This window comes from Occallatibacter sp. FHG110214_02, assembly GCF_059115385.1.
In genome coordinates this window covers 113,353-171,023 of record NZ_JBZYWK010000008.1, presented here as the reverse complement: position 1 = coordinate 171,023, position 57,671 = coordinate 113,353, and the positions used below count along the sequence as shown (strand labels likewise).

Here is a 57,671-nt window from a genome sequence, read left to right as displayed (position 1 = left end):
TCAAAGGTCACGCCCTGCCGGATGCGCGCAATTCCCAGCATGTTGCGGTTGTGCCGGTCGCGCAGCATCCATGTCTGCACGCCGTTCAGCACAGGCTGCTGCATGTACGGAATCCAGAGGTCGAAAGCAGTAGCCGGCATGGAGCCGTGAAACGCAGACGCGGCGACGCCGACAATGGTTAATTCATGCTGATTGACGCGCAGTGTCTTGCCGACAACATTTGGGTCCGCGCCAAAGTGCGTGCGCCAGTAACGGTCGCTGATAACCACAATGGGATACTTGCCCGCCGCATCGCCATATTCGGAAGGCAGAAACATGCGCCCAACCTCGGGCTGAACACCAAGAACCGCAAAGAAGTTGCCGCTGACAAGCTCGCCCCACACGCGCTCGGAGTGCTCTTCACGGCCCACGCTGAAAGCATTTGGCCGCATGACCGCAACGCCGTCAAAGAGCTTGAGATGGTCGCGAAAATCCTGAAAGTCGGGATAAGAATTGGGTACCAGCCCACCACCAGCAGTGACAGTCTCCACCGTTGCCAGGTGTGAAGGATCGGTGACTCCGCTCAGCGGCTGCAGCAGCACAGCGTTAATCCACGCAAAGGCCGTAGCGCTTGCGCCAATTCCGATGGCCAGCGTAAGAACCGCAACAGCCGTAAAGCCGGGATTGCGCGCCATCATGCGCAAGGCAAAGCGAATGTCGCGCAGGATGCCTTCAAGAGCAGGCAGCGTGGCGCGGTCGCGATAGGCCTGGCGGGCCTGCTCTTCGCCACCAAGCTGGATAAGCGCATGGCGGCGGGCTTCCTCAGCGCTCATGCCTGCGCGGAGATTGTCTTCCGTGTGCATGGCAATGTGTTCAGAGAGCTCGTTGTCGATTGCGGCGCGCGTACCGCTCATGCGAAATGTGCTGAAGAAACGGAGAAACAAGGCTCGGAGTTTGCGCATGGCTTATTCCGCCGCAGGCGCAAGAAAGCGCGCCAGGATTGTGGTTGTTTGTTCCCACTCGGCGGCGGCCTTGCAAAGCTGTCGTTGTCCAGCCTTGGTCAGCTCGTAGAATTTTGCCTTGCGGTTGTTGTCGGATGCGCCCCACGTTGAGCGAATGTAGCCTTCCTGCTCCAGCTTGAGCAGGGCGGGATAGAGCGTGCCATAGTTGAGCTGGAGCTTATCGCCGCTGGTCTGCTCAATGCGCCGCGCAAGGCCATAGCCATGCTGCGGTCCCATTGTTTCCAGTGTTTTTAGCACCATCAGCGCCAGCGTCCCCTGCCAGACATCCGTCTTTCCGCCCATCGCATCTCTCCTATGGCAATCCAATATAAAAACTGTACGCCATCTTTCTATGGGATGGCAATAGGAAAATTCGCGAAGATTTCCTGCCAGAAAATCCAGCCGGGATACAGCCCAAAACTGCATGGTGGCCGGGTTTCTGTGTGTTACGCTGGCCCCAGTTCCTTTCCATTACGAATTCCCGGAGAATGCCATGCGTGTCTCTTTCATGCTCCCTTGTTGTCTTCTCCTTGCTGCTCTGCCGCTTGCCGCGCAGACCGATCTCCCGTCTTCCGTCGCCTCTCAGTTGCCTTCGCTCACCGAGACCTACAAGCATCTGCATCAGGCTCCGGAACTGTCCCACCATGAAGAGAAAACCTCCGCCTTTCTGGCCTCCGAGCTGCGCAAGCTGGGCTACACGGTAACGGAGCATGTGGGCAAATATGAAGACGGCACCCAGGCGTACGGCATTGTTGCCGTGCTGGAAAATGGAGCCGGACCGCGCCTGTTGATTCGCAGCGACATGGATGCGCTTCCCGTCGAAGAAAAGACCGGATTGGCATATGCGTCCACCGTCAAGACAACCAATGCGCAGGGCCAGAGTGTCGGCGTGATGCACGCCTGCGGGCATGACGTGCACATGACCGTGCTGCTCGGCACCGCGAAGGAAATGGCGGCGCGCAAGAGCGCATGGCATGGAACGCTGATGCTGGTGGGCCAGCCTTCTGAAGAGACAATTGATGGTGCTTCCGCCATGACGGCCGATCATCTCTATGACCGCTTCGGCAAGCCGGACCTGATTCTTGCAGAGCATGTAGGCAACTACGGCCCGGCCGGTAAGATTCTTCTCCGTGGCGGGCCGCTCCTTGCAGGCGCTTCTTCTGTCGAGGTAAAAATTCATGGAATCGGCGCGCATGGCTCGCAGCCGCAATCGGGCAAAGATCCGATTCTACTTGCAGCGGAGTTCGTTCTTGCGGCGCAGACCGTGGTGAGCCGCCAGATGGACCCGCAGTCGCCCTCGGTTATTACCGTTGGCACCATCCACGGCGGCACCAAGAACAACATCATTCCGGACGAAGTGACAATGGGCCTTTCGCTGCGTTCATTCTCAGATGAAGCGCGGGCAAAGATGGTGGACGACCTGCATCGCGAGGCCAAAGGGCTGGCCGAAGGCTACGACATTCCCGCTGACAAGCTGCCGGAAGTGAAGGTCTTTGAAAATACTCCGGCAACCATCAACGACGTGGCGCTGGCAGCAAAAGTGCGCACCACGGCAGAGCGCGTTCTGGGCAAGGAGAATGTAGTGGAAGCCCCCACGGTAATGGGCAGCGAGGACGTGGGCCGGTTTTCGATGAATGGCTCAATTCCCATGGTGATGTGGTGGCTGGGCGGAGCCGATGCGGCCAAGCTCGCGGAAAGCAAGACGAGCGGCGTGCCGCTGCCGTCGAACCATTCGCCCTTCTTCGCCCCAATCTATGAACCGGCAATTCGCACCGGAGTCACCGCAATGACCGCGATGGCGCTGGACTTATTGAAGTAGCTCAGCGCTACTTGGAGAGATCAACCAGCGCCTGGTTGACGGCCACATGCGCCTTGTATTCCAGCGGATGATTATCCGGGCTCGACATCCGCTGGATCATGCCCACAAAGACCACATCATTAGTCGGGTCAATCCAGAACCAGGTGCCAGCCGCGCCGTCCCAGAAGAACGTGCCTTTGCCATCGGTGAGATTAGCAGCTGGTGGATCATACATGACAGCGCAGTTATATCCATAGCCAAAGCCGGGCCGCATCTGCGAAAGCCCAATGCCGAACTGCCCGTACTCGCCGTTGATAACGGGCATGGGTACGTGATTGGTAGACATGAGCTTGACTGACGAGGGTGCAAGAATGCGCGCATTGCCGAGCGCGCCGCCTTTGGAAAGCATCAGAGCAAAGCGGTAGTAGTCCTCAATGGTAGAAGTGAGTCCACCGCCGCCCGAAGGCATAGTGGGTACAGCGGTGTAATCCGTAGGGATGCCGTTTTCCGTAGGGTTAGCGACGATCTGCTTTGTATCAGCGTGATACGTGTAGTTGGTAGCGAAGCGGTCACGCTTATCCTGCGGCACGTAGAAGCCGGTATCCTTCATGCCGAGCGGCGCAAAGATGTGGTCGTGCATAAAGTCGGGCAGCGTCTGGCCAGATAGCTTTTCGACGAGATAGCCCTCAACATCCATAGAGACGGAGTACATCCAGCCCTTGCCCGGCTGATAGTTGAGCGGAATAGTGGAGAGCTTATCGACCATCTCCTGCAGGTTTTTCGACTGCATCACCTGCTTGTCCTTGTAGAGCGCTTCCACAACAGGAACACCAAAGCGGTCGTACGAGAACCCGGCAGTGTGCGACATGAGTTCGCCTATGGTGGGCTCGTGGTCGGGCTCAACAAGAATCATTTTGCCACTGGAATCAGTGCTCTTGTAGACCTTAAGGTTGGCAAACGCGGGGATGTATTTCGAGAGCGGATCGCTGGGCAGCCACTTGCCCTGTTCGTAAAGAATCATCATCGCAACGCCAGTGATGGGTTTCGACATGGAGTAGTCACGAAAGATGGTGTCGTTCGTCATTGGCGCGCCGGTTTCCATATTGCGCTTGCCGTAGATGTGGTAATCGACAACCTTGCCGTGGCGTGCAAGAAGCGTAATAGCGCCGGCGAGCTGCTTCTGATCGACTTCATCCTGCACGAGCCTATGCAGGCGTTCCAGGCGCTCAGTGGAGAAGCCAACGCTCTCAGGCTTGACGACAGTAAGGTCAACCGTTGGTGTTTGCGCTGCAATGGCGGTAGGTGCGGCGAGAAGCGCGCAGGCTGCAATGGCGGAACAGAGATTTTTCATCAGTCCTCTCACGATGCTGAACAGGCGGAACCTTTATACATTACGGCCAGAGCATGCCGTAACACGTGTGCAAAGAGAGCGCCGCGCATGCCTACAATAAAAGCTGCATGAGTGAGATGGAAGAAACAGAGACGCCGGTAGCCGCAGTCGATACCATTGCGGCAATTTCCACGCCGCCGGGGCGCGGAGGCATTGGCATTGTGCGGCTGAGCGGGCCGCATGCCGCGGAGATTGCAACTCAGCTCGTCCGGCTGCGGCAGCCGCTGGAACATGCGCGAGCGCGCCTGGCAGACGTGCTGGATGAATCTGGCAGTAATGAGCGCATCGACGAAGCCATGGTGACCTACTTCGCTGCGCCAAACTCGTATACCGCAGACGACCTGGTAGAGATTGCGGCACACGGCTCTCCGGTTGTGCTAGAGATGCTGCTGCGCCGCGCATTGGAGCTTGGCGCACGCCTGGCCGAGCCGGGCGAGTTCACGCACAGGGCGTTTCTAGCAGGCAAGCTGGACTTAACGCAGGCCGAAGCCGTGCGCGACCTGATTGATGCGCAGACGCTGACGCAGGCGCGGCAGGCGGCGAGTCAGATGGGCGGTGCGCTGAGCCATCGCGTGTCTCCGGTAAAGCAGCATCTGGTGGAACTGATTGCGCTGCTTGAAGCTGGGATTGATTTTGCGGAAGACGATGTTGAGGTAACGGGCTCTGAGGAGATTGCAAAGCGTATCGGCGAACTCACGCTGCCGCTGGAGTCTCTTGCAGCATCTTTCGCTCGCGGTCGCGTAGTGCATGACGGCCTGACGCTTGCAATCGTAGGCCGCCCCAACGCAGGCAAGAGCTCGCTCTTTAACAGGCTCATCGAACGTGACCGCGCAATCGTGACGGCAACTCCGGGAACAACGCGCGACACCGTGAGCGAACGGATTGCTCTTGATGGAATTCCGCTGGAGTTGGTAGATACAGCCGGACTACGTGAAGCACACGAAGAAGCGGAACAGCTTGGAATCGCACGCAGCCGCGAGGCAATGGCCGACGCCGCGCTGGTGCTGGTTGTCCTTGACTCAACACAACCGTTGAATGAAGAAGAGCTTGGCTTGTTGAAAGACGTACAAGGCCGCCCCGCGCTGATTGCGTGGAACAAGAGCGACCTTGCAGCATCGCAAAACAACGCGGAGCCTGCAGGACTCCCCATCGTGCATACATCCGCGCTGACAGGCGAGGGAATTGCGGCGTTGCGCGAGAAGATCGTCGCAATGGCAACAGGCGGCGCAGCAAGCGAGCCGGGAATGTTGACCAGCCTGCGCCATCACCAGGCGGTAACGACAGCAATCTCCGCACTCAGCGACGCAACGAAGGCAAACCAGCAAAACATTCCACACGAGATGATCCTGCTCGATCTCTATCGCGCTCTATGGGCGCTCGATTCCCTGACCGGGCAGACCACGCCGGACGACATTTTGAATCTCATCTTCTCCACCTTCTGCATTGGAAAGTAAATTCACGCAGGCAAGGAACGCTGCGCTGAAGCGTTCCTTGGTACTATGGTCATGCAAATTCACACACAAGGGCCCTGTATGCGCAGACGAAATGGGAGGAGAATCATTGGCGCACGCAATCTTTATCAGCTATCGCCGGGATGACAGCGAGGGTGAGGCCGGGCGGTTGTATGACGATCTGGTCCGCGCATTTGGCAACGACGCGGTTTTTATGGATGTCTCCGCGATTGCGCCGGGCATAGATTTTCGTCAGGCTATTGAGGACAACGTGGGCAGTTGCAACGTGCAGCTAGCAGTGATTGGGCCGGCTTGGGCCACGATTACCGGAAGCGATGGACAGCGGCGCCTCGATAATGAGAATGATTACGTGCGGCTGGAGATTGCCTCTGGATTGAAGCGCAATATCGCCGTCATTCCCGTGCTGGTGCATGATGCCAGGATGCCGCATGCGGAACAGTTGCCGGACAATCTGAAAGATCTGGCATACCGCAACAGCGTTGAAATCACGCACACGCGCTGGGATTCCGATGTGCAACTGCTGGTGCAGGCGCTCGCGCATTATGTGCATGTGGATGCGGCAACGGAAACAGAGACAGTCCATGCGACAATTCCAGCGCAACTGCCGCCTCCACACGCAGAAGCACCCGCGCCCGCAAAGTCGAAGCTGCCGCTCTTTGCAGGCATTGGAGCCGCAGTTCTTGCGTTGATTCTGGCGGCTGGCTATTTTGCCTTACGGCGCCCCTCGCCCTCTCCCGCCAGCGGTTCAGTCAATGCCCCGAGTGGCGCAATGGCTGCAACCAATACGCCCACAGCCGCCACGCCCATCCCTTCGTTAGCTGGTAGATGGAGGAATCCCGATGCCAACGCCAGGGGAGCACTCGCGGCACTCGACATCACCACCAGCGGAAACCAGATTGCTATACACGCATGGGGGCTATGCCGCCCAGCCAATTGCGATTGGGGAACGCAGGTAGCCAACGTGAACGGCCAGAAAGCCAAGGCCACATGGAGCCTGTTGAACAACGATAGCGGCCAGGAACAGGGCCGCGTTGCAACGGTCACAGTCTCTTCCGGCGGCGCGGGTAAGCTTGAAGTTCTGGTAGAGAACACCTACGCGCAGCACAAGGGAAACTCGCGCCAGTTTGAATTTGTTCCGGCCAGCTAGCGCTCAACCTCGCTGCTATGAACCTGCTCTCTGGCAGCCTCCAGTTGCAGCGTGGTCCACTCCACGCCCTCCTGCGACATAAGCGCCTCAATCCGTTCGGCCAGACACGCCAGCGGATTGGGCGCGTTTGCATAAGCACCCGCGCCGGCAAGGTAGAGATATTTTTCCCGCTTAAGCGCTTCTGCCGTGTTGCGATAGCTGATCCAGTTCTTCTGGTACTGGTTCAGGTGCAGGATTCCTTCGAGCACAGTCACCAGCACGCCGAGTATGCCTGAAACCAGGACCACATGCGGCTTCAAGGCCGAAACAGCCTCGCTCAAGCTGCCAAGAAAGGGAATCAGCGCGGCAGCAAGAATTTCCGTGACCTTAATGCAGCGGTATTTCTTAGAAGCGCTGATGCTCTTCCTGTCGTACCAACTAAACTGGTCTTCCAGTCGGGCAAGCGTAACGTTTGCGGCAGATGCGGGAGTATCCTCAGGCATCAACCGTATCGCTCGTAGCTGGCTGCGAGATTGTTGACTGCGCAGATACGAAAAGCGCTTTCTCTGCCAGTCGTCTGCGTAGCAACCCTGCCACAACCTTCCCGCCTGCGTGGTCCCAACGCTCAAACTGCGTCGCAGCAGCGTCAAATTGGTTAGCGTTGATTTCCTTTAGAAGCGTGGAGCCGGCAAATGCGCCGCGGCCAAGGTTGAAGACGAAATCGACAAGTGCATCGAATTCATCCTGCAGCAGCGGAACAGAGACGACTTGATTGACGAAGGCGGCAGAAGCGGCAACATCGCTCATCAAAAGCGCATCGGCCTGGCTGAGAGTGATAGCAAGCCCGGAATGTACGTCCTTACCGGTATGTCCATAACCGATAGTCCAGACGCCAACCTGGTCCTGGTAAGCATGGAGATTGCAGCCTTCAAATTGCTCCGTAAGAGAAAGGCCATTCTTGCTGTAAGACAGGTTATTAACTGTCATTGGAATCCCTCGGGGCCCGATTGGGGGGAGCGCAAAAAGCATAGCACGTTGCGCGCCTCGTGGGGATAGTGCAGTTGCCTGTCCGAGCGTTTCTAAATGGCGATAGGCGCGTTGAGGACCGAGCGTTTGGTGCGCATCAGACGGTTGACAATCTTGTAGCGGTCGCCGCGATAGGTGGATTTCACATGCTCAATGGGCCTGCCGTCTTCTCCAAATGAAACACGCGTAAAGAGAAAGACGGGGCTCTGGCGGGGAATCTGCAACAGGCGCGCTTCTTCGGCGTTGGCCTTGCCCACTTCAATCACCTCTTCCGTAATGGTGAGCTGAATGCCGTAGTGATTCGCCAGCTTTTCATAGAGTGACGTGTCAGGATTGAAGGTTTCCATCAGGTTAGGGCAGGCGCTCACCGCCAGGCAGCTCAACTCAATGCCAATCGGCATCGAGTCTTCATAGCGAACTCGGTGCAGACGAAAAACCTTCTCAGATTTGCCAAGCGCAAGCGCGGACTGTGTCTCCGGAGTAGGCTCCTCAATGCGGAAGGAGAGCAGCCGTGAGTGCGGCGTCGCTCCATGCGCGCGCGCCTCTTCGCTGAACGAGAGAACATGCCGAAACTCTTTCTCAAGCTTCACGCCTGAGATAAAAGTGCCCTTGCCCTGGCGGCTGTAAATAATGCCCAGCTCACAAAGCGACTTGACGGCCTGTCTGACAGTCATTTGGCTGACCCCCATCTGCGCGGCAATTTTCTGAATGGAAGGCAGGGGCTCGGAAGGCTTGAAGACGCCGGTTTGAATCTGGTAGGCAAGACGCTGCTGAATCTGTTGGTACAACGGAAGACCCGCTCCGCGGTGGAGCGGGAGCGACTGATGGATTCTGGCAGCGTTCATTTGCCTCTCAGATATACCACGCGTGAACGAGAAATCAAATTCCTGTGCATAATGGCACGCTGAAGTTTGCAGTTTTGGAACTCTGCGGGGCCAGAAAATCGCGTCCCGGGAACAGAATGTTTATGCGTTTTTCATTGACTTTTGAATTGGGGCCAATTTACGGTCATGTCATCCAGTCCTCTAGATGACTAGCCCAGCCGGGCGGACTTGGTTTTGGTCCACAGGAAAGATTCCCCAGTTACGTGAGAAGTTAGGGCGCTGTTATGGCCGCCGTTCCCTCATGAAGACTGCAGGCGAGCACGTCTGGGAAGAAGCAGCGGGCGCAAGATCCCGCTCAAGTATCGGCAGCACCAACGCGTATTTTTTTGGAGGCAACAAACAATCATGTCGCGCAGACTGACGCAATGTATTTTCGCCCTGTTGGTAGCAATAGGGCTAACGTTCTGTGCTCCCGGTGCAGGCGCTCAGAGCAGCGTTTCGGGCAGCATCAGCGGAACGGTGACGGACCCGACAGGCGCGGTAATCTCCGGCGCGGCCGTCACAATCACGAATACCGACCGCGGTGCGGTGCAGGCGACAAGAAAGACAAACTCCGCTGGGTTTTTTGCCGCTGAGTCGTTGCCGCTTGGCGCATACTCGGTCTCGATTACTGCCTCCGGGTTTAAGACGGAAACGGTCGAGGGGATTGTTTTGCATGCCGCCGATACGTTGACGGTGAACCGTTCGTTGGCTCCAGGTAACGTGAGTGATGTGGTGACGGTGACAGCCGATGAGGCGCAACTGAACCTGGAAAGCGCATCTTCCGAAGGCTTAATTAACAGCGAGCAGATCAACTCGATGCCGCTGATTACGCGTAACTACGAAAGCCTGATTAACCTTCAGCCCGGCGTCACGTTCAGCGGCGCGAGCGATCAGTTGAATCGAGGACCGAACAGCCCGACGGGCGGTTCAAGCACTGTGGCGTTTTCGGTCAATGGTGGGCGCACCACGTCGAACAACTGGACGATTGATGGCGCGGATAACCTGGACCGCGGTGCGAACCTGACGCTTTACACCTATCCCAGCCCTGACGCAATTGCCGAGTTCAAGACGCTGCGCGGGCAGTATTCGGCGCAGTTTGGCCGCAACGCCTCGGGACAGGTAGATGTGGTCACGAAGTCGGGTACGAACTCCATCCACGGCAGCGCCTACGAGTTTATCCGGAATGATGATCTGGACGCTAACGGCTACTACAACAACCTGTTCCAGCAGCACATTCCGAAGTACCGGTATAACGACTTCGGTTTTTCGCTTGGTGGACCTGTCTATATCCCCAAGCTCTATGACGGCCGCAATAAGACCTTCTTCTTCGTGTCAGAGGAATGGCAGCGGATTGTGACGTACAGCACCGGCGCGGCGATCGTTCCAACCGCGGCAGAACGCAGTGGCGACTTCAGCAATAGCGGCTATAACGGGCCAAATGGCTGGACCACTGGCCCGGTTCAGGTCTGCACGGGCTTTGCCAATGATCCAACCACGCAAACCAACACCTGTACCGCCGCTGGGACCAAGGTGACGAATATTTCGCCGACGGCACAGGCCTACCTGAAGGACATTTACAAGATCATTCCAGAACCGCAGAGCGCGACAGATCTCGCGAACGGCACCGACCCGCACACGCTTACATCAACAATCCCCAACACCTTTAACAACCTGAACACGGTGGTTCGCGTTGATCAGCAGTTCGGTGAGAAGCTAAGCGTCTTTTATCGCTACATGCACGATACTTTCCCGTCCTTCCAGGGGTCGGGCACATTCGTTGCCAGCCCGATACCGGGTCTCTCGGCTACGGTGACGCAGGCGCCGGGCACCCAGCACATGGGGCATGGAACATACATCTTTTCGCCCACGCTGTTGATGAATGTTGGATATGCCTACTCCAACGGCTCGATTCTGACGACGCCGCAGGGCGCACTGCTCTCCTCGCAGTCTCCGGATATCAACATCAAGATGCCTTACACGAGCACTGCGGGCGTGGTTCCGACGATTGCCGTAAGCGGTATGACAACGCTGGGTGGCGGCGTAGTGTATGTGGATCACGGTGTGAATCACCAGGCCTTTGGCGACGTGACCAAGACGTTGCACAACCATACGCTGATCTTCGGCGTCTCCTATAACCACTACCAGAAGCAGGAAAACTCCGCGGGCGGTGGCAACCAGGGCTCGTTCGGATTTACAAATGACGCGGCATATCCGATTGTGAATCAAACACAGTACAGCGGTATGTCAGAGGTGCAGGCTTTTGCCAACTTCTTGCTGGGCAATGCAAACACAGGTTTCTCGCAGGCATCCAAGAACATTCAGGTCAACGTTCAGTCGAGCCAGTGGGAAGCGTTCGCGCAGGACAACTGGAAGATCACACCACGGCTGACGCTCAACCTGGGCGTGCGCTATAGCTACTTCGGACAGCCGTTTGACGCCAACGACGCCTTGAGCAATTTTGATCCGTCGCGATACAGCGCATCGGCTGCGCCCACAATCGCTACGACCGGGCTCATCTGCTTTACCAGCCCGTGTAACCAGACGGGCAGCAATGCAGGACAGGCAACAACGGCAAATCCCGATGCTGATTATGTCGGCGTGAACTACATCAACGGCATGATCTTCGGCACGCCGAATGCATCCAACAATAACCAGGCTTCGCCCTATGGCAACAAAGTGGGACAGGCGGACAAGGCCAACTTCGCTCCTCGCGTCGGCTTTGCGCTGGATGTCTTTGGCAATGGCAAAACGGCCCTGCGCGGTGGCTATGGCTGGTCCTATGATCAGGCGGAAGTCAGCTACTACGAGACCACAATCTTCGATAACCCTCCAGCAGTCTCGTCTTACGCGGTGTCCGAGACACTGCTTGATGCTCCTGCGGGAGGCGCTACGTCCTCGACGCGCTCGGCTACGCCGGGACGGCTCCAGGCGCTGCCACTCGATTACCATACGCCCTATGTGCAGCAATACTCGCTGGATATTCAGCAACAGCTTGCGCCGAAGCTCTACTTCGACATTGGCTACTTTGGCGATCACGGCAACAACCTGCTTGGAGCGCTGAACCTGAACCAGCCTGTGCCTGGCGCATGGGAGGGCAAGGTGCAGCCATCAAGCTCAGGCCAGGCCTGCGTTGATCCGGACACGGGCAAGCAGTCATTTCTGAACTCGACCTGCGACCGCGTGCTGAACCAGATCAAGCCGTACCAGGGCTACTTTGCCGTCGATGGTCTGAAGACGATCTTTAGCTCAAACTACAACTCGCTTCAGGCGAAGGTGACAAAGCACTTCTCCGGCGATACGTACATCGACGCGAACTACACATGGTCGCGAGCGTTGACGAATGCTCAGGCTGACTATTCCGGCTTCGTCCAGAACATTTACAACATCGACGCAGAGTATGGCCGCGCAGCGGCGGACCGCAAACATGTCTTTAGCGTGGATGGTGTTCTTCAGGAGCCGTGGTTCCGTGACCAGAAGGGACTAACAGGCCGCCTGTTGGGTGGTTGGGAGATTTCCGGCATCTATACGGCAAACTCCGGCCTGCCGCTTACGGTCTCCGCAAGCAGCGCGTACTCTCCCTCCTACAACTTGCCGAATGGCATGACAAGCATCTACAACGGCCGCACCACCACCGGCTATGAAACAGACAATGCTGGATTGGGCATACTTGGCAACACGAACGCAGGTATGCGTCCCAACCAGATAGGCAACCCGAACCATGCCCCGGCTGGCGTGAAGCTTCATAACAAGACCTACGGTCAGCTGTGGTATTACACAGGTGCATTCGAGGCTCCGGATCCGAACAGCGCGGTTCCGGGAACAGAGAAGCGCGGTACGATTAACGGTCCCGGCTTTGGCCGCCTCGATGCTGGCGTTATGCGCAACTTCCGCATATGGGAGAGATTGAACTTCCAGTTCCGTGCGGAAGCGTTTAACGCCACCAACCATACAAATGTGAACTCGGTCGTGACCAGCATCGGTTCCTCGTCGCAGTTTGGCGAAGTCACCGGCTATCGCGATGCCCGTATCTTGCAGTTCGCGGGCAAGTTCACTTTCTAGCCAAGCCAATGCCTGTTATGAGCCGCCTGCTTTCATAAAGAAGCAGGCGGCTCAACAGCCTCTAAGCTTGATTCGCCTGCCTTTCGTGCTCGTTATCTGACACAAATATCCTTACTATTATCTGCATACACCTTTTTCTGCAGGAAGCCTGGCCATGGGATTGAATACGCTCGACCTTGGAGTGATAGCCGTGTACCTTGCGGGCGTAACGCTCTTTGGCCTGCGCTTTCGCGGGCAGCAACGCACGCTGAAGAGCTACTTCCTCGCTGGCAACACCATTCCGTGGTGGGCAATCGCGCTTTCCATTGTTGCCGCGGAAACCAGCACGCTCACCATCATCAGCGTCCCCGGCCTTGCGTACGAAAAGGACTTTCGCTTCCTGCAACTGGTCATCGGTTATCTTGTTGGACGCGCCGTAGTGAGCTTCCTGCTCATCCCGCAATATTTCCGCGGCGAGTTGGTAACGGCCTATCAGTTAATTGACCGCCGTTTTGGCAAAACACTCCACCTGCTGGTCTCAGGCATTTTCCTTGCCACGCGAGCAGCCGCAGAAGGCGTGCGCGTCTTTGCCGTGGCAATCGTAGTGCGTGCCGCGCTTGGTGCCATGCTCACAGGCTTCAGCGACTTCGGTCGAGATCTCTGCGCAATCGCCGTAGTCACAGTGCTGACGCTGCTCTACACCTTTGAAGGTGGACTAGCCGCCGTCATCTGGACTGATGTCATCCAGCTAACAATCTACATTGCCGGAACCATTACCGCATTCTTCACCATCCTGCATCTCGTGCCCGGCGGATGGGACACAGTCGCACACGTTGCAGGCGCAGCGGACAAGTTCCGCCTGCTCGACTTCTCGTGGAACCTCTCGGCAACCTATACCGTCTGGTCAGGCATCATCGGCGGCGCATTTCTAACAACAGCAAGCCACGGCACAGACCAGTTGATTGTGCAGCGCCTGCTGGCAGCGCGCAGCGAGCGCCAGTCAAAGACCGCGTTGCTATCCAGCGGAGTAGTCATCCTCGCGCAGTTCTCGCTATTCCTGCTCATCGGTGCCATGCTGTTCGTCTATTACAAGATGAATCCTCCGGCAGCACCCTTTGCGCGCACCGACATGATCTTCCCCACCTTCGTAGTAACAAAAATGCCGCACGGCATTGGCGGATTATTGATTGCCGCAATCCTCGCCGCGGCAATGTCGAACCTGAGCGCCGCACTCAACGCGCTTTCGTCCACAACAATCGTGGACTTCTACGGACGCATTCGCCCCAATGCAAGCGAAGAGCAGCGCATCGGCCTCTCGCACAAATCCACAATCGTTTGGGGCATCATCTTGTTCACGTTGGCATTACTGGCCCGCAACGGCGGCAAAGTAATTGAAGTAGGACTTTCGATTGCATCGGTTGCCTATGGTGGTCTGCTGGGCGTCTTCCTGCTCGGCGTGCTCACAAAGCGCGCGACCGAGCGCGGCACAATCCTTGGATTACTCGCTGGCCTTGGAGTTGACCTTTACCTGTGGCGCGGCACAACAGTTTCTTTCACGTGGTATGTAGTGATTGGCAGCCTGGTTACATTTGCTGTGGGCTACTGTGCCAGCCTGGTTTTACCTGCGCGCGCAGAGCGCGCCTTAAATTGAGAGGAATGCAATGAAGTTGCAGGAGTTGACGACGGAGCAGCGGAACCGGGCCACAGACAAGCTCGATTCCATGACTGCGCTGGAGATGGTAACAGTAATGAATCGCGAGGATGCCATCGTGCCTCGCGCCATCAAGAAGGTTCTGCCGCAGATTGCGGAAGCTGTGGATGTAATCTCGATAGCACTGGCCAAAGGTGGCCGATTGATTTACGTAGGCACCGGAACCAGCGGAAGAATCGGCGCACTGGACGCAACAGAGGCGCAGCCGACCTTCGGCATCAGCCCTGAGATGGTGCAATTCGTAATTGCAGGTGGGGAAGCCGCACTCGTTCGCGCCGTGGAAGCAAGTGAAGACTCAGTCGAACTGGGCCGCAAGGATATAGCGAAGCGCAAGCCCGGCAAGCGGGACGTAGTAGTGGGCATCGCAGCCAGCGGACGCACGCCATACACAATCAGTGCACTTCAATACGCCAGGGGCAAAGGCGCAAAGACAATTGCCATCGCCAGCAATCTTAACTCGGAGATTGGCAAAGTCGCCGAGCTAAGCATTGAAGTCAACGTAGGCCCCGAAGTGCTCACAGGATCCTCGCGCCTCAAGTCAGGAACAGCGCAGAAGCTGATCTGCAACATGCTCACAACCTGCGCAATGGCGCGGGTGGGCTACGTCTACAGCAACCTGATGGTGAACCTCATTCTGAAAAATGAAAAGCTGCTCGAGCGCGGCATCGGAATCGTGCAGACGCTCGCAGGCGTAAGCCGCGAGACCGCAGTCGTAACTCTGGAGAAGGCAGGAATGAGCCTGCCCGTAGCGTTGGTAATGCTGCAGGCAGGCGTAAGCAAGACCGAAGCACAAAAGCGCCTGCGCAAAACCAAGGGGAACGTGCGCAAGGCGATTGAAGACTGAGAGGAAGGAATTCAAAACGATGCGTTTTGCTTGGAAGAGCGTGGTTCTATTTGCGGCAATAGCGCCTGCATCATCTTTGCCGGTGGTCGCAGCACAAAGCAGCGCGCAGCAACAAGCCGCTGGCTTTGCGGATATTGACACGTTAATACAGAGCGCCGTTGCAAAAGGCTCAATCCCCGGCGGCGTTGTCCTGATTGGGCACAACGGCAAGGTCGTCTATCGCAAGGCATTCGGTCAGCGCTCGCTGGAACCAACGCGCGAACCCATGACAGTGGACACAATCTTCGATATGGCTTCGCTGACAAAATGCGTAGCCACCACTTCCGCCGTCATGCAGTTGATGCAGCAGGGCCGCATCCGCCTGAATGCTCCAGTCTCCGAATACCTTCCTGAGTTCGCGCAGAACGGCAAGGGCGAGATAACAATTCGCGAGCTGATGACGCACTACTCAGGCCTCGCGCCAGATCTGGACTTGAAAGAGCCGTGGCAAAGCCGCGCCACAGCCTATGAGATGGTCATGCACTCCCGGCCAGTCAATCCGCCGGGAACAAGGTTTGTCTACAGTGACATTAATTTTGAGACGCTGGGCTTCATCGTAGAAAAGCTGACAGGAACAACGCTCGACCAATACACGCTGAAGCACGTCTTTGAGCCGCTAGGCATGAAGAACACACGCTTCCTGCCTCCAGCAGATTGGAAGCCGCGCATTGCCCCCACGCAATACGACGAGCATGAGCAAATGCTGCGCGGCGTAGTACACGACCCCACCGCGCGCCGCATGGGCGGAGTAGCCGGCCATGCCGGCCTGTTCTCCACCGCGGATGACATGTCCATCTTTGCTGAAGAACTCCTGCATGGAACAAAACTCTGGAGCCGCGAGATAGTCGAGAAGATGACAACCCCGCAGACTCCCGCAATGCGCGAGCACCTGCGCGGCCTCGGCTGGGATGTTGATTCCTCCTTCTCAACAAACCGTGGCGAGTTGCTTCCGGTCGGCTCCTTCGGGCACACAGGCTTTACAGGAACCTCTTTATGGGTGGACCCAACAACCGACACCTATGTAATTCTGCTGACCAACCGCGTGCACCCACGCGGAGGCAATAGCGCGATAGTCGATCTGCGCACCCGTCTTGCATCAGCAGTGGCCAGTGACCTCAATCTCTCGCCAAGCGAAAACGAAAAACTGCGCCTCGCACGGATCACCGGCTACAACGAGTCCATCATGGCCGCACGGCGGCTCGTCGCACGCAACGGCGACGTCAAAGCCGGCATCGATGTACTGGAGTCAGACGGCTTCCGCGAGCTGCATCCCAACACAACAACGCCCCTCCGCGTAGGTCTCGTAACAAATCAAACAGGCGTAGATGCAAAGGACCAGCGGACAGTCGATGTGCTCGCACATGCCCCCGGAATCCAGTTGGCAGCCATCTTCAGTCCCGAGCATGGCATCGCAGGCAAGCTCGATACAACAAAGATTGGCGACTCGCGCGATGAAGCCACTGGCACGCCGGTCTACAGCGTATACGGCGACACCGACGCCAAGCGCCGCCCCACCGCAGAAGAGCTAGCGAGCATCGACGCGCTTGTCTATGACATTCAAGACATCGGCGTTCCGTTCTATACCTACGAAAGCACGCTGGGCTACTTTCTGGAGGCCGCTGCAAAAGCAGGCAAGCCCATCTACGTCCTCGACCGTCCCAACCCAATTGGAGGAGCTTACGTACAGGGTCCAGTCGCCGACGCAGACCACGAAAGCTTCGTCGGTTATTGGAAGACCCCAGTGCGTCACGGCATGACAATCGGTGAACTCGCAACAATGTTCAACACCGAGCGCAACATCAACGCAAAGCTGACCATTGTAAAGATGCAAGGATGGCAACGCGGCGACTGGTTCGATTCAACAGGCCGCGTATGGGCGAACCCCTCGCCAAACATGCGCAGCCTGACCGAAGCCGCACTTTACCCCGGCATTGGAATGATTGAGACAACCAACATCTCCGTTGGTCGCGGAACAGATACGCCGTTTGAGTTGGTAGGCGCGCCATGGATCAATGCCGTCGAACTTGCGCACTATCTCAACGCACGAGAGATCAGCGGCGTGCGCTTCGTCCCCGTAAGCTTTACGCCAAACGCATCTGTCTACGCGAATCAAAAGTGCGGTGGCATAAACATTCTGCTTACAGACCGCTACGCACTCGATGCCCCTGCACTCGGCCTTGAGATTGCATCCGCACTGCACAAGCTTTATCCCAACGATTACAAGCTGGATAAGCTCGACGTGCTGATGCGCAGCAAAGCAACCGAAGACGCAATTGCCACAGGTGCCGACCCAAACAGAATTGAAGAAGCCTGGCAGGATGCAATCGATGCCTTTGCAAAAACCCGTGCGAAGTATCTGCTGTACTGAAACGCATAGTTGAGGAGTGAGGATGCGAAAAAAATTAGCTTGCAAGGCTTGGCTAGCCGTTGGCTTGTGCATAACAAACGCGATGAGCGCATCTGCGGCCAGCCCGGTGCATCTGGATCATAAAGGCGAACGCTGGGCAGAGACCACGCTGCGCAAGATGACGCTCGAAGAAAAAATTGGCCAGATGATAATGGTCTGGGCAAAGGTAGAGTTCCTGAATGTAAAGAGCTCAGAGTTCACGCAACTCGTCGATGAGATTCATAAGTACCACGTAGGCGGATTCGGCATCACATCTCCGGTCGAGAGCGGCCTCCTGGTCAAAGGCGACCCGTTTGAAGCCGCATATCTCGCCAACGCCCTGCAAAAGGAATCAAAGCTTCCGCTGATAATGGCCGCGGACTTTGAGCGCGGGGCCTCTATGCGTCTCACAGGCGCAACAGATCTTCCCGCAGCAATGGCCTTCGGCGCAGCGCATGACACGGAGTTAGCAAAGGAATTTGGCCGCGTCTCTGCCAAGGAAGCGCGAGCAATTGGTGTCGAATGGAACTGGGCACCAGTATCCGATGTGAACTCGAATCCTGCAAACCCTATTATCAACACGCGCTCGTTCGGCGAAGACCCAACACAGGTTGGCTCATTGGTGAGCGCATACATTGAAGGCGCTCGCAGCGCGGGTCTGCTTACAACAGCAAAGCACTTCCCGGGCCATGGTGATACAGACACAGACTCGCATCTTGCATTGGCGCGGGTCTCCGGCTCCATGGATCGACTGAACTCACTCGAACTCGTTCCCTTCAAACAGGCAATTGCGGCAGGCGTGGACTCCGTGATGATCGGGCATCTTGTAGTGCCTGCAATTGAGCCTGACCCAAACAAGCCGGCCAGCATCTCGTCGCACGTAGTAACCGGCCTCTTAAAGAATCAGCTTGGCTTCAAGGGCATCGTTATAACGGATGGCCTCGAAATGGCCGGGCTTACACATATCTTTTCCGGTCCCAATGATTCCGCCTCGAAAGCAGCGATTTCTGCAGACGAAGCAGTAGCGGCAGTGGAAGCTGGAGAAGATGTACTCTGTGTTCCGCCAGACCTCGATGGCGCATACAACGGATTACTCAACGCCGTGAAGCAAGGAAAAATCAGCGAGAAGCGCATCGACGAAAGCGTACGAAAGATTCTGCGAATGAAGGCTTCCGTCGGCCTGAACCAAAACCGCTTCGTCTCGCTTGAAAACGTGGCAAACGCCGTGGCCGACCCGGAGAGTGAAGCCCTGGCAGAGAAGGTCTCAGAGAAGGCGATTACGCTCGTGGAAGACAAGAGCAGCTTGGTGCCTTTGCGCACATCTTCCTCAGATGGAAAGGGAATCGTAGCCATCGAGTTTACGGACTCGCCCCGCGGGACCGATGGAAGCCGGGCCTTTACGGCGGAACTGTTCGCACGCTCTCCAGAAGCCAAAGTGCTGCATGTGGATGGAGCCAATGCGCGCTTCCAGTCGGACGCCGTGCTGGAGGCCGTGCACGGAGCCGCAACCGTGATTGTTGTCGCCGAATCCGTGCCCAGCGCGGGACGCGTAGTGCAAGGCAAGGCCACCGGCTCAATAGGCTTGAATGCTGGCCCAGCACAATTGCTCGCCAGCATCCTCAAGACCGCAGGCGACAAAACAATCCTCGCCGCCTTCGGCAATCCCTACGCGGGAATGTCGCTCGCCGGACTGCAAACGTACATTTGCACCTTCACCAATACGCCAACCTCGGCAAAGAGCCTGGTAAAAGCGCTCTTCGGTGAAATTCCAGTGGAGGGCCGGCTGCCGATTACCCTACCGGGGATCGCAACTCGTGGCACAGGGCTTGACCGCGAGATATCGAAAGCGCAGGCCGCAAAATAGCTAACCGCGGATAGATTCCCCATCTAAAACGGAATTCCGCCCACAGTTATTTCGATGGAAGAACCAGTATTTCTTCCATCGAAATACGCAAAGTTGACCATCCCTATCCCCCGGTGCGATGCTTGCCTTTCGTGTTTAGTTCGGGTTGCGAGCAGAATTGCTTTTGGAAGAGTCTTGAAGTCCGCAAAGCGATCCGCCACGAAGGATTTTTCGGCGCCTGCGCTGAGCCCGGCAACAATGCCTGTTGCGGACAGACAGCGTGCGCGTCCACTAAGGGAGCGCCAACGCCATGCTCATTCATCCTGACCGTTTGTTCCCGGCCGATCCTGATACGCGGAAGATTGCCCGCTCGCTCTATGAGCATGTAAAGGACTACCCCATCATCAGCCCGCACGGGCACACGCAGGCCTCGTGGTTTGTAGAGGACCAGCCATTTCCAGACCCCGCCAAGCTCTTCGTGCAGCCGGACCATTACGTCTTCCGCCTACTCTACAGTCAGGGTGTTTCGTTCAATGAATTGGAGATCGGCAAAGCGGTCATTGAAAATCCGCGCGCAGTCTGGAAGACCTTCGCCAGCAACTACTATCTCTTTCGCGGAACGCCAACGCGAATGTGGCTCGATTGGGAGTTCGCGGAACTGTTCGGGCTTCAGGAGCCACTTTCAGAAAAGACAGCGGACCTCTACTTCGACAAAATTTCAGAGAAGCTGGCAACGCCGGAGTTTCGCCCGCGCGCCCTTTATGAGCGCTTCAAAATAGAAGTGCTGGCAACAACAGACTCGCCCCTCGATTCTTTGGAAGACCACAAAAAGCTGCGCGAGTCAGGCTGGAAAGGCCGCGTAATCCCAACCTTTCGTCCAGACCCTGTAGTGGATGCGGATTTCATTGACTTTGCGCAGAACATCATCAAGCTGGGCGAACTGACCGGCGAGGATACAACAAAGTGGGAAGGCTACCTGAACGCATTACGCATAACGCGAAAGCGCTTCAAGGAGCAGGGAGCAACAGCCGCGGACCACGGTCATCCAACGCCGCAGACGGCAGACTTGTCGAAAGAAGATGCTGCCGTGTTGTTTGCACGCGTGCGTGAGGGTAAAGGTTGCAAAGCCGATGAAGAATTGTTCCGCGCCCAGATGCTCACAGAGTTTGCCGGCATGAGCGTGGAAGATGGCTTGGTAATGCAACTTCATCCCGGCTCCGTCCGCAACCATAATCGCTCGGTATACGAGCAATATGGCCGCGACACAGGCGCGGATATTCCGCAGGCCGTCAATTATGTGCACGGCTTAAAGCCGTTGCTCGACCGATATGGCAACGAGCATGACCTGCGCATCGTTCTCTTCACGCTGGACGAAACAACATACAGCCGGGAACTCGCGCCGCTTGCCGGGCACTATCCTTGCTTGCGATTAGGCCCACCGTGGTGGTTCCATGACAGCCCGGAAGGAATGATGCGCTTTCGCGAGCAGGTAACCGAGACGGCCGGCTTCTACAACACAACCGGATTCATCGATGACACACGCGCATTTCTTTCCATCCCCTCGCGTCATGATGTAGCGCGTCGAATTGATTGCGCATTCCTGGCGCGTCTGGTAGCCGAGCATCGTTTGCGTGAAGAGGATGCGTATGAGGTAGCGCGAGATTTAACGTACACACTGGCAAAGAAGGCATTCAGACTTTAGAAAAAGGGGCGCAACCAGGATGAGCGCAGCGCCGGATCAAATGCCGACAAACGAAGAACTCGTACCGGGAGCGCGCGTTGGTCGTGTGCGCTGGACGATTTGTGCCATGCTTTTTGCGGCCACAACCATCAATTATATGGACCGTCAGGTCATTTCGATACTTAAGCCAACGCTTGAGCATACCATCGGGCTGACCGAGGTGAACTATAGCTATGTAGTGAACGCCTTCCAGATTGCCTATGCAGTAGGCCTTCTGGCCGCCGGGCGCTTTGTAGATAAAGTAGGCACGCGAATCGGCTACATGACCATCATGGCCGTCTGGAGCCTGTCGGCAATGGCGCATTCGCTGGCCAACACCGTACTCGAATTTGCAGCAGCGCGGTTTGCATTAGGGCTTGGCGAAAGCGGCAACTTCCCGGCAGCAATTAAAACGATTGCCGAGTGGTTTCCACAGAGTGAGCGGTCGCTCGCGACAGGAATTTTCAACTCCGGCACAAACCTCGGCGTAATTCTTGCCTCACTGATTGTCCCATTCGTCACGCTCCGTTTCGGATGGCATACAGCCTTCCTGGTAACCGGAGCATTCAGTGCAATCTGGATCTTGTGGTGGTGGCGCTACTATCGCAAGCCATCCGACCACCCCACACTGACCGGCGCGGAGTTGCGATTCATCTACAGTGAAGCAGCAATGCAGATGGGTCCGTCCGTGCCATGGCTCAAGCTGTTGCGTTTCCGTCAAACGTGGGCATTTGCATTCGGCAAGTTTCTCACGGATCCAATCTGGTGGTTTTATCTCTTCTGGCTGCCTTCCTACTTCAGTTCGCGCTTCGGCCTGGACCTGAAGCACCTTGGCCTGCCGCTGATTCTTGTCTATAACGCATCTACGATTGGTAGTATCGGCGGCGGTTGGTTACCAGCCTTGTTCGAGAAAATGCGCTTCTCTCCGGTATCCTCACGCTTGTCGGCAATGTTGTTATGTGCAGTGTCGGTATTGCCAATCTTCATCCTGCCGCACATGAATTCCATGTGGGCCGCAATTGCAATATTAGGCTTGGCCGCTGCAGCACATCAGGGTTGGAGCGCGAACCTCTACACAACAGTTTCCGATATGTTTCCCCGCGGTGCCGTAGGCTCGGTAATAGGCATTGGCGGCATGGCTGGCTCTGTGGGCGGTGCTCTCCTCGCAACTTTCGCCGGGCAGATATTGGAACATACACATAGTTACAACACACTATTTTTTATTGCGGGAAGCGCCTATCTGTTGGCGCTGATAATGATTCAATTGCTAGCGCCATGGCTGCGCAAAGCGGAGTTAGAAATATGAGTTTGTACCTGGCAGTAGGCGATGAGAACGCAGCGTTTGATTCAGCAAAGCTGAAAGAGTTGTTGACAGAAACACTGGCAAAGCTGGGAGAGCGCAGGCGCGTGCTGGTCTTGCCTCCGGACCAGACGCGAGCGCATTCGCGCGCAGGCGAACTGACTCGGTATGCTTGGCAGCATTACGGCGACAACCTGAAGGCGATTCTGCCCGCACTGGGTACGCACGCTCCAATGCAGGAAAAAATACTGCAGCACATGTTTGGAGAAGTGCCGCTCAACCTGTTTCATGTACACAACTGGCGCACAGACATAGAAACACTAGGCGAGGTGCCAGGTGAATATGTGCAGGAACAGAGCGGAGGCTTGCTGAATTACGCATGGCCCGCGCAGGTCAACAAGTTAGTCTCACGCGGCGGATTCGACCTGATTCTGTCGATAGGACAAGTTGTTCCGCATGAAGTCATCGGCATGGCCAACTACAACAAGAACGTTCTTGTTGGAACAGGCGGACGCGAAGGAATCAATCGTAGCCACTATCTCGGTGCCGTATATGGAATGGAACGCATCCTGGGCCGCGCGATAAACCCCGTGCGCAATGTCCTGAATTACGCATCAGATCATTTCCTGAATCACCTGCCAATCATCTACGTGCTGACCGTAGTGCGGCGTACGGAAAATGGAGAACTCGCAGTCTGCGGCCTATTCGTCGGCGATGATGTGGAGTGTTTCCTGAAAGCCGCAGAACTAAGCCTCAAAGTAAATTTTGAAATCGTGCCGGAGCCGTTGAAGAAAGCTGTTGTCTATCTCGACCCGCATGAGTTTCATTCCACATGGCTGGGCAACAAAGCGGTGTATCGCACGCGAATGGCGTTAGCCGATGATGCGGAGCTGATTGTTCTTGCGCCCGGTGTGAATACATTTGGTGAAGACAAGATCATCGACAAACTGATTCGCAAGTATGGCTATCGCGGGACCCCGGCAACACTCAAAGCCGTGGAGAGTGACACCGAACTTGCCAATGATCTGAGCGCGGCAGCGCACTTGATTCATGGTTCATCAGAGGGACGATTCCGCATTACATGGTGCCCAGGACATTTAACGCGTGAAGAAGTAGAGGGCGTCGGCTATAGCTATGGAGAACTAAGCGCAATGACTGCAGGATATGATCCTGCAAAGCTGCAGCATGGCATAAATCGCATCGATGGCGAAGATGTCTTTTTCATTGCAAACCCAGGGCTAGGTCTCTGGGCGCACGCTAGCCGCTTATAGAAAAGGAGTCTGCAATGAGTGCAGTATTGGAATTGCCAAAGTATTCTCTCGGGACAGGCGACCGCTTTGCGCATCAAGCTAAGGCGCAGCTCGCAGCCTGTGCGCGAGCGTTGAAAGACGGCATGGAGGTTGTGCCGGTTTGGAACAAATCAAACCGCGAGCACACGATTATTGGTTCCAATCCAACGAGCACACGTCAGGCCGTGGATGCCGCAGTGAAAGACCTAAACTGGCCTCTGCCGTATTTTTTGGACGCAGATCATATCGGTTTGCAGACAGTGGATCGATATCTTTCAGTATGCGACTTTTACACAATTGATGTAGCAGATTTCATCGGCAAACCAGCTCCGCAAGCGGATATTGATACATTTGTTGCGTCGCATCGTGGGTTGGCAGGCTCTCTAAAGTTCAACGGAATCACAGAAGACCTCGTGATTACTGAAGAGGACTTGCGCGAAACGGCAGAGAAATTTCTATCTGCCGTAAAGACAGCCGGTGAAGTATATCGCAAGATTGCTTCGGTGAAAGGCGCAGGAAAATTCATTTCCGAAATTTCGATGGATGAAACAGACCGCGCACAGAGTCCAGTGGAGCTGCTGATTATTCTGGCGGCAATCGCCTCAGAGGGAATCCCGATTCAGACAATTGCTCCAAAGTTCAGCGGGCGCTTCAACAAGGGGGTAGATTATGTCGGTGACGTATCTCAGTTCGCACGTGAATTTGAATTAGATGTGGCCGCGATTGCGCATGCAGTAGAGCACTTCGGATTGCCGAAGAGTCTGAAGTTGAGTGTGCATTCCGGCAGTGACAAATTTTCAATTTATCCAGCAATTTATGCCTCCCTGAAGAAGTTCAATGCCGGAGTGCATCTTAAAACAGCAGGCACAACATGGCTCGAAGAACTGATTGGGCTCGCGGAAGCAGGCGGCGAAGGGCTCGAACTGGCAAAGGAGATTTATGCCGAAGCCTTCGCGCACCGTGAAGAGCTCAGCGGGCCATATGCAACAGTGATTGATATAGATGTTGCCAAATTGCCTTCGCCTGAAACAGTTAAGGAATGGAGTTCTGAGCAGTATGTGCGTGCGTTGCGGCACGTGCAGAGCGATCCAGCCTATAACGCAAGCTTGCGGCAACTACTGCATATAGGCTTTAAGGTAGCCGCCAAGATGGGAGCGCGTTACTTGAATTTATTAGAGGCAAACGAAGCAGTGATTGCAAAAAATGTAGCGGAGAATCTTTACGCACGGCATATTGTGCCGGTGTTCTTCGGCAAGGAAGCACATGCTGAGTTAGCAACACAAGGCGCAACCGCAAAGGAGATGCAATGAGTGCAGAGATCCTCAGTCTGAAAGGCAATACAGTTGTCATTACTGGAGGCACTTCGGGAATTGGTCGCGCATTGAGCCTGGGATTTGCCGAGGCAGGCGCAGACGTAGTGGCAACCGCGCGGCGCAAAGAGCAAGTGGAAGAGACCGCGACAGCAATTGAAAAGCTGGGGCGCAAGACACTGCGCGTGACTTCGGATGTGACAGATCGTGCATCTCTCGTAGCATTGCACGACGAAGTGGAGAAGACATTCGGCAAGGTAGATATACTCATCAACTGCGCAGGCCGCATCAAGCGCGTGCCAACAATGGATGTGACGGAAGAAGATTGGAATTCAATCCTCGATACGAATCTGACGGGAACGCTGCGAGCCTGCCAGGTCTTTGGTAAAGGCATGCTGGAACGCGGATACGGACGCATCATCAACATCACATCGCTGAACAGCTACGTCGCGTTGCATGAAGTTGCAGCGTATGCAGCGAGCAAGTCAGCAGTGAGTTCACTAACGCGTTCCCTCGCAGTGGAGTGGTCGCGGAAAGGCGTAACCGTAAACGCAATTGCTCCGGGTGTATTTAAGACGGAGCTGAATGCAGCGCTGCTGGAAGGAACTCCGCGCGGGCATGAACTGCTGATGCGCACGCCGATGGGCCGCTTTGGAAAAACAGAAGAGTTGATTGGAGCCGCGTTGTACCTGGCCTCGGATGCGGCTTCATTCGTGACCGGGCAAACAATCGTAGTGGATGGCGGATTCTTGGCCAGCGGCGTAAATCAATAGCCAGTGCTGCATCAGTTGAATAGGAAAAGGCCGCGCATCGTGCGGCCTTTTTCTGTTCTCGTCCCTAGCGTTGAATGACAGCAGAGCCACCATTGGCAAGAGCTTTAATCTGCTCCAGCGTGGCCATCGTAGTGTCACCGGGGAAGGTGGTAAGCAGCGCGCCATGCGCCCAGCCATAGCGCAATGCCTGCTCAGCCGATTCGCCATTAAGCAGACCGTAGATAAAGCCCGCGGCAAAACCATCGCCGCTGCCCACGCGGTCGTAAATATCCAGGTCCATCTCAGGCGTTTCGATATGCTCGCTATTCATCCAGGCAAGCGCGCGCCACGTGTGGCGATTGGTCGAGAGCACGTTGCGATAAGTCGCAGCAATCGCCTTGATGTTAGGGAAGTGCGACACGGTTTGCTGCATAAGGTCGGTGATGATTTCCGGGCCATGCTCTGTGTGCAGGTGCTGCTTGTTGTCAGGCAGAAGCATGGCATCTACGCCAATGAGCACGTCAGCATACCGAACGATATCCGAGAAAACTTCGCGAGCCTTGGTGACTCCGCCCTCATTCTTCCAGAGCTTCTCACGATAGTTAAGGTCAAAGGAGACAACCGCTCCAGCCTTGCGCGCCGCCTGCATAGCCTCAATCGTAAGGTCAGCAGCAGAATGCGAGAGTGAAGCAAAAATGCCGCCGGAATGAAACCATCGCACGCCTTCGCCGAAGATAGCGCCCCAGTCAAAATCACCGGGTTTGAGCTGAGCAGCCGCCTCATTCGCTCGATTGTAAAAAACGATAGGCCCTCGCACGCCAAAGCCACGGTCGCTGAAGACAGTAGCCATGTTTGGTCCGCGCACGCCGTCGTGCTCAAAGGTGCGATAGATAGGCCGCACGCCCATGGCACGCACGCGTTCAGCAATCAGGTCGCCAATGGGGTAGTTGACCATGGCCGAAGCGATAGCGGCCCGCTGCCCAAAACCATCGGCAAGATTGGCGGCGACGTTGAACTCGCCGCCGCTGACATGGATTTTTGCTTCTATTGCTTTGCGAAAAGGAATGATGCCAGGATCGATGCGGTGAACCAGCGCGCCGAGCGAAAGAAAATCCAGCGCGCCGTCTTTAGAAATCTCGAAGCCGAGGCTCATTCCTCTTCTCCTGTGTTGCGCCTTACTCAACAGCGATGCCTACTTTAACGCCCTCAAGATCGGTGGCAGTTTCCGCAGAGCCATAAACCAGCTCAACCGTGCGAACAGCCGCGCGAATGGAACTTATCATTTGTTCTACGACCGCAGTGGTTTCAGGCTTGGCAGCCGCAACGTCCAGCGTAACCTTCGCAAGCCGCCGCGTCTGCGAAACCTTAGCCGTCGTGCGAAGTCCGCGCACGGCAACCAGGATAGCCTGCAGCACTTCCATCTCCGGAACCGTCACATTCCACTCGGCATTTGCAACAGGCCACTGCGACTTGTGCAGCGAAGCATCTGCTTCATGTGCCTTGTAGAACTGCTGGTAAAGATACTCCGTCACAAACGGCAGAAACGGCGCATACAGCCCGAGAATAATGCGCAAGCTCTCAAACAGCGTAGTGCGCGCCGAAGCACGCGTCTGCTCCGAGTAGCTCTCCGGTGTCCAGAAGCGGTCCTTAATCAGCTCCAGATAGTCATCGCAGAAGACCGACCAGAAGAAGCCGTCCGTAGCCTCCCGCGCCTCGTGATAGCTGTAGCCTTCAAACGCCTTTTTCGCCTTGGGCAGAACCTTGTTCAACTCGGCAAGCAGCCAGCGGTCTTCCGGCGTGCGCTCGGCGAAGGGGATGAAGTCCTTGACGGGGTCATAGGGGCCCATTTGCAGGTCGGCAAAGCGAGCCGCATTCCACAGCTTCACAACCAGCTTGCGCCCAATCTGCACATCCTTCTCGTTGTAGCGCAGATCGTGCCCCAGAGAGCCGCCAGAAGCCCAGTACCGCACGCTGTCCGCGCCAAACTTCTGAATCACCGCATACGGATCATAGCGGTTATACCCATTCGCATCGGTGTACTGCTCAAGGTCGCGCTTGGAAATCTTCTTGCCGTTCTCGTTCAATCCCCAACCGGAGATCATCACGTTCTTCCACGGCAAGCTGTTCGTATGCAGATGCGACTTCACGAGCGTATAAAACAGCCATGTGCGAATAATCTCAAACGCCTGCACGCGCACCGTCATCGGATACACGCTCGCATCGCCAACGCGCCCCGGCGTTCCCGCCCAGTTCGAGTTGATAAGCGGCGAAACCGACGAAGTCATCCACGTATCGAGCACGTCAAAGTCCGGCGTAAACTCCGCCGAGCCGCACTTCGGACACACCGCAACCGGGCACTTCGACTCCGTAGGATCAATCGGCAGCGAAGCCTCATCCGCCAGCAGAACCTCGTGGCAGGCAGCGCAGAACCACACCGGCACCGGCACGCCATAAAAACGCTGGCGGCTGATATTCCAGTCGTACTTAAGCCCCTTGATCCAGTCTTCCAACCGAATCTGCATCCACTCCGGAAACCACGTCAGTTCCTTCGCACGCTCCAGCAGCTCATCCTTCATATCCATCACGCGGATAAACCACTGCGGAGCCATCACAAACTCAACCGGAGCATCCGAACGGTCCGAAACGCTCACAACCTGGTCAACCGTCTTCGAGCCCGTAAGCACGCCGGCTTCCGTCAGCGCAGCCACAATCTTGCCGCGAGCCTCATCACTCTTCAGCCCGGCAAACTGCCCTGCAAGCTCCGTCAGCCGCCCGTTGGAAGCAATCACAATGCGCAGCTCAAGCCCATCGCGCTTCCACCGCCGCACGTCTTCGCTGTCGCCAAAGGTACAAACCATCATCAAGCCAGTACCAAAGGCCGGATCAACATCATCATCCGCAAGAATCGGCACCGTCTGCCCAAACAGCGGCACTATCGCGGTCTTGCCCAGCAGATGCGTATAGCGCTCGTCCTTGCTGTTGCAATAAAGCGCCACGCAAGCAGGCAGCAGCTCCGGTCGCGTCGTAGAAATCGTCAGCGGCGAGCCATCTGCACCCTTGAACTGAATATCATGCAGCTTGCCCTTGCGCTCAATCGTTTCCAGGTCAGCCTGCGCCAGGGAAGTTTCCAGCACCGGGTCCCACAGCACCGGCTCATTCGAGCGGTAAATGCGCCCCGCCTTGAACAGATCAATAAACGATTTCTGCGAAGTCCGCTGGCAATGGTCGTCAATCGTGGAGTAGCGCAGCTTCCAATCCACGCTCAGCCCCAGCCTCCGCCACAGCTTCTCGTACTCCTGCGCGCCCTCGGTCGTCACCTGCAGACACAGCGCGCGAAACTCGCTGCGCGTCGTCTTCGACTTGTTAATCTTGAACGTCTTCTCAACGTAGCGCTCCGTGGGCAGACCGTTGTCGTCAAAGCCCATCGGATAAAAAATCTTCCGCCCGTTCATGCGGTGGTAGCGCACAATAAACTCGGCCTGCGCATAGCTCATCGCGTGGCCCACATGCAGGTGCGAAGCCGAAACATACGGCGGCGGCGTGTCAATGGAGAAGGTTTCGCCCAGCGCATTCGGGTCGTACGAATAAATACCCAGCTCATCCCACAGCTTCTGGCAGTAGGCTTCCACTTCAGCCGTATCGATTTCCTTCGGGAGCCGGCTCTCTAATTCCTGTTGCATATTTTTTGCGGTCGCTTCCGTAGCCCTGTTGGGAATTGTGCTGCCTTATTGGAAAGGGGAGCAGAAAAACAGGGCTAAACACCTTATTATATCGGGCGATGTCGCACCGCCAACTCTTCCGCACTGCCTACGGATTCACAAACACCGGCTTCTCATCCGGCGCCCCCGGAATCCGAAAATTCACAACCGTATAAGTCACCGGCGCATCCGAATCATTCCGCGCCGCATGCGGCACATTCGACCCCATATAGAAAACAGACCCCGGCCCCGCCGTAGTCCACTTCCCGTTGATAAGCACCGTAGCCTGTCCTTCCTTGATGATAAGAATCTCCTCATTCGGATGCTTATGCGGAGCATGCGAGGCCTGGTGAGCATTCAGTGTCGTCACATGAATATCCAGATCAGCCAGCGTAGCCGTCGGCCCCTTGAACAAGGTGCGCAACTGGCCCGCGTTGGTCGTCTTCGCCGGAACGCTGGCCCAGTCAATCGCCCACGATTTACCCACAGGAAACGCCTGCTGCGCCAGCGCAAATCCTCCAGCGGTAAGCACTGCAGCGGTAACGGCAATCAGGCCATCGCGAAACGAGAACTTCAGACGAGTCAACATTAAGCCTCCAAATGGAACGCAACCAATGTAATCGAGCCCGCGCGGAGTTTGCACCTCTCCCCGCTCAAAATCAGGATGAAGAACACCCACCTCTTCGGTATTCTTAGTGCATTCATGATGATGAAACCTGCCTTTCTTCCTCTTGCGGTTGCGTTTTGCGTATCGACCTCGTCCCTGTTAACTGCGCAGCAGGGCGCTCCGAACGCCCTTGCCTACAAGGGCGAGCAGCCTGCGCACGCGCAGCACGGAATGGTCGTGAGCGTCCATCACCTCGCCTCTGATGCTGGCGTAGAAATCCTGCAAGCCGGTGGCAACGCCGTCGATGCAGCCGTAGCAACCGGCTTCGCGCTGGCCGTTACGCACCCGGCAGCCGGAAACCTCGGCGGCGGCGGTTTCCTCCTGCTCCGCAAAAAGAACGGCAAAAGCACCTTCATCGACTTCCGCGAAAAAGCCCCCGTCGCAGCCACGGAAACCATGTATCAGGACGCGCAGGGCAACATCATTCCCGGAGCCAGCGTCACTGGCTACAAGGCCATCGCCACGCCGGGTTCTGTGGCGGGCCTCGTCTACGCCGAAAAGAAATACGGCAAGCTCGGCCTCCAGAAAGTCATGCAGCCCGCCATCCGCCTGGCAGGCGAAGGCTTTGAGCTCACAGCAGAAGAGGCGCACGAGCTGGCCTCGCCGGGCTTGAAAGGCTTCGCCGACTCGCGCCGCATCTTCCAGCGCGACGGAAATCTCTACAAGGAAGGCGAAATCTTCAAGCAGCCCGAGCTGGCGCAAACCCTCACGCGCATCTCTGAAAACCCCGACGACTTCTACCACGGCAAAATGGCGCAGCAGCTCGTAGACGACCTGAAAAAAGGCGGCGCGCTGCTCACCACTGAGGACCTCGCGCACTACACCGTAGCCGAGCGCAAGCCCGTCGAAGGCAAGTTCCACCAGTTCAAGGTCATCAGCTCGCCGCCACCGTCCTCCGGCGGCATCGTGCTCATCTCGGCGCTCAACATCCTGTCGAAGTACGACCTCTCCAAGCTGGGCGACCGCTCGCCGCAGGAGCTTCACCTCATCACCGAGGCCTACCGCCGCGCCTTCATGGACCGTACCGACTACATGGGCGATCCGGACTACAACACCATCCCCACCAAGCAGATGATTGCAAAGAAGTACGGCGACGCCTGGCGAGCCTCCATCGGCGAGACAAAAGCCACCCCCAGCGCCGATCTGAAGCGCCCCGCCGGCTTCCTGCCCGACCCGCCCAAAACCGCCGGCCAGCGGCACGAGTCCAACAACACCACGCACTACTCCGTTGTAGATAAGGACGGCAACGCCGTCAGCGTAACCACCACGCTCAACAACAGCTTCGGCTCGCAGGTCACAAGCGGCACGCTCGGCTTCCTGCTCAACGACGAAATGGACGACTTCGCCTCCAAGATGAACACCCCGAACATGTACGGCCTCATCCAGGGCCCGGCCAACGCCATCGCCCCCGGCAAGCGCCCGCTCTCCGCCATGACGCCCACCATCGTGCTCGAAAACGGCAAGCTGCGCTACGTGCTCGGCTCACCCGGCGGCCCGCGCATCATCACCACGGTGGCGAACATCTTCCTGTCCGTCAGTGAAGGCGGCCTCAACATTCAGGAAGCCGTAGACGCCCCGCGCTTCCACCACCAATACCTGCCGGACACCCTCTACCTCGAACCCGGTTTCCCGCAGGAAACCATCGACGGCCTCAAGACAATGGGCTACAACGTCTCTGTCAGCAAGGGCCACTGGTCCAACGGCGAGTGCATCTCCATAGACCCGCAAACAGGCGAACTAAGCGGCGGTCAGGACCACCGCAGCCACTACGGCAAAGCCTCCGGCTACTAAGCAAAGTCCCGTGCCCTATCCTTCTGCGTTTTTTGCAGAAGGGTGGGACCCCCATACCGCCCGCTTTCCCCGTCTAAGCTCTCCCACAAACAACGTGGTGCCCTGGTTTTCCCACAAAAGAAGGCAGTGTCATCCTGGTCGAAGCGCATTGGGGCCCCACGAAGTGGGGTAGTCGGAGTGAAGGATCTGCGGTTGCCTTTCGCTGCCTTCCACACAACCCCAATTCCCGACCACCGGGAGGGTCACAAAAGTCTTGTGGCGCGCCAAGCGCGCATCCGCAGCATGCAATGCAAAATAAATCCCAAATCTGTGGATAACTCTTGCGCTCAATTAAACCCTTTTGTGCCACACTAACAATCAAGCAGAAAAACGGCCCGATTCCAAAGGAATCGGGCCGTTTTTCTGCTAACTCGCTAACTCAAAAGAAAGGAGTCCTCATGCGCTCATCGACAAGCACAATCTCCTGTACCCTGCATCCCGTCCCCCGCCTTTTGCACAGTTCCGGAATAAAGAAACCGCACAGTCCCTGTGCAATCGCCCGTAACTCATACAAAACAAAAGAACTGAAAAAGCACCCCGCTGTGCGCATACACACGGACGCGTAAATAAACCATTAGAAATAACCCGGCGCAGCCTCTATATACACCCCGTTAAGCCGGAGCAGCAGCACGCAGAGCCAGGCCATGCGCAACCGAGGTGAACTCATTGCCCCCGCGAAGCCGATCCGCCCCAAATCGGGCAGCAAACACCCGCCGTACAGCAGGAACAAACGCACTTCCGCCAGTCAGAAACACAGCATCAACCTGCCGCGGAGCCACCCCGCTGCTGCGCAAAAGGGTATCGACGGAGTTTTCAATCGCAGCAAGGTCTTCCGCAATCCACCCCTCAAAATCAGCGCGGCTTACAGGAATGCGCAGGTCGATAGTGGGGTGAAAAGGAGCATCGCGAAAGCGAAACTCCGCCTGCTCATTACTGGAAAGCGCAAACTTCACCTGCTGAACGGCCTGATGGAGCTGATAGCCAAGGTCGCCATCAATAACAGCAATAAGCGCCTCAATCTTCTCAGGCTCAAGCGCACGAGCCAGGGTGCCTTTCAGAATTTCGCGAACATTGTTCGTACGCAGAAACGAGAGATAGTGCCACCGCTCCAGGTTGGCGTAAATCCACGCGGGAACAGCCGGCAGAATCTTGTTGAACGACCGTATCTCCGAGTTCGACCCAAGCGCTGGAGAGACAAGCTTACGCACAATACGCGCATCAAAAGCATCGCCAGCCAGGCCAAGACCGCTGTTGCCTAACAGGTCTTCCGGCCGCCGCCCACGTTTACGCACCTCCGGCCCTACGCGCAGAAGCGAAAAGTCACTGGTGCCGCCGCCAAAGTCGCCAATAAGAATAAGCTGGTCGCGGTCAAGCGTGGACTCGTAAGCGTAAGCTGCGCCCAGCGGCTCCATCTCAAAATCAACATGCTCAAACCCGGCAGCGGTAAAAGCTTCGCGCAGCCGGGAGACAGCATAGTCGTCGTCCTCTTCGGTATCAGCACCAACAAAACGCACAGGGCGTCCAACGGTAGCCGTACGGATAGGGTGCCCAAACTGCTTCTCCGCCTGCTTGCGCAGGTCAGTGAGAATACGAGCGACCAGCTCCTCAATGCGATGGCGGCGGCCAAAAACTTCCGTCCCCGTAAGCGAGCGGCTAGGCAGATGCGATTTCAGCGACTGAATCAGCCGCCCCTTTTCGTCCGCTTCAAGATAGCGCTCAATGGCCTCAGGGCCAGTCCAGCCATGAGCGCGCTTCATCCCGCTGGGAGATTGCGTCTGCTCGAAGTAGAGCACGGAGCGAAACGAGGGAATAATTTCACCAAGAAAGGAAAACGTAGCAAGTTGCACCTGGCCGTTCGCATCAAGGCGCGCGATGGTGCTGTTGGTAGTTCCAAAGTCGATGCCGATAGAAGCGTGGGGAAGACTGCTGCCATGCATTGCTTCATTATCTCGCAAGGTAGATGGCTTCATGGCGGCTGGCCGCGTGCCTTATGCTCAGATTTAGACCCACTCGTGACCGACTTTGCCCAATCCGTAAAGCAGCAGGCTGACATTGTGAAGGTGATTGAGGGCTACGTGCGCCTGCGCAAGGCCGGAGCCACCAACTGGACGGGCCTGTGCCCCTTTCACAAGGAGAAGTCGCCGTCATTTTCCGTTCACGGCCCGCGCCAGTTCTTCCACTGCTTCGGCTGCGGCGTCTCCGGGGATGTCTTCACCTTCGTCAGCAAGATTGAGAACGTAAGCTTTCCGGAAGCAGTGCGAATCGTAGCGCAGAAGTGCGGAATTCCACTGCCGAAGAGAGAGTATTCCTCGCCGGAAGAGGCCGCGGAGGCGCGTCTCCGGCGCAAGCTGCTCGACCTGCATGAAGCAGCCACAACCTGGTTCGAGGAGCAGTTGAACAGCCCCGAGGGCGCAGTAGCGCGGGAATATCTGGCTGGCCGCGGACTCGACCCAAAAGGAATCAAAGAATTCCGCATCGGCTATGCACCAGACAGCTTCAATGCCCTGCGCGACCACTTGAGCAAGATGGCGAACCCCGAAGAGTTGCGTGCCAGCGGCCTCTTCAGCAGCAAAGAGCACGAAGACGGAACGCAAGGCCCTCTCTATGACAAGTTCCGCAAACGCGTCACTTTTCCCATCGCGAACGAAGGCGGGAGGGTAATTGCGTTTACAGCGCGAACGCTGGAAACGGGCGAAAAAGCCGGCCCGAAGTATATGAACTCGCCGGAAACGCCGCTCTATTCCAAGGGGCATGTGCTCTTCAATCTCGATAAGGCGAAGGCCTCGATTCGCACGGCAGGATTTGCGCTGCTGGTGGAAGGCCAGATGGACTGCATCAGCGTCTATCTGCGCGGAATTCGCAACGTAATCGCCACAAGCGGCACAGCCTTTACCGAGCACCAGGTGAACGTGCTGCGGCGTCACACAACGCAACTTGCGGTGAACTTCGACCCCGATGCGGCAGGCGCAAATGCAGCAGAGAAGTCGATTGCGCTCCTGACCGAAGAAGGCTTCGACCTGAAAATCGTAACGCTGGAAGACGGCCTTGACCCCGACCGCTACGTCCGCGAGCGCGGCCTGGATGCCTACGTACAGGCAATTCGCGGGGCGCGCCGTCAGGCAGACTATCTGATCGAGCGCGCGCGGATGCAGTTCCCCGGCGCAAACGCGGAGCAGAAGGTAAAAGCGATGAATTTCCTGCTTCCGCATATCCGGCGGATTCCGCAGGACCTGGTACGAAGCCAGTTTGCAGCGGATGCAGCGCAGAAACTGGGCATTGACTCAGCGGTAATGCGCGAAGAACTGCGTCAGGCAGCGCTAAAGCGGCGGGATTCGGTGGAGGTGCGAACCTCCGCGCTCACAGAAGTCGAGCGAGTGCTGCTGCGAGCGCTGGCAGTGACAGACCCGGAACATGAGCAGGCAAGGCGGCTGGCCGCGCAGGGCATTTCTGAGCAGCCGGCATGGTTTGAGGCTCTTCCCAGCTTTAGCGCCATGCGGGCATTGGCGGATCGGAAAGCCGCCGATCCAATGGAAATAGTTGAGGACGAGCGGCAGCGGGCTCTGCTCGCGGAAGCGTTGCTGGGCGAGACGCGCCCGCCGGGCGAGCTGGAAGTTTTCAGCGCCTTGCAGGAGATTCAGGAGCGTGCTCTGGAGCACGAGCTGCGAGCCACGCGTGCTCGAATTGCCGAAGCAGAGCGCCGCGGAGATGTGGCCGAAGTGGTCGCGCAGAGCCAGCGGAAGATGGAACTGGACCGGGCTCTGATGGAGCTGCATCGGCAGCGTCCGCCGGGAGCTTGAGACGGCTGGATTTGCGCGGAATTTTGAGCCTTGAGTGGGCTCAAATGCGTCTAAACAAACAGGAGCAGGGCAGCCGGATTGCGAGATTCGGTACGCCCCCAGAGAAACAACTGGTACAGCGGAACGGTTCGGCGCGGCACATATCCCGGTTTGCAGGTGGTTTCCACCGGATTTGCACGGGTTTTACACTGGTAAAAGCACGCCAAATTGTTGTAAACTGTAGACCTCTGTAAGGATGCGCGCCCCTTTGCCCCACACATGAGCTGCGGCTCGCGGGCTACCCAGGAGAAACCTGAAGCGCTTGTCATCCTGTTCCGAGCAAAATTTTTTGCCGCTATCTTTTGCGGATGGCCGCAGGTCTGTCTTTAAATGCGCCTTTTTTCAATATGGCGCGGCGAGACTGGTCTGCGAAATGGTGCGTGTGGCGCAAAGATGGCATCGAAGTAAGGGTACGGAGCAAGTGGCTGCGTGCTGTTTCCAAATGGAGGCAGGTCCGGCATGCAACCAAAGGGGCACGGGAGACCTGAGAGAGCAGGAATATTTTGGCAATTGACGAAAAATACGATGACGAGATTCACAGCCTGATAGACGTGGGCAAGGAAAAAGGCTATCTGACGTACGGCGACGTGAATGAAATGATGCCGGACGAGATGGCGACTTCGGCCGATGACATTGACGACCTGATTACGACAATCGGCACACAGGGCATTGATCTGCTGGACGGTCCGAAGTTCGGCGACAAGGACTTTGATCTCGAAGAGGGCGGCGAGGACGTTGAGCTTGACCTGACGCCCGGCACGCTCGAAAAGACGAACGACCCGGTGCGCATGTACCTGCGCGAAATGGGCACGGTTCCGCTGCTTACGCGTGAAGGCGAAGTGGAAATCGCCAAGCGCATTGAGCGCGGCCAGAATCGCGTGCTGAAGGCGATCTCGCGTTCGCCGATCGTCATTCGCGAAATCGTGGCGCTGGGCGAAGACCTGAAGCGCGGCGTTCGCAACGTGAAGGAAGTAGTCATCTTCGACGAGGAAGAGCTGACCGAAGATGTAGTGCAGTCGCGCGTGAAATCGACGGTAACAAAGATTGACGCGCTGGTGAAGCACCAGAAGAAGATTGCCGGGTTTGAGGAGAAGGCAGAGCAGATCGCCACCCTCAAGACCAAGGTGAAGGAGCTGCGCCACACTCGTTGGATGATTGCCCGCGAGAAGGTGCTGATTTCGCGCATCGTTCGCGAGTTGAAGTACACGCCGATGGAGCGCAAGCGCCTCCTTGACCGCGTGAACAAGACCGTGGATACCATGCGCACGCTGGAACGGCAGATTCGTTCGCTGGACCAGAAGTTTGAGGCTTCGCGTTCGGAAGAACTGAAGAAGGAGTACCGCCGCCAGCAGAAGAACTGCAAGACGGACCTCGAAAAGCTGGAAGCCGACTCCGGTATCTCTATCGCCGAGCTGAAGCGCACACAGCGCGAAATGATTCAGGGCGACATGGATGCCGAGCAGGCGAAGCGCGAGCTCATCGAGGCGAACCTTCGACTGGTAGTTTCGATTGCGAAGAAGTACACGAACCGCGGCTTGCAGTTCCTCGACCTGATTCAGGAAGGCAACATCGGCCTGATGAAGGCGGTGGACAAGTTTGAGTACCGCCGTGGATACAAGTTCTCGACCTATGCAACGTGGTGGATTCGCCAGGCCATTACCCGCGCCATCGCGGATCAGGCCCGCACGATTCGTATTCCGGTGCACATGATTGAGACCATCAACAAGCTCATCCGCACCAGCCGCCAGCTTGTGCAGGAGCTTGGCCGCGAGCCTTCTTCAGAAGAGATTGCCCGCCGCATGGATATTCCGGTGGCGAAGGTTCGCAAGGTGCTGAAGATTGCGCAGGAGCCCATCTCGCTTGAAACGCCGATTGGCGAGGAAGAGGATTCGCATCTTGGCGACTTCATTGAAGACCGCCAGGCCGTCTCTCCCTCCGAGGCCGTCATCAGCGTCAACCTCAAGGAGTACACCTCGCAGGTGCTGCGCACGCTCACGCCGCGTGAAGAGCGCGTCATCAAGATGCGCTTCGGCCTCGAAGACGGCTCCGAGCACACGCTCGAAGAAGTGGGCCAGAGCTTCCAGGTCACCCGCGAGCGCATCCGCCAGATCGAAGCAAAAGCGCTCCGCAAGCTTCGCCACCCCAGCCGCAGCCGCAAGCTGAAGGCGTTCGTCGAAGGCGTGAAGGAGCTCTAAGCTCGACTGATTCACGAAAATTAAGCCGTAGTCCGATAATTCGGACTGCGGCTTTTGTCTTTACTGAATTACACTTCAACGCATGCGCGATTGCCTGCTGCGGAGTGAACTGAAACAACCAATGAATCTCGAAGATTACATCCTTAGTCAGACGGATAAAAATTGGCGCGACCTTCTGGCACCATGGGCTTCAGTTCTTCCACAGGAATTTACGGTATTTCTTGTCAATCGATTCGGTGATGTTTTCATGATCTACGAGGATCAATCGGTTTACATGCTGGATGTTGGTGCAGGCACAGTCTCACAAATTGCTGAGAACCGTGATGACCTTGCCGATAAGATGGATATCGAGAAAAATGCGAACAATTGGTTGATGATTCCGCTTGTCAATGAGTGTGTTAATGCTGGCATGAAGCCGTCGGCCACGCAATGCTACGGCTATAAGATTTCTCCGCTGTTGGGTGGTGATTACAGCATTGACAATGTTGCGCTCATACCTCTCGCCGAGCATTATGCCTTTCATGCAGACCTTTATCGTCAGACCAAAGATATGCCGGATGGTAGCAAGGTCAGAATCATCATTGGCGCCGTTGATGATACTCCATAGCTTCCAGTGCAAGAAAACTTAACAACCCAACCCCTACATCAGCCTGATAAAATTTGCCCTTGGCTAGGATGTATCTGCTTTGCTAAAACGTTTGCGCTGGTGTTGTGGCCAAATTCTTGTTCGTCAGGAGTTCGTTCTGTGAAAGGTATTTCGCGCCGTTTATTTGGTAAGACCGCTGCGGCTACTGCGGCAGTTGCTGCGAGTGGTGTTTCGTTACCCGGTATTGCGTTGGGACAGTCTTCCGCACAGTCGAAGATTGCAGAACGGAAGTTCCCTGAAGGCTTCAAGTGGGGCTGTGCCACGGCTGCTTATCAGGTTGAGGGCGGCGTGCATGAGGACGGGCGCGGTCAGACAAACTGGGACATCTTTGCGCACACACCGGGGAAGACACACAACGGCGATACAGGCGATGTAGCGGATGATTCGTACCACCGCTACAAGGAAGACATTCAACTGTTGAAGAACCTCGGCGTGCAGACGTACCGCATGTCGCTGGCATGGTCGCGCATTTTTCCTGAAGGCAAGGGCGCGCCGAATCCCAAGGGGCTGGACTACTACCATCGCGTTGTTGATGAGTTGCTGGCGAATGGCATTACTCCGTATGTGACGCTCTTTCACTGGGACCTGCCGGCAGCATTGCCGGGCGGGTGGCAGAATCGCGATACGGCAAAGGCCTATGGCGAATATGCGGCGTACACGGCAAAGCACCTTGGCGACAAGGTGAAGCACTGGATGACCACCAACGAGTTCACCTGCTTCACGGATCTCGGCTACCGCATCGGCCAGTTCGCCCCCGGCCTCAAGCTCTCGGACGCGGAAGCCAACCAGGTTCGCCATCACAGCATTCTGGCGCATGGCTATGGTGTACAGGCACTCCGTGCCAGCACCTCGAAGGATACGCAGATTGGGCTTGCGGAAAATTCAACGGTTTATGTGCCGGTAATTGAGACCGAAGAGCACATCAAGGCCGCGCAGAAGGCTACACGCATCTTGAATGCTGGCTTTATCACCGCGCTGATGGAAGGTAAGTACATTGATGAGTATCTGCAGATAACAGGCGCGAATGCTCCCAAGTGGGAGCCGGATGACTTCAAGGCCATTGGATCGAAACTCGATTTTGTTGGATTCAACGTATATGCGCCGGAGTATGTGCGAGCGAGCGACACACCGCTTGGATTCACAGTCGAGCCGCATCCGGCAAGCTATCCGCACATGGATTCGCCGTGGCTGAATGTAGGGCCGGAAGCGCTCTACTGGGCGGTGCGCAATCCGCATGATTTGTGGAAGATGCCCGGCATCTACATCACGGAGAACGGCTGCTCCTCTGCCGACGTGCTCACTCCCGAAGGGCGCGTGGATGACATTGACCGGGTGATGTATCTGCGGAATTACATCACCAACCTGCATCGCGCAGTTGCAGAAGGCTATCCAGTCAAGGGCTATTTCCTCTGGAGCTTGCTCGACAACTTTGAGTGGGCCGATGGCTACTCGAAGCGGTTTGGCATTCATTATGTCGATTACACGACGCTGAAGCGGTACCCAAAGCTTTCGGCGGAGTGGTATAAGACGGTGATTGCGAAAAACGCGGTCGTTTAACGGTGCAGACTGATAAAAACAAAACGGCGCGGGCATCAATCGATGCTCGCGCCGTTTGATCTTGGTGTTGGCTACTTCTTTTCTTCTAAGCCTTTGAGTTGTGGCATCGTGGTGCCGGAACTCAGGCTTATCAGGCCGCTTTCAGCATAAGTCAGCAGTTTGTCGCGCGTGTCGGTAATGTCCAGGTTGCGCATGGTGAGCTGCCCGATGCGGTCACGCGGCGAGAAGGTAGATTCCGTTTTCTCCATGCTCAGGCGCTCGGGATGGAAAGTCAGGTTAGGCGAGTCCGTATTGAGGATGGAGTAGTCATTGCCGCGCCGCAACTCCACGGTCACTTCTCCGGTAATGGGCCGCGCAACCCAGCGCTGTGCGCTCTCACGCAACATAATCGCCTGCGGATCAAACCACCGCCCCTGGTACAGCAACCGCCCCAGTTTGAGGCCGTTCACGCGGTACTGCTCAATGGTGTCCTCGTTGTGGATGCCGGTGATGAGCCGCTCATAAGCGATAAACAGCAGGGCCAGCCCCGGAGCCTCATAAATCCCGCGCGACTTCGCTTCGATGATGCGGTTTTCAATCTGGTCGCTCATGCCGAGGCCGTGGCGTCCGCCAATGCGGTTGGCTTCGAGAATCAACTCGATGGGGTCAGAGAACTCTTTGCCGTTGAGGGCAACAGGGTGTCCCTCAACAAAGCGAACGGTAACTTCTTCCGGCTTTACTTCCACATCCTGCTTCCAGGATGCGACTCCCATGATGGGCTGCACAATGCGAATGCTGCTCGACAGCAGCTCAAGGTCCTTGGCTTCATGCGTTGCACCAAGAATGTTCGAGTCGGTCGAGTAGGCCTTTTCCGCCGACATCTTGTAATCAAAGCCGGATTTTTGCAAGAAGGCCGACATTTCCGCGCGGCCACCCAGCTCGTCGATAAACGCAGCATCGAGCCACGGCTTGTAGACGCGGAGCTTCGGGTTGACAAGCAGGCCGTAGCGGTAGAAGCGCTCAATGTCGTTGCCCTTGAAGGTCGAGCCGTCGCCCCAGATGTCTACGTTGTCTTCCTTCATCGCCGTAACAAGCATGGTGCCGGTCACCGCGCGGCCAATCGGCGTAGTGTTGAAGTATGTCACGCCTGCGGTCGAGATGTGAAATGCCCCGGACTGCAGCGCCGCGATGCCTTCCTGTACCAGCGGCAGACGGGCGTCGATGAGGCGGGCCTTCTCCGCGCCATACTCCAGCGCCTTGCGCGGAATAGCTTCGTAATCCGTCTCGTCCGGCTGGCCAAGATTGGCAGTGTAGGCATAGGGAACCGCGCCCTTCTGCTTCATCCAGTGCAAGGCGGCGCTGGTGTCGAGGCCGCCGGAGAAAGCAATGCCGACTTTTTCGCCTACGGGGAGGTGCTCAAGGATATTGGACACGACAGAAACCTCAATCTTTCAAGGGAGTGCGTTCAAGCCATTCTCGTTACAAGGCCGAAATTCTATTTTACGATTCGCAGATTGGCAGGAATGAAATGCTAGTGAAAAGGCATTGCCGCCGCCGCTCCCGGCCTACAGATTAGATGAAGGGTTTGCTGAACGTGCTCCCATTGCAGGCTGTGTTCGAGACCCGTGGGAGAAAACACCTCTTGGATGGCCTGTCCGGCGCTGCGGGCGGTCTCTTTGGCCCGCTCACACATCGCCCGCTCAAACTCCGCCAGCGCCTCGTCAGTCATCCTCCAGCAGGGCTTCACCAAGGTCAGCTCCGTCAAGCATGGCTAGGTTAGCGCCGTCGCCGCCAAAGGGAGTCATGACGTGCGCCGCATCTCTCAGAAGGGTGATTCCTTTACGATGCGGCCAGCTATGGCCTGCGGGCAGCTCATAGATTTTTCGCGGCACGAGCGGCTCTTCACTTTTGCGAATCCATTCGAGCAGGCTTTCCGATCAGCCGCTGAACTCAGCGCACGGGCTTTCGTGGGCTTCACTGGGCGGCAATTTGTCGAGACCGTTTGCCGCGAACCAGTTTTCTTCTACGCGAAGGCCGATATATCCACCCATGTGGCTGTTGGCGTCGCGGTGGGCGATGATGGCCTTGGAGTCGCCTAAGGCAAAGGTAAGGCCGCGTCCTGCCATCTCGGCAATGTGGGGATACCGCTGGTCTACGCGTTCGATTCCATACTCAATCATCAGGATGCCGGTGTATTGCGGAACCGCGTTGCTCAGCAGGGGGCGAATCTTCGACCATGTACCGTCAGCTCCAACGACCACGTCAAAGTCCTCAGCGGTTCCGTCGGTAAGGTGAATCTGCCAGCGGCCATTGAGAAGTGGTGCGACGCTGTTCACTCGCGAGTCCCAGCGGATAACGCCGGCTGGCAGTGATGCGAGAAGCATGCCGCGCAGGTGGCCTCGGTCAGTCTCAGGACGGTCTTTGCCGGTCACGTTGGCATCCACATGGCGAAGCATGTCGTGCTTGTCGTAGATGCGGCTTTCCTGGTCTTCATAGCGTGCAATTTTGCGGAACTCTTCCGTCAGCGCGGCTCTTTCGAGGGCCAACTGGCCGGAGTCTGCATGGATATCAAGGGAGCCGCCCTGGGAGCGCTTAGAGAAGGAGGTTTCCCGCTCGAAAACAGTAACGTTTTGGTTGTGTAGCGTAAGGATGTGCGCTGCAAGCAGGCCTCCCGGGCCTCCACCAATAATTGCAATCTTCGAGCTGCTCATAAATACCTTCTTGTGGTAACTGCATAGCTTCCTATGTAAATGTATAGCATGCTATGTATAATTGCCGGTATCAGGGGCAAATGAGCGAAGATAACTTTTCTCCCGGACAGTACATTAACCGTATTGCGCGATTAAATGCGCGCTGGCTGGAGCCTCGGCTTGAAGAACTGGGGCTGGCTGTCGCTCAGGTGCCGGTCTTTGGCGCAATTGAGCGGCTGGGGCCGATGACGCAAACCGAGCTGGCAAAAGTGCTGTATGTGGAGCAGCCGACCATGGCCCAGCTTGTGAAGCGGATGGAGCGCGATGGGCTGATTGAGCGCCGGGCCGACCCAAAGGATGGGCGCAGCAGCCTGCTCGTGCTGACGAAGCTCGCAGAGAAGAAGTCAGGGCCAGCGCGAAAACTGCTTGCGGAAGGTGCGCGGGTTGCGGCAAAGGGGCTTCGTGCGGATGAGGTGGCCACGCTGACGCGGCTGCTGGAGAAAATGATGGGGAATCTGGAGGAGGCGGTAGAGGAGTAGGGTAAGGTTTTACGGAATGACAGAAGTCGCAAAAATGTGGCACGGATTTTCAGATTTAGAAAAAAGGAAACAGCCCGCAGGAGATCTTCTGCGGGCTGTTTCTTTTCGATGAGGCCGGTTAAGCTACGGGGTTAGTCAGGACTTCCTTCAGCGCTGTCAGACGCTTGGTGTCGGCATCAGTTTTGCCGGTGGTGTCCAGTGTGGAGGCGAGTGTAGCCAGCTTAGCCTTCTGCTTCTTCTTGAGCTTCGACTTCTCGGCGTCGTTGATAGCTTTGCGAAGACCAGCAATCTGGTCAGCGTTGAGAGCCTGCGAGCGTTCGAGCTGGTCAACATAAGCCTTGGCTACGACTAGCTTATTGGGCCACTCGATTTTCTGCTGGTTCTGCACGTTGAGCGTGGCGACTTTGATGGTGTTGGCGGCGTCGATTTCGTTCTGCGTGAGGAATTTGCTCGGCGTCAGCTTGAAGATGTCGAGGCCGCGAGCGATTTCCGAGCCGTAGATGTAGCCGTTATACCAGTAGGTGGACCAGTAGCCGCCGAGGACGAGTTGCTTGGGATCGATGGCGCCACGGTCGAAGTAGGCAATTTCGACGGGGCTCTTGGGATCGGTGAAATCAAACACGGAAACGCCACCCTGGTACCAGGACTGCACTTCGATGTCGCGTCCGGGGACGGGAACGAGCGAACCGTTGTGGGCTACGCAGTTTTCCGTGTCGCCCTGCGCGGAGGGCATCTTGTAGTAGCCGGCGAAGGAGAGCTTTTCGTCCTTGAGGTTGAAGATGGCGTCAGCGCCCCAGTTGAGCGGATCCTTGGCGCGGCAGCGGGGCTGCATGCCTCCGCCCCACTCGTCGGTGAAGACGACCTTGGAGCCGTCATTCGAGAAGCTGGCCGAGTGCCAGTAGGAGTAGTTGGGGTCGTTAACGGCTTCTACGCGCGTGGGGTGGATGGGGTCCTTGATATCGAGCAGGATGCCGTTACCGGAGCACGCGCCGGCGGCGAGGCCAATGGCGGAGTAGACGGTAATGTCGTGGCAGTGATTGGTATCGTGCGCCTTCTCTTCTTCTAGGTCCTGCTTGGTGGTTCCGCCACGCTCTTCAGGGTGCGACCCGCCGTTGGAGAGACCGTTGAGTGCGCCGGCTGTGCCGGTGAAGATGCGCGGGCTAGAGACGATAGCGGCCTGTTCAGGATGCGCGACGGGAACCTTGATGACGTCGATGCGGAAGAGCGAGGTGTTGGGGTCCTTGTCGGGCGACTCGTCAGAGCAGCCAGCCAGTTCTTCCGAAGGACGGACGAAGCTGGTTCCCGAGATGTAGACGTAGACATTGTCCTTGTCATTGGGATCAACGAGGAGTGTGTGCGTGTGCGAGCCGCGGCAGCTTTGCACGGCTGCTACCTGCTTCGGATGCTTGATGTCGGAGATGTCGAAGATGCGAACGCCGCGGAAGCGGGCAGGGTCTGCGGGAGGTACGCCACGGCCATGCGAGTCAGCGGGTTTTTCATCGGCCTTGGGCGCTGGCGGTGGTGCAAAGCCCTGGGCTCCGCAGTCGAGTCGGCCGTTAGGCATCTCGACGGACATGAAGAGCAAGTTGCCATAAACGGAGACGTCGCCCTGTCCGCCGGGGCAGACGAGTGTGGTGATGAGGCTGGCTTTGGCTGGGTTCGAGATGTCGTAAAAATCGACGCCGTAGAAATTGCCCTGGAAGAGATGATTGCCCTCAAAAGCAAAGTCAGAGTTGGCAAAGGCGAGCTGCGCGAGAACGAGCTTCATGGCCGGCGGAAAGTTAGGCGGCAGGTGGTTCATGCCGAGAGTGCCGAGCGTCTTGGTAACTTCGGGATCATCAGGCGAGGTGGCCTTGATCTGAAAGACATCCGGCTTTTTGAGGAAGGTTACGTGCTCGAGGCCGCTGATGGCTTCGCCTGCATCATAGACGCCCGGCTTCAGGCTGGCGCGGGGATCAGTGGGGTCTCCGCCTTTTGCGGATGGGGTGGGCGTATTTTGCGCAACTGCCGTGCAGAGCAGAGAGGCTGAAATGGCCACTGTACCCAGGTAAAACCGCAAACTCTTCATTGCATCTCCTCCAGAATTCGTTCCTTAGGTGTTGCAGGATTTTTTATTCAATCTTTTTGAGCATGTTCTGCATGATTTTGATTTCAGCGCGCTGCGTGTTGTCCACGTCGGTGGCGAACTCGAACATCTCAGCGTCCTGCCCCGCACCGGTGTTGCTGAAGAGGTCCTTGACCATGACGAGCGCGCCGCCGTGATGCTGCATCATTCCTTTGAGAAAAAGCTCGTCGAATTCATGCCCGCGTGCGTTGCGAAGGGCTTCCATCTGCGCAGGCGTAAGCATGCCGGGCATGGGAGCCATGGGCTTGCCGTCCATGTCCATATCCGGCATGCCAGGCATTGTCATGGAGGTAGGCTGGTTGCGGGCCTCGAGCCAGCGCTTCATGAACTGCATCTCATCTGTCTGCGAAAGGCTGATGCGCGCGCCAATAGAGCGGACGTCAGTGTTGGTAGTGTGCGAAGGGATGAGGGCAGTCATTTCGACGGCTTGATTGTGGTGCATAATCATGCCCTGCATAAAGGAGACGTCAGCGGTGGACTGCGCGGGCAGCGAGACGGTGGTGTTAGGCGGCAGAGTCTTGCTGGGAGCTCCGGGAGGGCCGGGCTGAATAATTGTGGGCTGCTGTGCGGAGGCGTTGAGGCTGAAAGCGAAAGAGAGCAGGCCAAATGCTAGCGCGGATTTGCGACAGATACGTGACATCGTTGTGATTTCAACGTATCACGCGGGGGAAGGGCAGGGAACAGTTCTTTCCTGCCGCCGGCACCTGCAACTTGGTGCCTATTTTTTGTGCTTGCTGTCCACCTGCATGGTAAGGGTTTGCTGGCGGCGGTCGCGTAGGATGGCGATCTGCACCTGCTTGCCCTGGTTCTGCTTAAGGGCGCGGTCCCAGTCGGAAGTGGTCTTGATGTTGTCCCCGCCGACGCGAAGAATAATGTCGTATTCGCGAAGTCCAGAGGCTTCGGCCTCGCTATGGCGAGTGACTTGCTTGACGAGCACGCCGCTGGGAATGCCGAGGTAGTCAGACATTTGCGAGGTAAGCGGCTCGACGATAGCTCCGACATGAAGCTCGCTGCCAAAGAAGGGCATATGGAAGCCGCTCGATGGCGTATCGCCGCTGCCGCTGCCGGAAACAATATTCAGCCCCTTGGACTGGTCGGCAGAGAGGCCGTCAGACGAGTTCATCTTGTTCCAGACATCGCGCTCCATAACGTGATGATCCACAAGCTGCACAGCCACAGTTTGCTGGTCGCCGTCGCGGGAGATGAGCATGCTGATCCGGGTTCCAGCAGGGATATCGCGAAGCATGGCGCGAAAGTGCGCAGCGCTCTGCACGGTCTGGTTGTTAATGGCTAGAATGACGTCGTTGAAGCGGAGGCCCATCTGCCCGGCGGGGGCATCGTGGTCAATATTGACGATGACAGCGCCACGCTTGTCGGTAAGGCGAAGGCGAGTGAAGGTGTCATTGTTGACGTCTTCCACCAGCACGCCAAGGTAGCCCTGCGCGGCGGAGTGGGATGCCGAGGGATGAATGCGTCCTAACAGGTCGCGGAGGGGATGGTCCTGCGCCAAAGAGCATAACGGCGTAAGAGCGATTCCCGCAGTCAGAAACGTGACAGCGACCCCAGAGAGACAGGCACGGATATGGCAAGGCCTCGCAAAATGCAGCATGTTTGTTCCCCCGAAGTTTTTCAAAAACCCGGAGCGCTCTTATTAGACGAACGGCGCTGTTTCCGGGGTAGTGTGTTTTGCTAGTTTCAGGGGTGGAATCCCCAATTCCCCTGGTTTTGTTATCGGCACAGCTTGATTTACCCCGAGGAAGTTGTGCTTTGGATACACACCATTATTACGCCACAATTGTTGAACTGGCGTTTACTGAATCTCCGGCGCGCGACTCAGCGCTTCGCGGGAGACAAGACGAATCTGCGGGTTCGAGTCCGAACTGGCTACAGAGTGCAGCACCTGGCGAACACTGGTATCAGCCTCAATGGGCTCAAGCATATTGATAGCTTCCGTCCGAACGCGTGGGTTGGAGTCGTTGAGCAGGGCTTCGAGCACAGCATCGCGCACCTGAACATCATCGGCTACATAAGGCTCAAGCCCTTCCAGTGCCTTGAGGCGCATATCGGCGTTGCGACCATAGCGAAGAACAACGATGAGCGCGCCGCTGAGCCCGGAAGCGCGGCAGCCGTGCCGGGCTTTGCATTCCGCGGCAAGCAGGGCTACTGAGCCGTCGTCAGTGCCAGAGGTGGCAGCGTTGACACTGGCCTGCATCAGGAGCTGGCGGATTTCGCCGTCATTGAGTGTGCCGGAGACTTTGCGCGGAATGATCTGGTTGTAGCTGACCTGCACCTCGTCGGAGTTCGGCTGATGCACAATGCTGGAGATCGCGCCGATTTCTCCGCTGGGCGTTTGTGCCGCCTGTGCCACGGCTTGCGCACCGGCCTGGCTCTCGGCGGATTCGCTGGCCTTGGCCACGCGGCTTTGGGAGATGTAGTAGCCGCCAAGGGTTCCGGCTGCGCCGCCAATCACGAGCATAAGCGCGGCAGCTACGGGAGCGGCCTGCAGGCGTGCGAAGTTGTTGCTGAGGTGCTGCGCCAGGCGTTCATACCAGCGCAGCGGCGGCAGCGCGTCAATAGCTTCTTCCAGGCGCTGACGCGAGCGTGCAAGAAGATTCGGGTCGGGTTCGGCTATCGGGTGCGCTGATGCCAGCAGCTTAAGAGCGCGGAGAGATTCGACCTCTTGCGCGCACTCAGGACAGATGGTCAGATGCCGAGCTAGTTCGTGTGCTGCATCATCGGGCAGCTCGCCATATTCGGCCATCACGATTTTCTCGTGTGCCAGTTCGCAATTCATGATTCAAACGTCCTTCCAGCCTCAAAAGGTACTGCAGTGCAAATCGGGTTCAACTTTGTTGCTTGCAGCACACAGCTCTTGAACTGCTGCATGCAATGCCTTAGCGAAGGCCCGCCAGTTGCGATCTCAGTTTTTTGGTCGCACGGAATAGTGTGTTCTTGGCGGTTTCTTCGGTAGTGCTGAGCATCTCTCCGATGGTGCGCAGGCGGAGACCCTGGTAGTGCTTCAGTTCAAAAACCATGCGCTCGCGCGGCGTGAGCTTGGAGAGCGCAGCTTGAATGTGAATCCCCAGCACCTTGCGGTCGAGCTCGCGTGCGGGATTGGAGAAAGAGCGGTCATCCGATACAGACGCCAGAATGTCGATTTCGTCGCCGGAGTGGTCCACGATGACTGCCTGGTCTTCGCGGCGCGTCTTGCGGCGGCGAAGCTGGTCGAGGCAGAGATTTGTGACGATGCGGTAGATCCATGTGTAGAAGGAGCACTCGAAGCGGAAGTTGCCGATGTAGCGGTAAGCCTTGAGGAAGGCTTCCTGATAGATGTCTTCGGCGTCCTGCTCGGAGCCGGTGAGGTGGAGCGCAAGGCGCAAAACCTGCTGCTCGTATTGGCGCACGAGGGCGTCAAAGGCTGCCCGGTTGCCGGATTGCGCGGCGCGGATGAGCTCAATTTCAGGCGCGCGCGAGTCGGGTGTCTGCCGGGCTCGGTTAGGGCCGCCAATGGCACGGGTCGCAGTCATCTGCGAGGATTGTAACCCCGCTGCGGCGGGCCAAGGCAAGGCTGCGGTGGAATTTGCCGTGGAATCCGGTAAAGGAAGCGCTTCCGTGGCCATTTTCTCCTCGACATGCCCTCTTTGGAGAGGGACTTGGAACTGGATGAACCGCTGTGACAGATGGACGGATGGGGGTGGGCTTGGTGAGCGCGGGACAGGAGTATTGCGTCCATCTTCGAATGGGGTAAGGGCTAGACCGTGCACAGGCTATTTATGCGTCCGTGTGTATGCGCACAGTGGGGTACCTTCCCATTCCATTTGTTTTGTTTGGGTTGCGGGGGATTGCACAGGGACTGTGCAGTTTCTTTATTCCGGAACTGTGCAAAAGGCAGGGACAAGGGAAGAGGGACAAGTTAATTGTGCCTGCTGTTGATGGCATGGGGGCCCCTTTCTTTTGAGTTCGCGAGTTAGCGGAAAACGTTTCTATGGCGCCGATATTGAAAGCTGGAATTTAAGACAAAAGCATGCCTCAGGGCCTAAAGGCCCGTTCCTTCTATTGTGCTGATTGCCGGGGTAAAGCCCCGGCCTACCTCTTCGACATCTGAGCCCGGTTATCTCTTCAACATCTGCGCCATAAAGAGTGGCGGAAAAATAGAACGGCCCGATTCCTTGGGAATCGGGCCGTTTTTCTGCTGCTGATTCTATTGTGACAGGTTTCGCATAATTGAGCGCAAATTGATCGAAGATTTTTGGGTAATGGAATCAAGGAGTTAGAAAATATTTTCCTGTTTGGGGCTTGACAAGAGATTTCCACAGACGGGGAGTTCCTGTGTATCGATACAGGCTGGGGAGCGGCGCGGGCTGAGGCTACACTGAGAACGATGAACGGAAATCTGTTTGAAAGCACAAGCGGTAGCGCCGGGGAAATGATTACGGCGCATTGTGATGGCGGTTCGCGGGGAAATCCGGGGCCGTCGGGGTTTGGCGCGGTGATTGAGGACTCGCGGGGGCAGGTTCTGGCCCGGCTGAGTGAGTTTCTTGGAATTCAGACGAACAATTACGCCGAGTATTCCGGGCTGCTGGCGGTGCTCAAGTGGGCTCTGGAGAACGGGCATTCACGGCTGAAGGTAATTTCTGACTCCGAACTGATGGTGAACCAGATGAAGGGGCGCTACAAGGTGGGTAGCCCGACGCTGCGGCCACTCTGGGAGGAAGCTCGCGGGCTGGTAAAGCGGCTGGAAAAGTTTGAGATGGGCCATACGCTGCGCGGCGGCAATAAAGAGGCCGACCGGCTGGCGAATGAGGCGATGGACCGGGGAATGGGGAGAAGCAGGGAACAGGGCTCAGGGAACGGGGCCCAGGGGTCTGTCACTGCGCGGCCTTATGGGAAGATTCCGACTGCTCCGCCCCGTGCTTCGGATTTGCCTAAGGTGGAGAAGCAGGTGTTTGAGGGGTTTGTTAAGAATGGGGTGGTGCATCTGCTGAATGGGGAGCTGCCTGATGGGGTGTTTGTTAAGGTTACGCGGGAGTAAATGGTGCCCCGTCTCAAAAATGAGACGGGGCGCCATAGAACGCGGTGGTTGTTGGCTTACTCTTTGAACTTGTCGAGCTTGCTGAGATTGCTATTGAGTCGTGCGATACAGTCGGGCAATTCGTTGGGATTACGTTCGTTATAGAGCTGCTTACATTTATCCGCATCCGTGTTTGCGGACCTAAGAGCAGAGTTGATGGATGGTCTTAGTGACTGTCCTGCACCGGCGAGCTGCTGCGAGAGGTCTCGCCAGAAGTCGTTCTGTGCGGAAAGCCTAGAGAGAGCATCATCCAGATCAGGCTTAATGGAAGTCAGTTGCCGTGTGATCTGTGCTTGCTCGTTTGTCTCCTGTTCGGCAGCCTGTTTTGCCTCAAGAGCGGCTTTAGCCTGTTCTCTGGCTTGTGCCGCTGCCTGTTCCTTCTCGTGTTGCCGTTCGGCGGCTTCCTGCTCCTTCTCGCGCTGTCTATCGGCTTCTGCCTGCTTTTGCGCGGTGAGCTCTGCCGCAGCCTGCAGCCTAGCGCGCTCTTCTTTGGCCGTCTTTTTGGCGCGCATGGCGGCGAGAGAGTGGTTGGTGAAAGGCGCGACACAATCGAGAGGCCCCTGCGAGGTGAGATTCATAAGCCAGGATTTCTGTGTACAGGATTCAATGGCTTTGACGGCTCCGGATTGGACGTCCAGCAGGCGTATGCGAGCCGTTGCCGGCTCGGCGGAATCAATGACGATGAGGAAGTCCAGTCTTCCAAGTAGCCCCCGCATGGCACCGCTGGATGCGTCAAAGTTAGAGTTTGACGAGAGGTGAAGTTCGCGGAAGATGGCCTCGGTATTCATGCGGTCAAGGTATTCCACCTCCGTATGGTTGACGAACTCCCTGGCCAGTTGAGATTCAAGGGTGTTGAGGAATTCGTTGATGCTCTTGATGTCCTTGATGTCTTTCTCGTTGGTGGCAATGCCGGAGTATTTTGTTACGGCACCGACTGAGACGGTGACCCCCTGTGCGTCCGAAAGGATGCAGGAGGCAAGATAAATCAGAAGAATATAAAGCGAAAACCGGATTCGGTGCATGGAGGGCCTCACTGTTTTGGCGCGGGAGTAAATATGTCACCCGCTTGTGGGAGGTCAGCACCGTCACATTTACCGGAAGAGATGGAGTCCTCAATGGAAGAAATGGTGAAGAGGCAGAGTTTTTTCTTATGGGTGATTGCCTGCCCGGTATCGGGATCTTTCATTCCCGTGTCTGTGAGCCGCGAGACTTGAAACTGATCTCCGATCTTAAGGCCAGCGCTTTGTCCCTTGTTAATGATGACCTGACCGTCTTCCATACCGACGAACTTGGGCGCTACGACGGTGGCAGGCATGGCGAGAGCCGTGGATGCGATCTTTGCGGCGAGTTGGGTGCTTGCATCACTTACTGCCTGGTCGATGAGCTTGTCAACGGAACTGATGCTGGTGGGAGCGGCATGTGCTGCCGCGGCCATGCCGATGAATCCAGATTGTCCGTAGTTGGTGGACTGTCCGAGTACGCCTTTCTGGTCACTCTGAACGGACGGGGCCTGGAGAATGGTTGCTGTGTCAACCTGGATGATGCGCGCGGTAACGCGAAGGCTAACCTCACCGTTTTGAACATTTTTTGAGCCAAGCAGGTTTTGCTTGCTTTCCGTTGTGGTGTTGGCGGAAAAGTTGTCTACCTGACCGATGATGAGTAGATTGGCGTTGGCGAGTTTGCCCAGCTTGGCAGCTCCGGCTGTGTCGAATCGGCTGGTATAGCTTTGATTCTGTTCCTGCTCAATGTTCTTGAGGTACTCACGGTCGACGATCTCATAGTTTCCGGAGCCTGCAAGCTGTGAGATGAGTTGATCTGTAACTCGTTGACCGATCTGATGTGCCTGGTCTCTAATGGCACGGTCGTCGAAGCCTAGAATCGCGACACGTTTTTTGACCTGGGCATGGGTTGAGGAGGGAGTGGCGCTAACTATGGAGATTAACAAGGCAACCAGAAAACGCTTCAAAGTATTGCTCCTTGAGTAAGGTGGAATGTTCGGATTTTGGCGAGCTCGGTGTGCGACTGGAATCCGATTAGATTTATCGACAGGATGGAGAAAACTGATAGGACGATAGTGCGGGTTGCATAGGGTGCGTATTCCAAAAAAGTACGGGCCGCATCGATTGTCGATGCGGCCCGTTTTGTTTTCTGGCTGCTGATTTACTCAGGTTTGCCGAGGGTGTTCTTCCAGGAGCGGCCATCGCGCTCGATTAAGCGGTCGGAAGCATCGGGGCCCCAGCTTCCGGCGAAGTAGTTGGGGAAGTTGTCCGGCTTGTTGGCGGCCCAGTATTGCAGGACCGGTGTGTAGAGCGCCCAGTTCACTTCCACGCCGTCGCGGTGTGAGAAGAGTGTCTGGTCGCCGAGCATGGCGTCGAGCAGGAGCCGTTCGTAGCCGTTGGCACGCTGTTGGCCGAAGGCCTGGGCGTAGCTGAAGTCCATGTTCACGGGGCAGACGCTCATGCCGGGCGTGTTGGGGACCTTGGCCCCGAAGCGCAGCGCGATGCCGTCGTCCGGCTGGATGCGGATGGAGATGATGTTGGGCTGAATCTCCGGGCAGGGAGCGTTGGCCTGGTCGAAGAGATGCAGCGGCGGCTGTTTGAACTGGATGGTGATTTCGGTGGCGCGTTTGTGGAGGCGTTTGCCGGCGCGGATATAGAACGGTACGCCCGCCCAGCGCCAGTTGTCGATTTCCAGCTTCACAGCGGCGTAGGTTTCGGTTCCTGACTGTGGATTGACGCGCTCTTCCTGCCGGTAGCCGATAACCTGCTCACCGTTGACCGTGCCGGGCCCGTACTGGCCGCGGACGATGTTCTTCTGCAGGTTGATGGGTGGGATGGCCTGCCAGACCTTTACCTTTTCGCGGCGGACGGCTTCGGATTCGAAGTTCGAGGGGGGTTCCATCGTGACGAAGCCGAGGACTTCCATGAGGTGGTTCTGGATGATGTCGCGCAGTGCGCCAGCCTTCTCGTAGAAGGGGCCACGGCCTTCGATGCCGATGTCCTCGGCGGCCGTGATCTGCACGTGGTCAATGTAGTTGCGGTTCCATACCGGCTCGAAGATGCCGTTGGCGAAGCGGAAGGCCAGGACGTTCTGGACGGTCTCTTTGCCGAGGTAGTGGTCGATGCGGAAGACCTGCGCCTCGTGGAAGACGGCGTTGACCTGCTGGTTGAGCAGGCGGGCGGAGTCGAGATCGTGGCCGAAGGGCTTTTCGATGACGACGCCGACGCGGCCCTGTTCGGGATGCGCGAGGCCTGCGGAGCCGAGGTTTTCGATGATGGGCGCGAAGTACTCGGGCGCGGTGGCGAGGTAGAAGAGGCGGTCAGGACCGATGTTCTTCTCTGCCGCGATGCGGTCGAGCTCGGCCTTGAGGCCGGGATAGCCCTTGGCGTCGTCGAACTGCAGCGCGTAGTAGCTGACCTTATCGACAAACGGGCTGAGCTTGGGGTCGGAGGCTGTGACGCCGCCGAACTGGAGGATGCCGTCCTTCATGTCTTCGGCAAATTCATTGCCGAGGGGGCGGCGGGCAACGCCAACGATGGCGAAATTTTTGGGCAGGAGGTTGGCCTGCTCAAGATGGAAGAGCGCGGGGAGCAGCTTGCGCTTGGTTAAGTCTCCCGAGGCGCCAAAGATGACCATGATGCCCGGTGCGGGGATTCGCTCGCCGCCACTGGGTACGTTGGTCAGGTCAGCGGGATTTACTTGTACTGTTGCCATGGATTTCGACCTCTGGTCGAAGTAGGGTACAGGGTGCAGGGTGCGGGGTACAGGGTTCGTGTCTTGCTGAACTATGCTTCCGTGCCTGTTGTCGCTGTGCCTTTTCGAACCTTGGAAAAGACGGCGCGGTTGAGCCGCGCCATCAAATCATGGATGTGGGAAAGGGGCTTCAGGGTGCAGGGAGCGTTTCATTATGCGAATGAAAGCTGTCCCTGTACCCCTGCCCTGTTCCCCGTAATTAGTCTTTCTTGACTGCGTGACCGCCGAAGGCGTTGCGCATGATGGACAGCGCGCGGTCGGTGAAGTTGTTGTCCTCGCGGGAACGGATGCGGCGGATGAGCGACTCGGTGATGATGGGCGCGGAGACGTTGAGGTCGATGGCCTCAAAGACTGTCCAGCGGCCTTCGCCGGAGTCGGCTACGTAGGCTTCCAGGCCTTCGAGCTTGGGGTTGTGCTTGAGGGCTTCCGCCGTGAGGTCGAGGAGCCAGCTACGGACGACCGAGCCTACGCGCCATACTTCGGCGATCTGGGCGAGGTCGAGGTTGAACTCCTTCTTGGCCTCGAAGATGGCGAAGCCTTCAGCGAAGGCCTGCATCATGCCGTACTCGATGCCGTTGTGGACCATCTTGACGAAGTGGCCGGAGCCGGCAGGACCCATGTGGCCCCAGCCCGTGGTGGGCGAGGGCGCGAGGGTCTGGAAGATGGGCGTGAGGTATTCGACGGGCTCCTTGTCGCCGCCGAACATGAGGGAGTAACCCTCCTTGAGGCCCCATACGCCGCCGGAGGTGCCTACGTCGATGAACTGGAAGCCTTTGGAGGTGACTTCCTTGTAGCGGCGCTGCGAATCCTTGTAGTTGGAGTTGCCGCCGTCGATGAGGATGTCGCCGGGCGCAAGGAAGGGCTCGAGTTTGGCGATGGTGTCGTCCACCGGTTGGCCCGAGGGAACCATGATCCAGATGGCTTTGCGGCCAGTGAACTTCTTGGTCAGGTCTTCGAGCGACGAAACGCCGACGCCGCCGGCAGCTGAGAGCTTGGAGACTGCTTCCGCGTTGAAGTCAAAGCCGATGACCGTGTGGCCGCCGAGGCGGAGGCGCTCCGCCATGTTGCCGCCCATCTTGCCGAGTCCGATAAGTCCGAGTTCCATTGTTGGTCTCCCTTTTGTTCTGTGTCTGATTCTGCGTCGGTGTTTAGAGAACTTCGAGTTCCTTGAGCTCGCGGCGGAGGTCCTGCTCGCCTGTAAAGCGAATGGTTTTGTAGCCGCAGTCGTTGGCGAAGTCCACGTTGCTCTGGCGGTCGTCAATGAAAAGAATACGGTCCGATTTGACGCCGAGAATGTCGAGGGTGCGCTTGTAGATTTCAGGATGCGGTTTGCGCAGGCCGACGTAGCAGGAACTGAAGGCTACGGTGAAGAGGTTGCGCAGGCCGAAGGTGTCGAAACGGTAGTCGTTGGGCTCACGGGCCTCGTTGTTGAGCGAACCGATGAGGTATTTGCCACCGGAGACGAGCTCCTTGAGGACGGGAATGCCGGTTTCGGGGATGACGTAAGACTGCTCGAAGATGGCCTTGATGACGTCGTCGTGGGTGAAGCTGCGGGGCTCGTAAAAGACGGTTTCATCGAGGTACTGCTTGATGTTGATTTCGTCTTTTTCCCAACGGTCGTTGGGCTCGGGGTGGCGGGCTTCGAACTCTTCGAGGTCGAGGCTGAACTGCTTCACGACCGCGGCGCGACCTTGATGGTCCCAGCCGTTGGTGAGCAGGACACCGCCTACGTCAAAGAGGATTACGTCGAAGGGGAGCATCGGACCTCTCGGTTACGGGCGGGGAAGCGCCCGGTTGGGGGTTGAAAAGCCAAGTCTCAGGGGCTGAAGCCCTATTCCTTTTGCGGTGGTTGATGTACGGGCTAAAGCCCGTACCCTTCAAAAACTAAAGCCAACACTTTTGAAAAATTGATGCTTAAGATGCGGGGGTAAATCCCCGGTCCCCAAATGCGAGGGACCGGGGGCCCCCATCGTCGTATTACGGCTTGGAATACTTGGTCTCGATGGCGAGGACCTTGTTGTAGCGGCGGGTGAAGCGCTCTTCTGTTGCCGCGAATTTGGCGTTGAGGAATGTGTCCACCAACTCGTGCGCGAGGGCGGTGCCGATGATGCGCGCTCCAAGGACGATGACATTCATGTCGTCGTGCTCGACGCCCTGGTGTGCGGAGTAGGTGTCATGGCACATGCCAGCGCGGATGCCGGGAATCTTGTTGGCGGCAACGCAGACGCCTACGCCGGAACCGCAGATGAGAACACCCTTTTTTGCGACGCCAGCACGGATGGCTTCGCCTACTTTTTCGGCGAAATCGGGGTAGTCGTCGGGGTGGTCACCGTCGAATGCGCCGAGATCGACGACTTCATGGCCTTCCTTGGTGAGATACGCGCGGACATCCTCTTTGAGGGGGAATCCGGCGTGGTCGGCGGCGATTACGAGCTTCATGCAAACTCCTTCGGAGTTATAGGGACCAGGGACATAGAGACTAGGGACCAGGAAAACTACTGGTGTCTTTGCTTGCGGCTTTTCTAGTCCCTATGTCCTTAATCCCTACGTTCCTGCCTTTGTTACTTGATTAGCTTCTTGGCCTTGGCTGCAACGTTCTCGGGGGTGAAGCCGAGTTCCTTGTAGACGATGGGGCCGGGAGCCGACGCGCCGAAGCGGTCGAGGGCGAGGACGTCGCCGGTGGAGCCAACCCACTTCCACCATCCGAGCTCCGAACCGGCTTCGATGGCGAGCTTGGGTACGTCCGCGGGAAGAACGCTGGCCTTGTACTCGTCGCTCTGTTTCTCAAACAGTTCCCACGAGGGGAAGCTGACGACGCGGGCGGCGATACCTTCGGCTTCGAGAAGCTTCTTGGCTTCGACGGCGAACCAGACTTCGGAACCCGTGCCGATGAGGATGACCTTGGCGTCCTTGGCGTCTTCCAGGATGTAAGCGCCCTTGCTCACGCCTTCATAGACATTGATCTTCGTGGTGTCGATGACGGGGAGGTCCTGGCGGCTGAGAGCGAAGAAGCTGGGCTCAGCGCGTTCCACAGCCAGGCGCCATGCCGCTGCCGTTTCGTTGGCGTCGGCGGGGCGGTAGTCGGTGAGTCCGGGGATGGCGCGCAGCATCGTCAACTGCTCGATGGGCTGGTGCGTCGGGCCGTCTTCGCCGAGGCCTACGGAGTCGTGCGTGAAGATGTAGAGCGCATGCGAC

At 57.0% G+C, this 57,671-nt stretch carries 45 protein-coding genes (2 of these 45 only partly in view); 20 read left to right on the top strand and 25 right to left on the bottom strand.

The window, feature by feature from the left end:
* Together AC5S3R_RS09825 and AC5S3R_RS09820 are read right to left on the bottom strand one after the other, a co-directional pair.
* Positions 1 to 893 carry the 5' end (the start) of an ABC transporter permease gene (locus tag AC5S3R_RS09825; protein WP_494266854.1) on the bottom strand. 1,780 nt of this gene lie to the left of the window's left edge, so the window shows 893 of its 2,673 coding nt (coding positions 1-893); it begins with the start codon at positions 891 to 893; its stop codon lies off the left edge, out of view.
* A gap of 51 nt (positions 894 to 944) precedes the next feature.
* Positions 945 to 1,283 (bottom strand): PadR family transcriptional regulator, encoded by a 339-nt coding sequence (locus AC5S3R_RS09820; protein ID WP_494266853.1) that lies wholly within the window; start codon positions 1,281 to 1,283, stop codon positions 945 to 947.
* A 190-nt stretch (positions 1,284 to 1,473) separates the two neighbouring features.
* On the opposite strand from AC5S3R_RS09820, the gene AC5S3R_RS09815 reads away from it, so the two are divergent.
* A complete protein-coding gene (locus AC5S3R_RS09815; protein ID WP_494266852.1) occupies positions 1,474 to 2,799 on the top strand; it encodes an amidohydrolase in 1,326 nt (441 codons plus the stop codon).
* A gap of 7 nt (positions 2,800 to 2,806) precedes the next feature.
* Here AC5S3R_RS09815 and AC5S3R_RS09810 read toward each other — a convergent pair whose 3' ends face one another.
* Positions 2,807 to 4,129, bottom strand: coding sequence for a serine hydrolase domain-containing protein (locus AC5S3R_RS09810; protein WP_494266851.1), 1,323 nt, complete (start codon positions 4,127 to 4,129; stop codon positions 2,807 to 2,809).
* Positions 4,130 to 4,236: 107 nt separating this feature from the next.
* Here AC5S3R_RS09810 and mnmE point away from each other — a divergent pair, with 107 nt between their 5' ends.
* Both mnmE and AC5S3R_RS09800 read left to right on the top strand, forming a co-directional pair.
* Positions 4,237 to 5,622: a tRNA uridine-5-carboxymethylaminomethyl(34) synthesis GTPase MnmE gene (mnmE, locus tag AC5S3R_RS09805; RefSeq protein WP_494266850.1), complete on the top strand. Its 1,386-nt coding sequence runs from the start codon at positions 4,237 to 4,239 to the stop codon at positions 5,620 to 5,622.
* A 106-nt stretch (positions 5,623 to 5,728) separates the two neighbouring features.
* Entirely contained in the window at positions 5,729 to 6,787 is a 1,059-nt protein-coding gene (locus tag AC5S3R_RS09800; RefSeq protein ID WP_494266849.1) for a toll/interleukin-1 receptor domain-containing protein, read from the top strand.
* Here AC5S3R_RS09800 and AC5S3R_RS09795 read toward each other — a convergent pair.
* The 3 genes from AC5S3R_RS09795 to AC5S3R_RS09785 form a co-directional block, all read right to left on the bottom strand.
* Complete coding sequence (locus tag AC5S3R_RS09795) at positions 6,784 to 7,269, bottom strand: DUF4231 domain-containing protein (protein WP_494266848.1); 486 nt, start codon at positions 7,267 to 7,269, stop codon at positions 6,784 to 6,786. The two genes, AC5S3R_RS09800 and AC5S3R_RS09795, sit on opposite strands and share 4 nt — an antisense overlap.
* Positions 7,262 to 7,753: a lysozyme gene (locus AC5S3R_RS09790; RefSeq protein ID WP_494266847.1), complete on the bottom strand. Its 492-nt coding sequence runs from the start codon at positions 7,751 to 7,753 to the stop codon at positions 7,262 to 7,264. Before AC5S3R_RS09790 ends, AC5S3R_RS09795 begins: the two co-directional genes overlap by 8 nt.
* A 92-nt stretch (positions 7,754 to 7,845) precedes the next feature.
* Complete coding sequence (locus AC5S3R_RS09785; protein ID WP_494266846.1) at positions 7,846 to 8,637, bottom strand: GntR family transcriptional regulator; 792 nt, start codon at positions 8,635 to 8,637, stop codon at positions 7,846 to 7,848.
* A 384-nt stretch (positions 8,638 to 9,021) separates the two neighbouring features.
* Between AC5S3R_RS09785 and AC5S3R_RS09780 the strand changes: the two genes are divergently transcribed.
* The 10 genes from AC5S3R_RS09780 (at position 9,022) to AC5S3R_RS09735 (ending at position 25,911) form a co-directional block, all read left to right on the top strand.
* Complete coding sequence (locus AC5S3R_RS09780; protein ID WP_494266845.1) at positions 9,022 to 12,717, top strand: carboxypeptidase-like regulatory domain-containing protein; 3,696 nt, start codon at positions 9,022 to 9,024, stop codon at positions 12,715 to 12,717.
* 154 nt (positions 12,718 to 12,871) lie between these two features.
* Positions 12,872 to 14,347, top strand: a complete 1,476-nt coding sequence (locus tag AC5S3R_RS09775) for a sodium:solute symporter (protein ID WP_494266844.1) — start codon at positions 12,872 to 12,874, stop codon at positions 14,345 to 14,347.
* A gap of 10 nt (positions 14,348 to 14,357) precedes the next feature.
* A complete protein-coding gene (gene murQ, locus AC5S3R_RS09770) occupies positions 14,358 to 15,251 on the top strand; it encodes an N-acetylmuramic acid 6-phosphate etherase (RefSeq protein WP_494266843.1) in 894 nt (297 codons plus the stop codon).
* A 19-nt stretch (positions 15,252 to 15,270) separates the two neighbouring features.
* Positions 15,271 to 17,658, top strand: coding sequence for an exo-beta-N-acetylmuramidase NamZ domain-containing protein (locus AC5S3R_RS09765; protein WP_494266842.1), 2,388 nt, complete (start codon positions 15,271 to 15,273; stop codon positions 17,656 to 17,658).
* Positions 17,659 to 17,740: 82 nt separating this feature from the next.
* Positions 17,741 to 19,540 (top strand): glycoside hydrolase family 3 protein, encoded by a 1,800-nt coding sequence (locus tag AC5S3R_RS09760; protein ID WP_494266841.1) that lies wholly within the window; start codon positions 17,741 to 17,743, stop codon positions 19,538 to 19,540.
* A gap of 289 nt (positions 19,541 to 19,829) precedes the next feature.
* Positions 19,830 to 21,221, top strand: a complete 1,392-nt coding sequence (gene uxaC / locus AC5S3R_RS09755; protein WP_494266840.1) for a glucuronate isomerase — start codon at positions 19,830 to 19,832, stop codon at positions 21,219 to 21,221.
* 40 nt (positions 21,222 to 21,261) lie between these two features.
* Positions 21,262 to 22,545, top strand: a complete 1,284-nt coding sequence (locus tag AC5S3R_RS09750) for an MFS transporter (protein WP_494266839.1) — start codon at positions 21,262 to 21,264, stop codon at positions 22,543 to 22,545.
* Positions 22,542 to 23,810, top strand: a complete 1,269-nt coding sequence (locus AC5S3R_RS09745) for a nickel-dependent putative hexonate epimerase (protein ID WP_494266838.1) — start codon at positions 22,542 to 22,544, stop codon at positions 23,808 to 23,810. The genes AC5S3R_RS09750 and AC5S3R_RS09745 overlap by 4 nt, the downstream gene beginning before the upstream one ends.
* Before the next feature lie 14 nt (positions 23,811 to 23,824).
* Complete coding sequence (locus AC5S3R_RS09740; protein ID WP_494266837.1) at positions 23,825 to 25,138, top strand: tagaturonate epimerase family protein; 1,314 nt, start codon at positions 23,825 to 23,827, stop codon at positions 25,136 to 25,138.
* Positions 25,135 to 25,911, top strand: a complete 777-nt coding sequence (locus tag AC5S3R_RS09735; RefSeq protein WP_494266836.1) for an SDR family NAD(P)-dependent oxidoreductase — start codon at positions 25,135 to 25,137, stop codon at positions 25,909 to 25,911. The genes AC5S3R_RS09740 and AC5S3R_RS09735 overlap by 4 nt, the downstream gene beginning before the upstream one ends.
* A gap of 64 nt (positions 25,912 to 25,975) precedes the next feature.
* On the opposite strand, the gene AC5S3R_RS09730 is transcribed toward AC5S3R_RS09735, so the two are convergent.
* From AC5S3R_RS09730 to AC5S3R_RS09720, 3 genes are all read right to left on the bottom strand, one after another.
* Positions 25,976 to 27,043 carry a PfkB family carbohydrate kinase gene (locus AC5S3R_RS09730; protein ID WP_494266835.1) on the bottom strand — a complete coding sequence of 356 codons (1,068 nt, stop codon included), beginning with the start codon at positions 27,041 to 27,043 and terminating at the stop codon, positions 25,976 to 25,978.
* Positions 27,044 to 27,065: 22 nt separating this feature from the next.
* On the bottom strand, positions 27,066 to 29,570 hold the full coding sequence (locus AC5S3R_RS09725) for a valine--tRNA ligase (RefSeq protein ID WP_494266834.1): 2,505 nt from the start codon (positions 29,568 to 29,570) through the stop codon (positions 27,066 to 27,068).
* 127 nt (positions 29,571 to 29,697) lie between these two features.
* A complete protein-coding gene (locus tag AC5S3R_RS09720; RefSeq protein ID WP_494266833.1) occupies positions 29,698 to 30,177 on the bottom strand; it encodes a cupin domain-containing protein in 480 nt (159 codons plus the stop codon).
* Between the two features lie 75 nt (positions 30,178 to 30,252).
* On the opposite strand from AC5S3R_RS09720, the gene ggt reads away from it, so the two are divergent.
* Positions 30,253 to 32,046 (top strand): gamma-glutamyltransferase, encoded by a 1,794-nt coding sequence (ggt, locus tag AC5S3R_RS09715; protein ID WP_494266832.1) that lies wholly within the window; start codon positions 30,253 to 30,255, stop codon positions 32,044 to 32,046.
* Between the two features lie 650 nt (positions 32,047 to 32,696).
* Here the strand turns inward: ggt and AC5S3R_RS09710 are convergent.
* Complete coding sequence (locus AC5S3R_RS09710) at positions 32,697 to 34,022, bottom strand: Hsp70 family protein (RefSeq protein ID WP_494266831.1); 1,326 nt, start codon at positions 34,020 to 34,022, stop codon at positions 32,697 to 32,699.
* Positions 34,023 to 34,097: 75 nt separating this feature from the next.
* On the opposite strand from AC5S3R_RS09710, the gene dnaG reads away from it, so the two are divergent.
* The 4 genes from dnaG to AC5S3R_RS09690 all read left to right on the top strand — a co-directional run bounded on the left by dnaG (position 34,098) and on the right by AC5S3R_RS09690 (position 40,319).
* Positions 34,098 to 35,882 (top strand): DNA primase, encoded by a 1,785-nt coding sequence (gene dnaG / locus AC5S3R_RS09705; protein WP_494266830.1) that lies wholly within the window; start codon positions 34,098 to 34,100, stop codon positions 35,880 to 35,882.
* 542 nt (positions 35,883 to 36,424) lie between these two features.
* Positions 36,425 to 38,116: an RNA polymerase sigma factor RpoD gene (rpoD, locus tag AC5S3R_RS09700; RefSeq protein WP_494266829.1), complete on the top strand. Its 1,692-nt coding sequence runs from the start codon at positions 36,425 to 36,427 to the stop codon at positions 38,114 to 38,116.
* Positions 38,117 to 38,237: 121 nt separating this feature from the next.
* The gene (locus AC5S3R_RS09695; RefSeq protein ID WP_494266828.1) at positions 38,238 to 38,723 is read left to right on the top strand and encodes a DUF1851 domain-containing protein; all 486 of its coding nucleotides are present in this window, start codon (positions 38,238 to 38,240) and stop codon (positions 38,721 to 38,723) included.
* A 138-nt stretch (positions 38,724 to 38,861) separates the two neighbouring features.
* On the top strand, positions 38,862 to 40,319 hold the full coding sequence (locus AC5S3R_RS09690; protein ID WP_494266827.1) for a GH1 family beta-glucosidase: 1,458 nt from the start codon (positions 38,862 to 38,864) through the stop codon (positions 40,317 to 40,319).
* A gap of 71 nt (positions 40,320 to 40,390) precedes the next feature.
* Here AC5S3R_RS09690 and argG read toward each other — a convergent pair whose 3' ends face one another.
* The 3 genes from argG to AC5S3R_RS09675 all read right to left on the bottom strand — a co-directional run bounded on the left by argG (position 40,391) and on the right by AC5S3R_RS09675 (position 43,009).
* Positions 40,391 to 41,731 carry an argininosuccinate synthase gene (gene argG / locus AC5S3R_RS09685; RefSeq protein WP_494266826.1) on the bottom strand — a complete coding sequence of 447 codons (1,341 nt, stop codon included), beginning with the start codon at positions 41,729 to 41,731 and terminating at the stop codon, positions 40,391 to 40,393.
* Positions 41,732 to 42,019: 288 nt separating this feature from the next.
* The gene (locus AC5S3R_RS09680; RefSeq protein ID WP_494266825.1) at positions 42,020 to 42,190 is read right to left on the bottom strand and encodes an FAD-dependent monooxygenase; all 171 of its coding nucleotides are present in this window, start codon (positions 42,188 to 42,190) and stop codon (positions 42,020 to 42,022) included.
* A gap of 45 nt (positions 42,191 to 42,235) precedes the next feature.
* Positions 42,236 to 43,009: an FAD-dependent oxidoreductase gene (locus tag AC5S3R_RS09675; protein WP_494266824.1), complete on the bottom strand. Its 774-nt coding sequence runs from the start codon at positions 43,007 to 43,009 to the stop codon at positions 42,236 to 42,238.
* An 80-nt stretch (positions 43,010 to 43,089) separates the two neighbouring features.
* Between AC5S3R_RS09675 and AC5S3R_RS09670 the strand changes: the two genes are divergently transcribed.
* On the top strand, positions 43,090 to 43,527 hold the full coding sequence (locus AC5S3R_RS09670) for a MarR family winged helix-turn-helix transcriptional regulator (RefSeq protein ID WP_494266823.1): 438 nt from the start codon (positions 43,090 to 43,092) through the stop codon (positions 43,525 to 43,527).
* 118 nt (positions 43,528 to 43,645) lie between these two features.
* Here the strand turns inward: AC5S3R_RS09670 and AC5S3R_RS09665 are convergent, their stop codons facing one another.
* The 5 genes from AC5S3R_RS09665 to AC5S3R_RS09645 all read right to left on the bottom strand — a co-directional run bounded on the left by AC5S3R_RS09665 (position 43,646) and on the right by AC5S3R_RS09645 (position 49,272).
* The gene (locus AC5S3R_RS09665) at positions 43,646 to 45,595 is read right to left on the bottom strand and encodes an LVIVD repeat-containing protein (RefSeq protein WP_494266822.1); all 1,950 of its coding nucleotides are present in this window, start codon (positions 45,593 to 45,595) and stop codon (positions 43,646 to 43,648) included.
* 43 nt (positions 45,596 to 45,638) lie between these two features.
* Positions 45,639 to 46,292: a DUF305 domain-containing protein gene (locus AC5S3R_RS09660; protein ID WP_494266821.1), complete on the bottom strand. Its 654-nt coding sequence runs from the start codon at positions 46,290 to 46,292 to the stop codon at positions 45,639 to 45,641.
* A 78-nt stretch (positions 46,293 to 46,370) separates the two neighbouring features.
* Complete coding sequence (locus AC5S3R_RS09655; protein ID WP_494266820.1) at positions 46,371 to 47,261, bottom strand: PDZ domain-containing protein; 891 nt, start codon at positions 47,259 to 47,261, stop codon at positions 46,371 to 46,373.
* Between the two features lie 201 nt (positions 47,262 to 47,462).
* Positions 47,463 to 48,446 carry an anti-sigma factor family protein gene (locus AC5S3R_RS09650; protein ID WP_494266819.1) on the bottom strand — a complete coding sequence of 328 codons (984 nt, stop codon included), beginning with the start codon at positions 48,444 to 48,446 and terminating at the stop codon, positions 47,463 to 47,465.
* A gap of 100 nt (positions 48,447 to 48,546) precedes the next feature.
* Positions 48,547 to 49,272, bottom strand: coding sequence for an RNA polymerase sigma factor (locus AC5S3R_RS09645; RefSeq protein ID WP_494266818.1), 726 nt, complete (start codon positions 49,270 to 49,272; stop codon positions 48,547 to 48,549).
* A 761-nt stretch (positions 49,273 to 50,033) separates the two neighbouring features.
* Between AC5S3R_RS09645 and AC5S3R_RS09640 the strand changes: the two genes are divergently transcribed.
* Entirely contained in the window at positions 50,034 to 50,684 is a 651-nt protein-coding gene (locus AC5S3R_RS09640; protein ID WP_494266817.1) for a ribonuclease HI family protein, read from the top strand.
* A 56-nt stretch (positions 50,685 to 50,740) separates the two neighbouring features.
* Here the strand turns inward: AC5S3R_RS09640 and AC5S3R_RS09635 are convergent, their stop codons facing one another.
* The 7 genes from AC5S3R_RS09635 to tkt form a co-directional block, all read right to left on the bottom strand.
* The gene (locus AC5S3R_RS09635; protein ID WP_494266816.1) at positions 50,741 to 51,745 is read right to left on the bottom strand and encodes a hypothetical protein; all 1,005 of its coding nucleotides are present in this window, start codon (positions 51,743 to 51,745) and stop codon (positions 50,741 to 50,743) included.
* A gap of 8 nt (positions 51,746 to 51,753) precedes the next feature.
* Positions 51,754 to 52,689, bottom strand: coding sequence for a CsgG/HfaB family protein (locus AC5S3R_RS09630; RefSeq protein WP_494266815.1), 936 nt, complete (start codon positions 52,687 to 52,689; stop codon positions 51,754 to 51,756).
* A 194-nt stretch (positions 52,690 to 52,883) separates the two neighbouring features.
* Positions 52,884 to 54,437 (bottom strand): glucose-6-phosphate dehydrogenase, encoded by a 1,554-nt coding sequence (gene zwf / locus AC5S3R_RS09625; RefSeq protein ID WP_494266814.1) that lies wholly within the window; start codon positions 54,435 to 54,437, stop codon positions 52,884 to 52,886.
* A 238-nt stretch (positions 54,438 to 54,675) separates the two neighbouring features.
* On the bottom strand, positions 54,676 to 55,581 hold the full coding sequence (gnd, locus tag AC5S3R_RS09620; RefSeq protein ID WP_494266813.1) for a phosphogluconate dehydrogenase (NAD(+)-dependent, decarboxylating): 906 nt from the start codon (positions 55,579 to 55,581) through the stop codon (positions 54,676 to 54,678).
* 43 nt (positions 55,582 to 55,624) lie between these two features.
* On the bottom strand, positions 55,625 to 56,236 hold the full coding sequence (locus tag AC5S3R_RS09615; RefSeq protein WP_494266812.1) for an HAD-IA family hydrolase: 612 nt from the start codon (positions 56,234 to 56,236) through the stop codon (positions 55,625 to 55,627).
* A gap of 217 nt (positions 56,237 to 56,453) precedes the next feature.
* Complete coding sequence (locus AC5S3R_RS09610) at positions 56,454 to 56,915, bottom strand: RpiB/LacA/LacB family sugar-phosphate isomerase (RefSeq protein ID WP_494266811.1); 462 nt, start codon at positions 56,913 to 56,915, stop codon at positions 56,454 to 56,456.
* 122 nt (positions 56,916 to 57,037) lie between these two features.
* Positions 57,038 to 57,671, bottom strand: partial view of a transketolase gene (gene tkt / locus AC5S3R_RS09605; RefSeq protein WP_494266810.1) — the final stretch only. 1,373 nt of this gene lie beyond the right edge of the window; only the last 634 of its 2,007 coding nucleotides appear in the window; its start codon lies off the right edge, out of view; its stop codon occupies positions 57,038 to 57,040.

Coding starts and splice junctions, on each gene's coding strand:
- mnmE (WP_494266850.1), top strand. CDS start 4,237: ATGAGTGAGATGGAAGAAACAGAGACGCCGGTAGCCGCAGTCGATACC.
- AC5S3R_RS09640 (WP_494266817.1), top strand. CDS start 50,034: ATGAACGGAAATCTGTTTGAAAGCACAAGCGGTAGCGCCGGGGAAATG.
- murQ (WP_494266843.1), top strand. CDS start 14,358: ATGAAGTTGCAGGAGTTGACGACGGAGCAGCGGAACCGGGCCACAGAC.
- uxaC (WP_494266840.1), top strand. CDS start 19,830: ATGCTCATTCATCCTGACCGTTTGTTCCCGGCCGATCCTGATACGCGG.
- AC5S3R_RS09760 (WP_494266841.1), top strand. CDS start 17,741: ATGAGCGCATCTGCGGCCAGCCCGGTGCATCTGGATCATAAAGGCGAA.
- AC5S3R_RS09670 (WP_494266823.1), top strand. CDS start 43,090: ATGAGCGAAGATAACTTTTCTCCCGGACAGTACATTAACCGTATTGCG.
- AC5S3R_RS09660 (WP_494266821.1), bottom strand. CDS start 46,292: ATGTCACGTATCTGTCGCAAATCCGCGCTAGCATTTGGCCTGCTCTCT.
- AC5S3R_RS09610 (WP_494266811.1), bottom strand. CDS start 56,915: ATGAAGCTCGTAATCGCCGCCGACCACGCCGGATTCCCCCTCAAAGAG.
- AC5S3R_RS09695 (WP_494266828.1), top strand. CDS start 38,238: ATGAATCTCGAAGATTACATCCTTAGTCAGACGGATAAAAATTGGCGC.
- AC5S3R_RS09810 (WP_494266851.1), bottom strand. CDS start 4,129: ATGAAAAATCTCTGTTCCGCCATTGCAGCCTGCGCGCTTCTCGCCGCA.
- zwf (WP_494266814.1), bottom strand. CDS start 54,437: ATGGCAACAGTACAAGTAAATCCCGCTGACCTGACCAACGTACCCAGT.
- AC5S3R_RS09745 (WP_494266838.1), top strand. CDS start 22,542: ATGAGTTTGTACCTGGCAGTAGGCGATGAGAACGCAGCGTTTGATTCA.
- AC5S3R_RS09790 (WP_494266847.1), bottom strand. CDS start 7,753: ATGACAGTTAATAACCTGTCTTACAGCAAGAATGGCCTTTCTCTTACG.
- AC5S3R_RS09735 (WP_494266836.1), top strand. CDS start 25,135: ATGAGTGCAGAGATCCTCAGTCTGAAAGGCAATACAGTTGTCATTACT.
- AC5S3R_RS09635 (WP_494266816.1), bottom strand. CDS start 51,745: ATGCACCGAATCCGGTTTTCGCTTTATATTCTTCTGATTTATCTTGCC.
- AC5S3R_RS09815 (WP_494266852.1), top strand. CDS start 1,474: ATGCGTGTCTCTTTCATGCTCCCTTGTTGTCTTCTCCTTGCTGCTCTG.
- gnd (WP_494266813.1), bottom strand. CDS start 55,581: ATGGAACTCGGACTTATCGGACTCGGCAAGATGGGCGGCAACATGGCG.
- AC5S3R_RS09650 (WP_494266819.1), bottom strand. CDS start 48,446: ATGAATTGCGAACTGGCACACGAGAAAATCGTGATGGCCGAATATGGC.
- AC5S3R_RS09725 (WP_494266834.1), bottom strand. CDS start 29,570: ATGCAACAGGAATTAGAGAGCCGGCTCCCGAAGGAAATCGATACGGCT.
- ggt (WP_494266832.1), top strand. CDS start 30,253: ATGAAGAACACCCACCTCTTCGGTATTCTTAGTGCATTCATGATGATG.
- AC5S3R_RS09740 (WP_494266837.1), top strand. CDS start 23,825: ATGAGTGCAGTATTGGAATTGCCAAAGTATTCTCTCGGGACAGGCGAC.
- AC5S3R_RS09710 (WP_494266831.1), bottom strand. CDS start 34,022: ATGCATGGCAGCAGTCTTCCCCACGCTTCTATCGGCATCGACTTTGGA.
- AC5S3R_RS09665 (WP_494266822.1), bottom strand. CDS start 45,595: ATGAAGAGTTTGCGGTTTTACCTGGGTACAGTGGCCATTTCAGCCTCT.
- AC5S3R_RS09785 (WP_494266846.1), bottom strand. CDS start 8,637: ATGAACGCTGCCAGAATCCATCAGTCGCTCCCGCTCCACCGCGGAGCG.
- AC5S3R_RS09615 (WP_494266812.1), bottom strand. CDS start 56,236: ATGCTCCCCTTCGACGTAATCCTCTTTGACGTAGGCGGTGTCCTGCTC.
- AC5S3R_RS09795 (WP_494266848.1), bottom strand. CDS start 7,269: ATGCCTGAGGATACTCCCGCATCTGCCGCAAACGTTACGCTTGCCCGA.
- AC5S3R_RS09780 (WP_494266845.1), top strand. CDS start 9,022: ATGTCGCGCAGACTGACGCAATGTATTTTCGCCCTGTTGGTAGCAATA.
- AC5S3R_RS09645 (WP_494266818.1), bottom strand. CDS start 49,272: ATGGCCACGGAAGCGCTTCCTTTACCGGATTCCACGGCAAATTCCACC.
- AC5S3R_RS09720 (WP_494266833.1), bottom strand. CDS start 30,177: ATGTTGACTCGTCTGAAGTTCTCGTTTCGCGATGGCCTGATTGCCGTT.
- AC5S3R_RS09750 (WP_494266839.1), top strand. CDS start 21,262: ATGCCGACAAACGAAGAACTCGTACCGGGAGCGCGCGTTGGTCGTGTG.
- AC5S3R_RS09675 (WP_494266824.1), bottom strand. CDS start 43,009: ATGAGCAGCTCGAAGATTGCAATTATTGGTGGAGGCCCGGGAGGCCTG.
- AC5S3R_RS09820 (WP_494266853.1), bottom strand. CDS start 1,283: ATGGGCGGAAAGACGGATGTCTGGCAGGGGACGCTGGCGCTGATGGTG.
- AC5S3R_RS09775 (WP_494266844.1), top strand. CDS start 12,872: ATGGGATTGAATACGCTCGACCTTGGAGTGATAGCCGTGTACCTTGCG.
- AC5S3R_RS09730 (WP_494266835.1), bottom strand. CDS start 27,043: ATGAGCCTCGGCTTCGAGATTTCTAAAGACGGCGCGCTGGATTTTCTT.
- AC5S3R_RS09765 (WP_494266842.1), top strand. CDS start 15,271: ATGCGTTTTGCTTGGAAGAGCGTGGTTCTATTTGCGGCAATAGCGCCT.
- AC5S3R_RS09655 (WP_494266820.1), bottom strand. CDS start 47,261: ATGCTGCATTTTGCGAGGCCTTGCCATATCCGTGCCTGTCTCTCTGGG.